The 57,671-nt window shown below is 35.4% G+C and carries 43 protein-coding genes (1 of these 43 running past the window's edge); 22 read left to right on the top strand and 21 right to left on the bottom strand.

Going from position 1 to position 57,671, the window contains the following annotated elements:
• A protein-coding gene (locus tag VB798_RS11115) for a glycosyltransferase family 4 protein (protein WP_323258547.1) crosses the window boundary here: on the top strand, positions 1-518 show its 3' portion. The gene continues 712 nt to the left of window position 1, outside the view; the window shows 518 of its 1,230 coding nt (coding positions 713-1,230); its start codon lies beyond the left edge, outside the window; its stop codon occupies positions 516-518.
• Here the strand turns inward: VB798_RS11115 and VB798_RS11110 are convergent.
• Positions 512-1,615 carry a hypothetical protein gene (locus tag VB798_RS11110; RefSeq protein WP_323258546.1) on the bottom strand — a complete coding sequence of 368 codons (1,104 nt, stop codon included), beginning with the start codon at positions 1,613-1,615 and terminating at the stop codon, positions 512-514. The genes VB798_RS11115 and VB798_RS11110 overlap by 7 nt on opposite strands.
• A 154-nt stretch (positions 1,616-1,769) precedes the next feature.
• On the opposite strand from VB798_RS11110, the gene VB798_RS11105 reads away from it, so the two are divergent.
• The gene (locus VB798_RS11105) at positions 1,770-2,171 is read left to right on the top strand and encodes a DUF983 domain-containing protein (protein ID WP_323258545.1); all 402 of its coding nucleotides are present in this window, start codon (positions 1,770-1,772) and stop codon (positions 2,169-2,171) included.
• 8 nt (positions 2,172-2,179) lie between these two features.
• Entirely contained in the window at positions 2,180-2,674 is a 495-nt protein-coding gene (locus VB798_RS11100) for a GNAT family N-acetyltransferase (RefSeq protein WP_323258544.1), read from the top strand.
• 92 nt (positions 2,675-2,766) lie between these two features.
• Here VB798_RS11100 and VB798_RS11095 read toward each other — a convergent pair whose 3' ends face one another.
• From VB798_RS11095 to VB798_RS11060, 8 genes are all read right to left on the bottom strand, one after another.
• Positions 2,767-4,653, bottom strand: coding sequence for a hypothetical protein (locus VB798_RS11095; protein WP_323258543.1), 1,887 nt, complete (start codon positions 4,651-4,653; stop codon positions 2,767-2,769).
• A gap of 40 nt (positions 4,654-4,693) precedes the next feature.
• On the bottom strand, positions 4,694-5,167 hold the full coding sequence (locus VB798_RS11090; RefSeq protein ID WP_323258542.1) for a hypothetical protein: 474 nt from the start codon (positions 5,165-5,167) through the stop codon (positions 4,694-4,696).
• Positions 5,168-5,179: 12 nt separating this feature from the next.
• A complete protein-coding gene (locus tag VB798_RS11085; RefSeq protein ID WP_323258541.1) occupies positions 5,180-5,632 on the bottom strand; it encodes a hypothetical protein in 453 nt (150 codons plus the stop codon).
• Between the two features lie 65 nt (positions 5,633-5,697).
• Entirely contained in the window at positions 5,698-7,530 is a 1,833-nt protein-coding gene (locus VB798_RS11080) for a 3-keto-disaccharide hydrolase (RefSeq protein WP_323258540.1), read from the bottom strand.
• 107 nt (positions 7,531-7,637) lie between these two features.
• Entirely contained in the window at positions 7,638-8,738 is a 1,101-nt protein-coding gene (locus tag VB798_RS11075) for an energy transducer TonB (RefSeq protein WP_323258539.1), read from the bottom strand.
• Positions 8,739-8,809: 71 nt separating this feature from the next.
• Positions 8,810-10,576 (bottom strand): STN and carboxypeptidase regulatory-like domain-containing protein, encoded by a 1,767-nt coding sequence (locus tag VB798_RS11070; RefSeq protein WP_323258538.1) that lies wholly within the window; start codon positions 10,574-10,576, stop codon positions 8,810-8,812.
• Positions 10,577-10,612: 36 nt separating this feature from the next.
• The gene (locus VB798_RS11065) at positions 10,613-11,674 is read right to left on the bottom strand and encodes a FecR family protein (RefSeq protein ID WP_323258537.1); all 1,062 of its coding nucleotides are present in this window, start codon (positions 11,672-11,674) and stop codon (positions 10,613-10,615) included.
• 64 nt (positions 11,675-11,738) lie between these two features.
• Positions 11,739-12,311 carry an RNA polymerase sigma-70 factor gene (locus VB798_RS11060; protein ID WP_323258536.1) on the bottom strand — a complete coding sequence of 191 codons (573 nt, stop codon included), beginning with the start codon at positions 12,309-12,311 and terminating at the stop codon, positions 11,739-11,741.
• Positions 12,312-12,532: 221 nt separating this feature from the next.
• On the opposite strand from VB798_RS11060, the gene VB798_RS11055 reads away from it, so the two are divergent.
• Positions 12,533-12,904, top strand: coding sequence for a DUF423 domain-containing protein (locus VB798_RS11055; RefSeq protein WP_323258535.1), 372 nt, complete (start codon positions 12,533-12,535; stop codon positions 12,902-12,904).
• A gap of 73 nt (positions 12,905-12,977) precedes the next feature.
• Here VB798_RS11055 and VB798_RS11050 read toward each other — a convergent pair whose 3' ends face one another.
• The 4 genes from VB798_RS11050 to VB798_RS11035 all read right to left on the bottom strand — a co-directional run bounded on the left by VB798_RS11050 (position 12,978) and on the right by VB798_RS11035 (position 17,908).
• Positions 12,978-14,000: a hypothetical protein gene (locus tag VB798_RS11050; protein WP_323258534.1), complete on the bottom strand. Its 1,023-nt coding sequence runs from the start codon at positions 13,998-14,000 to the stop codon at positions 12,978-12,980.
• 21 nt (positions 14,001-14,021) lie between these two features.
• On the bottom strand, positions 14,022-15,311 hold the full coding sequence (gene rodA, locus VB798_RS11045; protein WP_323258533.1) for a rod shape-determining protein RodA: 1,290 nt from the start codon (positions 15,309-15,311) through the stop codon (positions 14,022-14,024).
• 87 nt (positions 15,312-15,398) lie between these two features.
• Positions 15,399-17,423, bottom strand: a complete 2,025-nt coding sequence (gene mrdA / locus VB798_RS11040) for a penicillin-binding protein 2 (RefSeq protein WP_323258532.1) — start codon at positions 17,421-17,423, stop codon at positions 15,399-15,401.
• A gap of 272 nt (positions 17,424-17,695) precedes the next feature.
• Entirely contained in the window at positions 17,696-17,908 is a 213-nt protein-coding gene (locus tag VB798_RS11035; RefSeq protein WP_323258531.1) for an AtpZ/AtpI family protein, read from the bottom strand.
• A 174-nt stretch (positions 17,909-18,082) separates the two neighbouring features.
• On the opposite strand from VB798_RS11035, the gene porW reads away from it, so the two are divergent.
• Positions 18,083-20,239: a type IX secretion system periplasmic lipoprotein PorW/SprE gene (gene porW / locus VB798_RS11030; protein ID WP_323258530.1), complete on the top strand. Its 2,157-nt coding sequence runs from the start codon at positions 18,083-18,085 to the stop codon at positions 20,237-20,239.
• Between the two features lie 96 nt (positions 20,240-20,335).
• Here the strand turns inward: porW and VB798_RS11025 are convergent, their stop codons facing one another.
• Positions 20,336-21,511 (bottom strand): hypothetical protein, encoded by a 1,176-nt coding sequence (locus tag VB798_RS11025; protein WP_323258529.1) that lies wholly within the window; start codon positions 21,509-21,511, stop codon positions 20,336-20,338.
• Positions 21,512-21,737: 226 nt separating this feature from the next.
• On the opposite strand from VB798_RS11025, the gene VB798_RS11020 reads away from it, so the two are divergent.
• The 12 genes from VB798_RS11020 to VB798_RS10965 all read left to right on the top strand — a co-directional run bounded on the left by VB798_RS11020 (position 21,738) and on the right by VB798_RS10965 (position 36,365).
• Positions 21,738-22,064 (top strand): nucleotidyltransferase domain-containing protein, encoded by a 327-nt coding sequence (locus tag VB798_RS11020; RefSeq protein ID WP_323258528.1) that lies wholly within the window; start codon positions 21,738-21,740, stop codon positions 22,062-22,064.
• Positions 22,057-22,437, top strand: coding sequence for a HEPN domain-containing protein (locus VB798_RS11015; RefSeq protein ID WP_323258527.1), 381 nt, complete (start codon positions 22,057-22,059; stop codon positions 22,435-22,437). The genes VB798_RS11020 and VB798_RS11015 overlap by 8 nt, the downstream gene beginning before the upstream one ends.
• A gap of 67 nt (positions 22,438-22,504) precedes the next feature.
• Complete coding sequence (gene cysS, locus VB798_RS11010) at positions 22,505-23,995, top strand: cysteine--tRNA ligase (protein WP_323258526.1); 1,491 nt, start codon at positions 22,505-22,507, stop codon at positions 23,993-23,995.
• 35 nt (positions 23,996-24,030) lie between these two features.
• Positions 24,031-24,819 (top strand): rhomboid family intramembrane serine protease, encoded by a 789-nt coding sequence (locus tag VB798_RS11005; protein WP_323258525.1) that lies wholly within the window; start codon positions 24,031-24,033, stop codon positions 24,817-24,819.
• A gap of 86 nt (positions 24,820-24,905) precedes the next feature.
• Complete coding sequence (locus VB798_RS11000) at positions 24,906-25,817, top strand: rhomboid family intramembrane serine protease (protein WP_323258524.1); 912 nt, start codon at positions 24,906-24,908, stop codon at positions 25,815-25,817.
• A gap of 198 nt (positions 25,818-26,015) precedes the next feature.
• Positions 26,016-27,977, top strand: coding sequence for a 1-deoxy-D-xylulose-5-phosphate synthase (dxs, locus tag VB798_RS10995; protein WP_323258523.1), 1,962 nt, complete (start codon positions 26,016-26,018; stop codon positions 27,975-27,977).
• Positions 27,978-28,109: 132 nt separating this feature from the next.
• Entirely contained in the window at positions 28,110-28,505 is a 396-nt protein-coding gene (locus VB798_RS10990) for a hypothetical protein (protein WP_323258522.1), read from the top strand.
• 158 nt (positions 28,506-28,663) lie between these two features.
• Positions 28,664-32,995 carry a CusA/CzcA family heavy metal efflux RND transporter gene (locus VB798_RS10985; protein WP_323258521.1) on the top strand — a complete coding sequence of 1,444 codons (4,332 nt, stop codon included), beginning with the start codon at positions 28,664-28,666 and terminating at the stop codon, positions 32,993-32,995.
• Positions 32,988-34,157: an efflux RND transporter periplasmic adaptor subunit gene (locus VB798_RS10980; RefSeq protein ID WP_323258520.1), complete on the top strand. Its 1,170-nt coding sequence runs from the start codon at positions 32,988-32,990 to the stop codon at positions 34,155-34,157. Before VB798_RS10985 ends, VB798_RS10980 begins: the two co-directional genes overlap by 8 nt.
• Positions 34,158-34,363: 206 nt before the next feature.
• Positions 34,364-34,810, top strand: a complete 447-nt coding sequence (locus tag VB798_RS10975) for a Rieske 2Fe-2S domain-containing protein (protein WP_323258519.1) — start codon at positions 34,364-34,366, stop codon at positions 34,808-34,810.
• A gap of 99 nt (positions 34,811-34,909) precedes the next feature.
• Positions 34,910-35,821 carry a DUF5777 family beta-barrel protein gene (locus tag VB798_RS10970; protein WP_323258518.1) on the top strand — a complete coding sequence of 304 codons (912 nt, stop codon included), beginning with the start codon at positions 34,910-34,912 and terminating at the stop codon, positions 35,819-35,821.
• Position 35,822: 1 nt separating this feature from the next.
• On the top strand, positions 35,823-36,365 hold the full coding sequence (locus VB798_RS10965) for a YceI family protein (protein WP_323258517.1): 543 nt from the start codon (positions 35,823-35,825) through the stop codon (positions 36,363-36,365).
• A 195-nt stretch (positions 36,366-36,560) separates the two neighbouring features.
• Here the strand turns inward: VB798_RS10965 and VB798_RS10960 are convergent, their stop codons facing one another.
• The 3 genes from VB798_RS10960 to VB798_RS10950 form a co-directional block, all read right to left on the bottom strand.
• Positions 36,561-40,280: a PVC-type heme-binding CxxCH protein gene (locus VB798_RS10960; RefSeq protein WP_323258516.1), complete on the bottom strand. Its 3,720-nt coding sequence runs from the start codon at positions 40,278-40,280 to the stop codon at positions 36,561-36,563.
• Between the two features lie 213 nt (positions 40,281-40,493).
• Entirely contained in the window at positions 40,494-41,603 is a 1,110-nt protein-coding gene (locus tag VB798_RS10955) for a Gfo/Idh/MocA family protein (RefSeq protein WP_184137432.1), read from the bottom strand.
• 169 nt (positions 41,604-41,772) lie between these two features.
• Positions 41,773-42,585: a sugar phosphate isomerase/epimerase family protein gene (locus tag VB798_RS10950; protein WP_323258515.1), complete on the bottom strand. Its 813-nt coding sequence runs from the start codon at positions 42,583-42,585 to the stop codon at positions 41,773-41,775.
• Between the two features lie 264 nt (positions 42,586-42,849).
• On the opposite strand from VB798_RS10950, the gene VB798_RS10945 reads away from it, so the two are divergent.
• Entirely contained in the window at positions 42,850-43,743 is an 894-nt protein-coding gene (locus VB798_RS10945) for an AraC family transcriptional regulator (RefSeq protein ID WP_323258514.1), read from the top strand.
• On the opposite strand, the gene VB798_RS10940 is transcribed toward VB798_RS10945, so the two are convergent.
• The gene (locus VB798_RS10940; protein ID WP_323258513.1) at positions 43,721-44,164 is read right to left on the bottom strand and encodes a transcription elongation factor; all 444 of its coding nucleotides are present in this window, start codon (positions 44,162-44,164) and stop codon (positions 43,721-43,723) included. The two genes, VB798_RS10945 and VB798_RS10940, sit on opposite strands and share 23 nt — an antisense overlap.
• 134 nt (positions 44,165-44,298) lie before the next feature.
• A complete protein-coding gene (locus VB798_RS10935) occupies positions 44,299-45,309 on the bottom strand; it encodes a GntR family transcriptional regulator (protein ID WP_323258512.1) in 1,011 nt (336 codons plus the stop codon).
• A 357-nt stretch (positions 45,310-45,666) separates the two neighbouring features.
• On the opposite strand from VB798_RS10935, the gene rhaT reads away from it, so the two are divergent.
• The 3 genes from rhaT to VB798_RS10920 all read left to right on the top strand — a co-directional run bounded on the left by rhaT (position 45,667) and on the right by VB798_RS10920 (position 49,856).
• On the top strand, positions 45,667-46,743 hold the full coding sequence (gene rhaT, locus VB798_RS10930; protein ID WP_323258511.1) for an L-rhamnose/proton symporter RhaT: 1,077 nt from the start codon (positions 45,667-45,669) through the stop codon (positions 46,741-46,743).
• 444 nt (positions 46,744-47,187) lie between these two features.
• Positions 47,188-48,327 carry an FIST signal transduction protein gene (locus VB798_RS10925; RefSeq protein WP_323258510.1) on the top strand — a complete coding sequence of 380 codons (1,140 nt, stop codon included), beginning with the start codon at positions 47,188-47,190 and terminating at the stop codon, positions 48,325-48,327.
• 5 nt (positions 48,328-48,332) lie between these two features.
• Positions 48,333-49,856 (top strand): response regulator, encoded by a 1,524-nt coding sequence (locus VB798_RS10920; protein ID WP_323258509.1) that lies wholly within the window; start codon positions 48,333-48,335, stop codon positions 49,854-49,856.
• A gap of 60 nt (positions 49,857-49,916) precedes the next feature.
• On the opposite strand, the gene VB798_RS10915 is transcribed toward VB798_RS10920, so the two are convergent.
• Both VB798_RS10915 and recQ read right to left on the bottom strand, forming a co-directional pair.
• On the bottom strand, positions 49,917-52,796 hold the full coding sequence (locus VB798_RS10915) for a PAS domain S-box protein (RefSeq protein WP_323258508.1): 2,880 nt from the start codon (positions 52,794-52,796) through the stop codon (positions 49,917-49,919).
• A 625-nt stretch (positions 52,797-53,421) separates the two neighbouring features.
• Positions 53,422-55,566, bottom strand: a complete 2,145-nt coding sequence (recQ, locus tag VB798_RS10910) for a DNA helicase RecQ (protein ID WP_323258507.1) — start codon at positions 55,564-55,566, stop codon at positions 53,422-53,424.
• Between the two features lie 182 nt (positions 55,567-55,748).
• Between recQ and VB798_RS10905 the strand changes: the two genes are divergently transcribed.
• Complete coding sequence (locus VB798_RS10905; protein ID WP_323258506.1) at positions 55,749-57,473, top strand: M3 family oligoendopeptidase; 1,725 nt, start codon at positions 55,749-55,751, stop codon at positions 57,471-57,473.
• Positions 57,474-57,671: the final 198 nt, after the last annotated feature.

Raw genomic sequence — 57,671 nt, 5'->3', positions numbered from 1 at the left:
GAAGTTTTATGTCGCATAAAAATCCAGAATTTGCGATTAGAGCTTTGGGTTTAATTAAACAAAATCGCCCGAAATTACTTTGGATTGGCAATATGGCTACCGATGAGTATTGGAACGAAATGTCTAATCTTGCGCAGTCGCTGAATGTGGAAATTGAACTAAAGAAAATGGTTTCTGATGAAGAATTGATACAATTGCTTAGTAATGCAGTTTGTATGGTTTATACTTCAAAATTAGAACCTTTTGGTTTTGCGCCACTTGAAGCCAACGCCTGTGGAACGCCCGTTGTTGCCGTTGCAGAAGGAGGCGTTCGTGAAACGGTTATTCATGGAAAAAATGGATTTTTGACCAATAATAAAGCAAGTGAATTGGCTTTTTATGTTGAAAAACTAATTGCAGATAAAGAACTCAGACAAGAAATGTCAGGCTTCGCTTTACAAAATGTTAGAGAAAATTGGTCTTTACAGGCTGGTTCAGAAAGACTTAATACTGCATTAACCGAAGTGGTGAATCAATAAAAATCGTCTTCTTCAATCTGATAAACCTTCAAGAAATGTCTCATATTTTCCTTGAATCTCAACTCAGAAAGACTTTCGTCAATAGCTTTAATTGATTTTTTGAGTTGATTTACTTCTTTATTAAATTTCATTTTCATTGTTTTGGCATCTCCACCATAACGTTTCAATAGGTTTGAACCATTGTTGGTAATTGGATTTTGATTATACAATTCCCAAAGATTGGCTTCCAATTCATTGATTTGTTCTTTCAACAATTTATTGAAGTATTTCAATTGTTCGTCAGCCATCGTAAGCGAAGCCACGTCGGTGTTCATCAATGAAACTTTAAGGCGAAGTAATTCAAACAAATCATCTTTTTCATAAGCAGCCGTTACTTGCTTCATGATTTCCGTTTTACGGATACGTTCAGCTTCATCTTTTTCACGGTCGGGATGAAAACTTTTCACCAAATCTGTATAAATGCTTCTTGCCGTTTTACTGATGTTTTTAGCTTCTTCTTTTAGTTTTTGTTCTTTTGCTAACTGCTTTTCAGTTTTTGTATTAATTGTTTTTTGAGTCTCATCATTTGCTTGCTTTTCAGCCAGTTTCTGCTGAAACAAATCTTGTAATTCTTTAGGATTATTGATGTTTAATTCCTCTTTATCTAATTCCAATCCGTAGAACGATTGCATCATTTTTTTCATCGTTTCCGCACTGTCTTTTTCATATTCCTCGCTGATTTCCTCGTAAGTTCCAGTATCATTATACTTATTAAAAATCGGTATCAATTCTTCTTTTCCTGCTTTTTCGATTAGCTCAACAGATTTTTCTAAGATAAAATGTGCTATTTTATCTTTTTCATGAAACTTGAAAAATGGGTCTTCATAATGTTTATCAAAAACATAAACCAAGTCCACAATTTTGTTGGTATGTTTTCTTTCGAGTGGCACAATTTCCGTTTGAAAAAAATGCTCTATTTGTTGAATCTGAACTTTATCGTTTGCCAATCTTACTTTTAACTCATCAATTTTCTGAATATAAGTATTAAACTGTTTTTGAAGTTTAGACAGATTTTTCTCAGCTTTTTTGGTAAGAATTAAGCTATTAAGATTTGACATACGTCTTTTGTTTTAAAATGAAGGATTCGTTGCTACAAATTTACTTTATTTTAAAAGTAAAGTATTCATCAATGGTGATAATCAAGAAAGGGTGGAGTATAAAATTGAGTTTTTATCGAATTAGTTTAACTTTGTCGATATAAATTAAATTGATATGGAAGACAGTACTAAGCTGAAATTGGATGTAAAACATTCTAGGATTCAAGCAATTGTTGAAGGAAAATGCCCACAATGTAGAGAAGGGAAAATGTTTATGTATCCGTTTTGGCAAATCGGAAAATTTGATAAAATGCACGATAATTGTCCGGTATGTAATCTGCGTTTTGAAGTAGAACCGGGCTTTTGGTATGGAGCAATGTTTATCAGTTATGCTATCAATGTGGCTTTTTTGGCATTTTTAGGTGTTGCTATTTTCTTCGTTTTCAATGACCCGCCGATACTTTATTATATCATTCCGATAACAGTACTTTCTTTGGCGGCTGTACCTTTTAATTTTAGGGCTTCACGTTCATTGTTCATCCATTTATTTGGTTTTGTAAAGTATAAACCAAGATAATTGAAAAAATGATAGAAATTAGAAAAGCCGATATTACGAAAGATTATGATGGTATTTGGGAAATCTTCCATCAAGTAATTGCTTCTGGAGATACTTATGTTATTTCGCCTGATACGCCTAAATCAGCTTTAACCAAACATTGGTTTGCCGATTATATGTTTACTTATGTGGCGCTTGAAGATGGTGTAATTTGTGGTACTTATATCATTAAGCCAAATCAAATAGATTTGGGTTCGCATATTGCCAATGGTTCTTATATGGTTCATCCAGCTTTTCAAGGAAAAGGAATTGGGAGAATTTTGGGAGAACATTCTTTGCAAGAAGCTAAAGCTTTAGGTTTTAAAGCGATGCAATTTAATATTGTGGTTAGCACCAATACTTATGCCGTAAAATTGTGGCAAAAGATAGGTTTTCAGATTATGTGTACTCTTCCAAAAGCATTCAATCATCAGCAATTAGGTTTGGTTGATGCTTATGTGATGTATCAATCTTTGGAGGAATAAATTTTGATAAAAGTATAAAAACAAAGCGCTCAGAATAAGAAATTCTGAGCGCTTTGTTTTTATTAAGAGAATGTTATTTTATGATATAATCATTAATCTCTATTCTCAATTTTGTTCAAATCTACTTTTGGTTTCTTTCCTAATGAATTAATCCAAGAAGCAATTTTCAACACATCCGCTTTAGGAACGTGTGTCATTGAAGCCATTTCTGTAGCATAATCTGGCCAGTTTTCTGGTTTTGGATGATACACTAATTCTAAAATTTGTTCATTGGTATAATTTCTTTTTGCTACTTCTGTGAATGGAGGACCAACAACTCTCGTCGCTTCTGCATGGCAACTTGTGCAAGCGTGTTTTTTTAATAATGAAGCTACTTGTTTGGTATCAACAAGATTCCCTACAACTACTTTTTCTTTTTTCGCAGGCAAAGTAGCAGGTTTTACTGGAGCGACTGGAGTAGCCTTTGTTGTAATTTTTGCCAATTCTCCAGCTGGAATATCATTCAAAGTATAATAACTGATGTCGTGCAATAAAGGCTGTCCTTCATCATTTACTAAACCAGAAGCCAAGATTTCATGGATATAACCTTTGCGAAGATTGTCCATTACCAAACGTACTTTTAGACGGTCTTCTGATACAATTACGCCTCTAAGTGGAGTTTTTTCTTGATTGATAATTGGACTTCCGTATTGGTGATGATATTTGTACGTAAAGCTTTTCAGTTCGTAACTCGCTAAATCTTGGGCAGATTTAAGATTTACAGGTTGTGTAAATTCTACTTCAAAACCATCTGGCATAGCGTGAACATTTTTCATTTCGAAAGGAGTTCTTCCGTTCCAAACCAAACGCTGAATACCAAACAAAGCTTTTCCTGTTGAACCCCAACCTCTTGACGTCATCCCAACAAAAATGGAACCATCATTTCCCCATCTAGCACGAACTGTTCCAGATTGGAAACCTTCACGGAAAGGATAACAAGCACCTTGATATTTGCCATTTACTTTTTCTAAGCTCATTCTCATGGCTTTTGATTGCCCTTGGTCAAACACAATGTATTGGCCTTGGAATGGACCAAACTTTCCATTTGTTTCATCTTCAATCATATCAGCTGTTGAAATTCCCATCAAAGCGTGTGGAAACCAAACGGCTGGTAATTTTAAAGCTTTTACTTTTTTAGCGGCTTCATACATTGGCTCGCCAGTGTCTGGAATATCTGCTTTTGTTAATTTCAAGGGAGAATCTGGTTCTTTTGTCCAGAATAATCCGCCTGCATTTCCAGCAAAATCTCCTTTTTCTAAATGAGTAATTCTACCAGAACCTACCCAGTCGCCTTGGTTTTCACCATAAAGTACATCGCCATTTGAATTCACCGTAAAACCTGCTGGCGAACGCAAACCTGTAGCCACTGGCTCAAGCGTTCCGTCTTTTTTTACTTTTACTAACCAACCACGCCATTTTGCTAATTTTCCTTCGCCATAACCAACCCAAGCTACGTTAAAAGTAAGATACATATCGCCGTTTTTATCGAAAACTGGACCATAAGAGTACTCATGGTAGTTTCCAGATAAATCCCAATTGGCTACAGATTCATAAATGTCTGCTTTGCCATCGGCATTAGTATCTGTCAATTTTGTCAATTCTCCACGTTGGGTACAGTACAAAGAACCTTCATGATAAGCTAAACCCAAAGATTCATGCAAACCGCTGGCAAAAAGCGTATAGCTTGGTCTTGTACCGTTTAGTTGGTAAGGATTTTCGATAATCCATACTTCGCCTCTTCTGGTACAAACGGCTACTCGTCCGTCGGGCATTGGAGCAATTCCACCTGCTTCTAATTTTATTTCGTCAGGAATGGCGATTGTTTTAATTTCGTAAAAATCCTCTTCTGTATAAGGTTTTGGTTTCGTTTGCGCAAATAGTTCTTGAGTTCCGAAACTCAAGAAACCCATCGAAAGCAATATTTTTAATGATATTTTCATTTTTAGATTAATTAATTCTGATAACAAAATAATCGATTCATTATTTCAGCTTAATTTCTTGTTTCAAACGTTCGTTTTCTTTGGTCAAACTATCTGCTTTGAAATAAAGATATAATGCTGCTATTAAAAAAACTTTTGATAAAATAAATACTGCAATAAAAGCTGGTCGCCAATATTTATGTACTTTAATGTGCGTATCGTTTACTTCTACTTCTAAATACTTTGCTTGTTCTGCCTGAGTAGTTTGCTGTTTGGATGAATGTTGTTGATATGTCCATTTATCTAATTCAGTTTTTTGGGCATTCAACAAAATAGCATCTCTTACTACTGTTGGTGGAGGAACAGCATTCTTTGTGTAGTAGTTTGCAATATTCATTTCAAGTGCTTGTAATGCTTCCGAAATCTCGCTATCAACCAATATTTTTTGTTCTACTTCTTTTTGTTCTTCTTCTGAAACAAGTCCTAATAAGTAGCTTTCAAGTATTCCACTTTGTATATATTCTTGATTTTTCACAATGTTTTTCAATTAAGATTGGCGAAAAGTTTTAAAGTATTCACTGATGGCTTTATAAACTTTAGCCTTAGGAATATTCAATTTCTCAGCGATGAAATCAACTGTTTTTCCTTGACGAAAAGATAAGTCAAAAATTATTTTTGACTGCTCAATCTCAGAAACTAAGCCGAATTGTTGAATACTTGACAGTCCTACATCAAACTTTTCTTTGTAAAACAATGCTTTTTCTCTTGCTTTTCTGATAATACAAATGGAAACGCTTACTTTACTTTCTACACAAGGATTTGTTGTGAGCGAATCGAACAAATCAACCATTATTTCTTGAGCCATCTGTTTTTGTGGCACTATTTGAAGTATGATACCATAAGCCATTGAACCGTACTGTTCGTATAGCGAAAGCCTGTTGGATGGAACAGATGACGTATTTCCAGAAAGCTGGAGATTTGATGACTCAAATTCACTCATAACAAATCAAATTAATGTACAAACTTCTTAAGAAAATCAATGATAGACTTGAGCTAATGTTGAACTTAAAAAATCAATTGATAAGACAATTCTTTCAATCCAGTTAAAGGCATTAGTAATTGTTTCTTACCATTGCTTTCACGAACGATTACTTTGTTGGCTTCCGTTGCATTTACTTGTACATAATACTGCTGATTATCTACTGCAAAACGGTTATTTCCAATGTTGGTAATTGTAATGCCTTCGGCTAAAAGAGCGTATAGTTTTGAACCTGAACCTGTATCAAAACTTAAACTACGGCTAATTCCTTCATTTTGTGCCATTGGCAATGAAGTATCTTTTACTTTGATTCCTTTGTATTCATACATGAAATCTGGAAAAGCAATTTGCTGGCCAGCAACATCATACTTTTGTAAACGATAGCCTTTGTATTTTAAATCATTTTTGGTTAAAGTATCTGGAAATGCCGCTGATTCACTCGCTAAAAATGCTAAAGGAAATTTATCGTTTGAATTTACCGTTGTACCCATTGGCGATGAGGTTTGAGGTTCGCCACGGTCATGCCACATTTGAGTTGCATCCAAGAATTTCCCTCTCCATAATTGTAAATATCCACCTTGATTTAGGTCGTAAGAGTAACTCAAACCATTTGGTAAACCAACGCTGATGGCATGTGTTTTTTTCTTGTCGCCATAAACTACAAAAGAGCGTTGTAAAACGGGCTCTTGACCAACTTTTACTTCGATAAGTGGCGTTGCTTCTGGTTCTGGTAAAGATGTTCTTTCAGTGATTCCTTGTTTTGGAGTACCGATTCTTTCAACGAAACAGCCTAATGCTTTTGGCCCCCAGCCAAAATCTTTGGCATGAATCAAGGTATAAGTATGCTCACCAGCCGAAAGTTTTTTACTTCCTTGTACACTTTCGCTATACCAATGATCGCCTTTTGTGATGGTATCATTATCAATTAATAATGCTCCAGTTCCCGTCCAATTCGTTGTGAAAATATAATTGTCTGTTTCTGGAATGGTGATTTTTCCTTGAAATTTTAATAAGAAATCAGATTTTGCTTCAGCCAATTTCATGCTTGGTTGTGTAGCTGTACCTGTTTTTACGGGTTTATTCGTTCCAGTTTGAAGGCTCGCATATTTGCCTTGATAATATTCGTAAGTAGTCGGGCTAAAAGTAGCAAGGGATTTATCAAAAACTTCGTATTTGATGTTTTTGAATGCTACTGGACCGTGGTCGCCTTGAATTCTGATTGGACCCGTTGCCGCTTCTTTTGTCGAAATCGCACCACGAGTAACACCAAGTAGCTCAATGTTTTCGTGAATAATAATGCCATTCAATGTTACTTTATTGAAACGTGCATTTGTGAGTTTTTTGCCAGCAGCATCAAAAGTTGGTGCTTTGAAATCAATTTCAAGATGATTCCACAAGCCTGGTGCTTTTACAGCATTTTGGCGAGGTGCATGTCCTTCATAACCTTCGTTGCCAGCTCCACGAGCTTCGTCCCAACGATGATAAATGGCACCGCAATCTCCATCGTTAATTTCTTTTTTCAACCAAGAATCCAAGATTTGTACTTCGTAGCGTCCTTGTAAATACACGCCAGAATTTGAACCTTTCGGAATCATGAAATCAAGTGAAAGCCTGATATCGCCATGTTCAAGCTTGAAAATCAAATCATCATTTGCTTGGTATTTTGCACCTTTGGCAGTACCGTATAAAATGCCTTTGCCTTCTGTACTTGTTAGCGTGGTTGCTTGATAATCTCCTGAAATACCGCCAACAATTGTCCAATTTGTACTTGGATTTTTGAAAGCTCCTAAATCATTGAGTGGGATTTCTGTTTGGGCAAATGCCGAAATTGGAAATAATAGAAATAATAGTTTTTTCATTGATTTGAGAATATTTCAGGGAATTTATAAAAAAAAATTGCTTTGACTATCACGTTTTGGCATTAATTTTCATAAAAATTGTATAACACACTAGAACAGTTGTTTTTTTAGCGGTTTAGGCAATTTTTTAGAAATAAATCCTCTGCTTTTTTCTGCCCTTTGGTCGCTAAATAATTCCAATCGGAACAAGCATTTTTTTCTACTTTCAAGGTAAAGTAAGCGTCAGCTCTTTTGTATAAAGCATCAAAAGCATCATCTTTCATCAAAATACATTTGGTGTATAATTTGATGGCTTTTATATAATTCTTCTTTTCGATTTGCCTATCGCCACGTTCTAGTAAGCTTTGATAGATAGTTGGGTCGAAGTACTTTCCGTCATCATTTTCATCTTGCTTATCATTATAATTGAATTCATAATTAAAAAGTACATCGACTGCTTTGCCGTCAATATCAGCAGGAATCCACAATTTACGAGTTTGTAAAATGGCTTGCTGTAACCGAGTATTATAGCTAGAATCAGAACTTTCTTTGATAGAAATGTCTTTCAAAATCCCTTTTTTGCTAATGACAAAGGCTATTTTAAAGCTACCTTTTTTCTTTTCAGGAAAATTGAAAATGGATTCGATTAAATCATAAGATTGTTCATAGACATCTTCAAAAGTATTAAAAACTAAGCCTTTGAAAGCATCTTCTTTATTGGATTTGAATTTTGGAAAAATATATTTACTGAAAGCGTAAACAGAATCGCCCTTTGCTTGAATTTTCAGATTTGAAGTAATAAATCTTCGAGTAAAATAATCACTTGAACTCTCTTGTGTAGCCAAGTAATGGTAACGTCTTAACTGATAATCGGGAATATTTTCTAGAATTTGTGTGAATACAAATTCATAATTGGTTAGTTTTTCGATATGGTACATTACCATTTTACCAACCAATAAAGTATCACCAAAAATTTCAAAAGGAGTAGTGGCAGCGGCTTTTCCTTGTATGACAACTGCAATATTATTTTTTCTAAAAATGAGCATTGAAGCGGTGATTTCATCAATAGATGGGTCGTCTATTCTACTGCCATCTTTCATATCGATATAGTCTTTCATCCAATTTCCAATGATTTTCTGATCATAATCTTTGCTGGAATCACGCTTAATTTGACTAACTCCTGAAAAGCTAAATAATAAAGACAATATTAGTAGATACAGTATTTTCATAAATGCGTGCTAGTTTAAGTCGTATGTTATTAGAAAAGTTCTAAATTTTCGTAATTTAATAAATAAAGATATTATTTAGAACGAATTCTTAAACCCATTTGAAAGCCCAACCAAAATGTAGAATGGTCGGTAGCAAATAGTGGAGTATAGGTTGGCATTCTGCTGAAAGGCTTACTTTGCCAAGTAGAAACGTTATACCTATCAATAAAAAGAGCTTTCAATGATGGACCAAAAGTAATAGCGGCATTTTTGGCAATTTGTTTTTCGAAGCTCACATCAAATTTCAATAAAGTACCAACATTGGGGTTGAAAGCATCGTATTCAACCATTACGTTGGCTACCAAATCTGTATTGAGCATCCAACCATGATTCATTTCGTAGGCTCTGCCTATTCCATAACCAGCACTGAAAAGCTCACGAGTTCTTAGGAAGTTATAACCAATTGTAAGAATATTATAGAATTTTCTTACGCCAGTTTTAAACGTAACACTTCCTGTTTCGTTTTCATCAACGGTTAATTCAAGGCGTTTGTAGCCATCACTTGAACTGACAAAACTTAACAAACCAAATGGCGTTGATTCTGTGGTTTCACTGATGTTGAGTAAACCGATTTGTTTGCCTTTTTTATCAACATTTTGGGCGAAATTGATAAGACCAACTTGCCAACCATTCGCTCTATTTGCTACAACGTTGATACCACTACTTAGTTGAAGACCTCTTCCAAGATTGCCAGTAATGTTCAGTAAGGAACTCACCTGCAAACCTCTTAATTCACCGCCAATGATATTGCCTAAACCTGCCATTTGTACACCTTCAACATCGTGATGAACACCATTTAATAAACCTCCAATTTCTAGCTTACGTACTCCACCAGAGTATCCCATTAAAATATTTACAGAAAAATCGTTGATGATACTTCCTGAAAGTAGTTTATTGGTGCCTAGAAAAGGTAAAAGAGATACTTGAAGTTTTTGATTAAGGGTATCGTTGATATTAAATGCGTTGATTCGTTGGCTTCGTCTTACAAAAAACTTACTAACTTCATTTTTAAACTTTTCCCAATCGGTTCTGTATGCCAGCGAATCAGTCGAAACGAAAACAGGATGAAAACTTTCGTCGCCAGCGGCATCTACAAATGGAGGTCTGTTATCTTTAAAAACTGGAATCGGTTCAATATACTGATGCCTCCTTTTGAAAGCCTCCATTTGTTCTATAGAATTGTCTTCAAAAGGTGTTTCATAAACGATTTCCTTTTTTTCTGCTATCAGTTCAATGTTGAGATAATCGTTCTGAGCATTTTTAACCCAAACTACTTGACGTTCATAACCTGGTTTTGAAATGCTTAAACGAATAGGGAATTTCTTGGTAGAAAGTTTTATTTTGTAAAATCCATATTGGTTAGAAATCGCAGATGCTAAACTGTTTTTCTCATAAATACTGGCATCGGGCAATTTTATGCCTTCTTCAGGCGCAACAATATATCCACTTAATATGAAATGTAAGTTTTGATTTTCTGTAAGATTTTTCTGAAGAATAATGTATTGTCCACGTACTTTGTAGCTGATTGAAGTACCAAAAATTTGTTTTAGCACATCACGAACGGGACGGTTCGTAACAGCCAAATCAATTCGTCTGTCGCCATCAATTAAATTAGAATTATAGGAAAAATTAAAACCACCTTCGTCGGCAATTACATCCAACACTTCGGTAATTCTATCATTATTGAACCTAACACTAATATTTCGCTCTAAAATAGGGATTTGTCCTAAAGAAGAGTGAGTAACTAACAGTAAAAAACAAATTATAAAAGCAATGTATTTCAAATAATAAGCTATCATAGTAGAACGACGTTCAGGTCGTTGTTCAATCTCATTCTACTGACAGCCTTCGCCATTAAGCAGGATTGAATCTCCTTGTTTGGTAATTTTCAGATTGAAGGTTTCAGAAATTATGGTGAGAATATTATCTAAGCTTTCCTGCTTGAAGGTGGCAGTCAGTTTACAGTTTTTAAACTTATCTTGTTCGAGAACGATATTTTTTCCAAAATTATCAGAAAGCAATTGTGATACTTCTTCTAAACTAGCATCTTGAAAAGTAAACGTTTTTGTTTTATAAGAAAGTATGTTTTCGTCGATATTCGTTGATTTTACAATCGTTTCTTGTCCTTTGGTGATTTCCGCTTTTTCGCCTTTTACCAAAATTACTTGTTGAGTATTTTTCGAGAATTGTACTTTTCCCGTACTCACAGCCACTTGTACTTGGGCATCATAAGCTTTTACATTGAAAGAAGTACCCAATACTTTAATATCAGAGCCATTGGCATGAATGATAAAAGGATGCGTTTTATCATGATGTACTTCAAAAAATGCTTCGCCTGTAAGGTTTACTTCTCTGAAATCTCCATCAAACTTTTCTGGAAAACTAATTGAAGAATTTTTATTTAAAAATACTTTCGTGCCATCTGCCAAGACTTTTTCCGTCGGAATATTACCAGTCTGGAAACTCAAAAGTTCAGCTTGAGATTGAAGATTCTTATTCAGAAAAAATGCTCCGCCTACAAGAATAGTTAGTACAGCAGCAATTTTGAGGAAATTCTTAAAGATAAGGTTATTACTAATTGATTTCTTCGCTTCAAAAGTACTATCCTCGCCACCATTTGTTTTTGGCAAATCTTTGATAATATTGACGGAATCAACTTGATGAACATTTTGGGCTTTTGAACCAATACCAAGTTTTTTCCAAGCGGCATCAACATCTACTTGTTGTTGAGTACGAAGTAAGCTTGATTTTTCCCAAATAAGATTGGTTTGTTCGAAGGTTTTCTGATTTTCATCCGACAACGCAATCCACTCGCTTACTGCTTCGGCTTCCTGATTGTCAGCTTCTTCAGCAAGGTATTTTGCTAATAAATCGTCTATGTTTTCTTCGTTAATCATCTTCAACCCAAAGGCTTTATCAGGATATTAATATTTAGTTCTGGTTAATCAAAAACAGCATTATTTAGTTGAAAATCGCCATAAAAACTAATAAAGGCAAATAATCGGCTAATTCTGTTCGCATAATTTTCAAGGCTTTTCCAATCTGATTTTCTACTGTTTTGATAGAAAGTCCTAATTGATTGGCAATTTCTTGGTACTTCAGTTCTTCAAATCTACTCATTTTAAAAATAAGTCGGCATTGTTCAGGTAGCTTTTCTAGTGCTTCGGCAATGCGTATTTCTAGCTCATTTTTATCAAGTAAATCGGTGGCAGAATCAAAAGTGTTTTCTATAAAATCACCAACATGTTGGCGATATACTTCTTGTACTTTTAGGTGTTTTATACGATTTAAACAGGTATTATGAACGGCACGATATAGATAAGATTTTAAGGAAACTGTAATTTCTATTTCTTGGCGTTGTTCCCAAAACTTCAAGAAAACGCTTTGCACTATTTCTTCGGCATCATCCATGTCTTTCAGGATATTGCAAGAATAGTTACACAAAGCCTGATAGTGCTTTCGAAATACTGTTTCGAAAACACGCTCATTTCCTTGTCGAATGGCCAATAAAATATCAGAATCAGAGAGTTGCAAAATTGATAGAGGTTATTTTTTCCGTAGAGTTACTCCCGCAAAATTACAAACTTCCTTGGTATTTTTCAGTGATGACAACCAAATTTGGTTTAACCCCTATTGATTAAATGATGATTGGTCGAATTATACTTTAAAATGCAATAAATATTCAATGACTTATTTTGAAACTCTATTTTCCATTAGCGTTCTTTGTGGAAATTTATCTTTTATCTCGTAAAAACATGAATAGATTTTTCTTACAGGCTGGTGCTTTACTTGCAGGACTTTCCGTGGCTTTGGGTGCTTTTGGCGCTCATGCTTTCAAAGTTGCTTTAGAAGCTGCCAACCGAACAGATACTTTTGAAACAGCAGCTCGTTACCAAATGTACGGAGCTTTAGCTTTGATTTTTGTAGGCATTTTATCAGAGAAAATCTCTCATAAATTTTTGAATTGGGCTGGTTATTTATTGCTAATTGGAACGATTATTTTTGCCGGGTCATTATATTTGATTTGTGCGACTGGCGTAACGATGTGGGGTGCTGTTGCTCCAATTGGTGGAACGGCTTTGATAGCGGGGTGGATTTTTTTCTTTTTAGGTGTAGCTAAGAAGTAGATAAACTAAAAAAGCTATATGCTTTCCTTGTGTGAGGAAGTATATAGCTTTTTTAGTTTATCTCATTTGGAGATTATTGCATTCTAACTTGTTCTAAACTTGCCCAAACGATTTCTCCCATCGTTTTGCATTTCAGGAATTCATCAGAATTATAATATTTTGCGAGTTCTACTTTGAGTTGCTCTGTATTTTCAGGGGTTGAAATATCATCTTTTGCCATAATTGCCATCAATTCATAGACTCTTTGGCTTTCTACTTTCAATCGTTTTGAAATCAGTGAGCGTTCTTCAATTTGATACTGCTTTACCGATTCTGGCGTCATGTGGCGCATGCCCATTTCAATCAAAGGATTATTCTGTTTGAAGTACTGAGGCATATAAACGGTACGTTTGCCTTCGTAGCTTTGTTGGTCGAAGTCAATAGCCCTGATTCTAAAATATACTTCTTCAAAATCTGGAGTGATTTCCACAACGAAATTAGAAGAGTGCATATCTCCTAATAATAAAACTAAACATCTTTCATTGAATTTTACAAACTCTTTTGCCAAACGAATTTCATTAATATCAGGATTACTCAGGTAGTTTTTAAAAAATTGATCGCCCGGAATACCAGCGATATGCTCTTCAACTAATGAGTTTTCATAAGTAAGATAACTGATTCTATTGGGTGAAAGTAAATGTTCTAATTCCATTCCATACACTCTCGAACAATCGGCTCTTTTAATATAAAAATAATCGAAATTATCATTTACTCGGTTGACAATCCGAATCCGAAAGGGTTGAGTATTGCCATAAGTACACAAATCAATTCTATCAACAGTTAAATGTTTGATTACTTTTTCGTCACCTTCAGTTTTTAAATCGGCGTAGATTTTTTTGAGTCCTTCATAAACATGTTCAATTTCGGAATGAGGGAAAAAAACGGTAATCCATAAAGTGTCATTCCCAAATTTATCATACAAACTGATTGAGCTTTCGAAGCGAAGTAAATCGTTATATTGAATTGGCATTTTAATCTCCCGACCATATTTTGTTAAATATTTTCTGAGCTGAAGATTAATCTTGAAAGGAACTTTCTTTTTGGATATTAATGCCATAGTTAAATAAGAGCGAAAAGTTTACCATCTTGAAAGTACTTGAGTACGATGGGCGTCAATTTTCAAGAAAATAAATAATAAAATTGAAAATGACCAAAGTGATGAACCTCCATAACTAAAGAAAGGCAGTGGAATTCCGATAACTGGCATTAAGCCAATCGTCATGCCGATGTTTACCATAAAGTGAAAAAACAAAATGGAGACGACGCCATAGCCATAGACTCGGGCAAACCTGGATTTCTGTTGGTCAGCCAAATAAGCTACTCTCAATAAAAGTCCAAGAAATAAACCTACAACCAATAAACTTCCAAGAAAACCTTCTTCTTCACCCACTGTACAGAAAATAAAATCGGTACTTTGTTCAGGGACGAAATCAAATTTTGTTTGAGTTCCTTGTAAATATCCTTTGCCTAAAAGTCCACCAGAACCAATAGCAATTTTTGCCTGACGCACATTATAGCCTGTTTTTTTTCGGTCAAAATCTGGGTCAACCAATACTTTAATACGGTTTCGTTGATGTTGTTGAAGTACATTATTAATGGCCCAGTCAACCCCTGTAACGAATAACCCCATTACAAAAGCGATTCCTAAAATGGTGATGATATTTTTTGTTTTTCGTTCATAACGAGGCATAATTAAGATAACAATTCCTGCCAAAACAGCTAAACCAATATAAATTTCCCACTCTTCATAAATCAGCGAAAGTACAAATAAAATAATAGTAGAAAGGAAAACGGCTGGGTAAACGCCCGGAAGCCCTTCACGATACAAGAGTATCATAAATGATGCAAAAACCAATGCTACGCCCGTTTCATGAGATGCCAAAATAAGAATTGGTGGAACTAATATAATTAACGCTACCGTAAATTGGTCTTTGAAGCGAGCCAAGTTCACCATTGGAGTACTTACATATTTTGCCAAAGCCAAAGCAGTCGCCATTTTGGCAAATTCGGCAGGCTGTAGTTGAAACCCACCAATTCTGAACCACGAATGAGAACCTTTTACTTCTGTTCCAACCAGTAAAACGACGACCAACATGAATGTGAAAAAGCCATAAATGATGAACGCAAAAGTATCATAAAAGCGGTAGTCAATTACTAAAATAGCGATGATGAGCAGTATTGTTGTGCCAATCCAAATTAATTGTCTGCCTGCATTGGTTTCAAAAAAGCCGGGGTCGCCAATCCAAAGAGGATTTTCAGGATTATAAATGGCTGCATAGATATTAAACCAGCCCACAGTTACGCAAACGATAAAAAGTAAGACTGTAATCCAGTCCAGATTTTTAGATATTTTTTCTTGCCTTGCCAAGTTGAGTTCGATAAATTAGGTTATTCTCAGTTGTTTTGAATAACGAGTAATTAGAATTTTTAAAAATAGAAACGTTTTTCAACTACGTTACTTCTTTTTTACTGATGGTTTTGAATTGATTGCTTTTTTGGGGCTCATTGGTATTTTTACTTCATTCTTTTTTGGTGAACCGCCGATAGGTAAAGTAATGGTGGTAGGTGTGGTTAAGAATAGCTCTTCATCTACTTTCTGAGCAGTATCTGGCTTCATTTGTGTTTTTGGTTTTGAAGCCAATTCGTTTCTAACTGTCAGCAAGTTTGGATAGCTTTTATTCATCCATTTAGTTTCAATGGCTTTTCTGTCAACATGTCCTTTTATGTATTTTTCAATACATAAAGAAGCAATTGGTGCAGCATGCGCACCTCCAGAACCTGCATTTTCTACAAAAACAGCAATGGCAATTTTAGGATTATCTTTTGGCGCAAATGCAATAAAAATAGAGTGGTTTTCTCCATGACGGTTTTGTGAAGTACCTGTTTTTCCACACATTTGAATATCACTCATTCGTCCATCGCCAGAAACCGTTCCGTTGTTTACTGCTAAAACCATTCCATCAATAACAGTATTAAAATGACGGCGGTCGATTCCGACAGATATTTTCTCTTTATACTTCGGGTCGATTGCTCCGAAAGTGTTAATGCCTTTTACTAAATGTGGACGAATGTACCAGCCTCTGTTGGCAATGATTGCTGCAACGTTTGCCATTTTTAAGGGATTTACGATGATTTCTCCTTCGCCGATACTGTTACTGGCAATGTTAGAGAATTTCCAAGTAAGTTCGCCTTTGTACATTTTATTATAATACTCTACATTGGGTAATTTCCCTTTCTTTTCATTTGGTAAATCAATATCTAATGATTGACCTATTCCAAATTTTGCCACCATGTCATCCCATTTCTGTAAACCCAATGCAGATTTTTTGAAGATATTCTTTTCAGAATTATTATAAATCATGCGTTTATAAGTCTGATAAAAATAGGGGTTACAAGAGTATTGAATAGCTTTTTGCACATCACTCGCTACTGGATGACCGTGACTACAACGAATTGGAGAACCAGCATGACCAAAACCAGTATTTGGCGTAATTACACCCATTTGTAAAGCTACCAATGCTTGAATGATTTTGAACGTAGAACCCGGACGATAATAAGCACTCGGCGGACGGTTCAATAAAGGATGAAGAGGATTTAAGTTTAAAGTTTGAAAATACTTGGAAAAAGTACGTCCAGATAATTGGCTTGGGTCGTAAGTTGGTGCAGAAACCATTGCCAATACTTCGCCAGTACTTGGTTCAATCGCTACAACACTTCCTACTTTATGTTGCATTAAACTATCGGCATAAGCTTGTAAATTAATATCAACCGAACTCAAAAGATTTTTACCAGCCACAGGGTTTTTATCAAAAGCACCACCTTTAAAAGCACCTTTTTCAACACCACGGCTGTTCACCATCATGTACTTGATTCCTCTTTCACCACGCAGGTCTTCTTCATAAAATCGCTCAAGACCAGTTACTCCGATATAATCGCCTTGACGATAATATTCATCACCTTCTTCTTCTAATTTTTCTAAGCGTTCAGGGCTGATTTCGCCAACATATCCCAATGCATTTGCCATTGCTTTTGAATCATAAGTACGGACAGCGCTTAATTGAAATTCAAAGCCGGGATAATCGACCATAGCATCTTGTACTTTGGCAAAATCTTCACGAGAAAGCTGTCTCAGAAAAAGAGAAGGACGAACGGGCGAATATATTCTTGCTAAATGAGTAAGACTATCAAAAGATTGGCGAGTAATCCCAAAAATTTGACAGAAACGAAGTGTATCAGCAACTCTTGCTTTTTTAGGAGTAATGTATAAATCGTAAACAACCGTGTTGCTCACGATTAGTTTTTTGTTTCTATCATAAACCAAACCTCTGAAAGGTACTTGCATAATCTTTCTGATGGCATTGTTTTCAGCGTCTAGCTTGTAAGTTTCATCAACGACTTGCAGGAAAAATAGCCTACAGATGTAGATAAATGCAATAAGGATAAAGAAACCTTGGATAAATCGTTTTCTTAGTTCGTCCACGAGTAATAAAAATTTTATAAATAAGCCACGAGGCTGATGAATGTCTGTATTTTAAATAAACGAGTAATAAGCTTTGAGCTTTGTTTTTGGTAAAAACGCTATTCAAAAAATTAATTATTTTAAACAGCATGTTTTAATAATTTTTTAATCTTTGAAGCAAATTTTCAAGAAAATCATACCAATTCTTCTTGAAAAAACGCTTACTACAAAATTTGTTATTTTTAAGGAAAATATCAACGAAAACGCCAAATGAGTTGTAATATTCTGATAAATTATTCTTTTGGTAACCCTTTGATAAAAAGGTACATTCCTGCAAAAATAAAAAACAGCGAACAGCCCACCGTAAACCAAGGAGTTTTCATCATCATTTTTTCATCAAGCCATCTTCCCAAAAATACTCCTCCTGCTATAGTCACCAACATTTGCGTGCCAGCACCCATATAACGCATATATTTATTGTTATTATTTTGCGAGTCGTCTTTCATGATTTTGAATATATTTAAAATCGAATAAATAGAGAAAAGCTTATGATTCAACCCAAAACTGAATTTATGAGGCTTTTTGATTGAATAAATTAAAAAATTAGCTTTAACATAAAAACTGATACTAATTTTACGTAAAGTTGCGTTTCTTTCACGGTTTCAGCATTAAAAATCTCTATGAATAAATATTTTATTTTATGTGTCGCTTGTCTTACAGGAGTTTTGGTATTGAGTTGTTCTCAGTACAGTAATTCTCCGTTGAGCGTGGGGTTTCATAATGTTAATGCCAAGTACAATGCGTTGTTTCAAGCAAAGATTAAATTTAAAGAAGCCGAAACCTTAATTTTTGATGCTCGTCAAGATAATTTTTCTCAACTTCTTCCCATATTACTTCCGATAGATTCTATGTCCGCTCAAACGGTCAATGAACAACTCGCTTCTGTGATTAAAAAAGCTTCTTTGGTTGCCGAACGTCATCAAAATTCTAAATGGCTCGACGATGCCTATGTGATTATCGGTCAGGCTCGTTTGTTGAAAGAAGATTATAAAAACGCTATCGAAACGTTTAAGTTTGTCAATACCAATGCCACGAGCGATGATGCACGAGACGCCGCTTTAATCGGTTTGATGCGTGCTTATACCGAACAAGGCGAATATCAAACGGCATTAAGAGTAGCCGAAATTCTGCGTGAAGAACCCTTGAATAAAGAAAATACCGCAGATTTTTATTTAACAAAAGCATATTTGCACCAACTGAAAGAAGAGTACAAAACATCTGTTGCTATTTTGGAAGAAGCTTTACCGCTATTACCGAAAAATGAAGAAAAAGCAAGGTTATACTTTGTGGCAGGGCAATTGTATGAACTGATTAATAATCCAACATTGGCGGCTCAAAAATATTCCTCAGTTAGTAAAAATAGGCCTTCTTATAATTTAGGTTTTTATGCGAAACTCAATAAATCTTTGGCTTTAGGACAAACTAATAGTTTTCAGAAATTATTGAAAGACCCGAAAAACAAAGATTTACAAGATAAGATTTATGAAGCAATGGCAACTGCCGAAATCAGAAAAGGGAATACAAAATCTGGTTTAGTTTTATTGCAATCTTCTGCCAGAACGAATCAAAATCCACAGCAATTAGCATTTACTTACCTCAGATTGGCGGATTCTTATTATAACCAAATGGGCGATTATGAAATGGCATCCGCTTATTATGATAGTACTGCCACTTTATTGCCTCAGCATGACGCCCAATATAAAAGAGTAATTGATAGACAACGTTCTTTGGCTGATTTTGTAACTCAAGTAAGAATTATCAGAACGGAAGATTCGCTACAACGCTTGTCGAAAATGAGTCCAGAACAATTGGATAAGATTTTAGAAAAAGTTTATATAGACCAACAATTCAAAGAAGATAGCCAAAAGCGTGCAGCCGAAATTGCCAATAAAGGAAAGCAATTACAGAATAAAAATACCGCAAGTACTTTCAATGACCCGAATAAACCGATGTGGTATTTTAATAATCCCATCGCTATTTCACAAGGAAAAACAGCCTTTACTGCTCGTTGGGGGAATAGAGTTTTAGAAGATAATTGGCGAAGAAGTAGTAAAGAAAACACACTTTCGTTTGATAATAATGCACTTTCAAATCAAAATCTGACGAATACTTTAGGAAATAACCTTGGTGAATTAAATGCTAAAAACATAGGAGCTGACGGAATGAAAGCTGGGATTGCTGCTTTAAGAGCCAAAATTCCATTTTCTCCAGAATCCCTTTTAGCCTCAAAGAAAAGACAAGAAGAAGCTACTTTCGCTTTAGGAAAAGTATATAAACTCAATTTGAACGAGCCTAAAAATGCCATTATTACTTTCGAGAAGTTCTTGAAAGAATTTCCAAATTCTAGCCACGAAACAGAAGTATTGTATTTACTTTGTTTATTAACGGAAGACAACGCAGGAGTTTATGCTTCTTATAAAAATCAATTGATGACAAAATATGCAGACTCATATTTTGCAAGATTGTTGATAAGAAGCCAAAACGAAAGTTTAAGTACAGGCAAAGAATCAGAAGTACAGAAATTGTATGCGGAAGCTTATAATTACTTCGGTCAGAATAATTTCACAAATGCTTTAACGATTGTTGAGACTGGCTTGAAAGATTATCCGAACAGTCAAATTGAAGATAAATTAGTGTTTTTGAAAGCGATATTATTAGCCAAAACACAAGATACAAAAGCATATAAAACGGCACTAGAAAATTTCATTTCTGATTATCCGAAAAGTCAATTAATTACTTTGGCGAAAGAAAGATTAGAAGCTTTAAGTGCTAAATAATTAATTGTGATTGAGTGAGTTGTGATTTAGTGATTGAAAAAATAAGTATCTTTCTGTACAATTTTTAATACAATTCACAACTCACTCATTCACTAACTACCCCACTCTCGGACAGCGCTTAAATTCTTTCGTTCTATCAAACAAATAGCGATAAGTGATATATTCTTTGTCACGAGTTGTTCCTAATTGCGAAACAAAACGATTCATTTTTGGATTAAAATCGCCCACCCAGTTCATATCAATGGTTTCATACTGATAATGCGGATTATCTCTTCCCGCCTGACGGAAACGCAAAGCGATAGCAGATTCAACGCCTTTTCCTTGAAAGTCTGGCACAACGCCAAAGATTACGCCACAAGTACGAGTAATCACGCCACGCATCAGGAGTAACATAAATTTAGCTTTTTCCCAAACGCCAAATTTACCGTTAAGATGTTTTACGATTTGATTAATATCTGGAATCACGATAAAAAATGCGATTGGACGCTCGCCAGCGTAGGCAAACCAAGTAAGTTCTTCGTCGATAATAGGTTTCATTTGTTTTACCAAATTACTTGCCTGTTCTTCTGTCATGGCTTTTACACCCGGAAATTTTGCCCAACCTTCATTGAAAATCGTTCTAAAATCTTCGCCATATTTCGCCAATTTACTCTTTTCGATATGTCTAAACGAGTACTCTGGATTTTCATAAATACGTTTAGCTTTTTCCTCTACAGCATTCGCAACTGATGCTGCACGAATCGGTGACACATAAACATATTGTTGGAAATAATCCTTGAAACCATATTTATCGAAGTACTGAATATAATACTCTTTCGTCCAAGGCATTTTGTAGGTAGGTTCATATTGCCAACCTTTGGTCATCAAACCCCAGAAAGAATCTCTTTCTCCAAAATTAATTGGTCCGTCCATCGCTTCCATACCTTTAGAAGATAGCCAGTTTTTACAAGTATCGAATAATAAAAAAGCAGCAGTTTCGTCTTCAATACATTCAAAAAAGCCCATTCCGCCCGTAGGTTGTTCTTCTTTTGTAGCCGTTTCATGATTGATAAAAGCGGCAACTCTTCCGATTGTTTTACCTGTTTCGTCTTGCAAAATCCAACGAATGGCTTCTCCGTGTTTAAAGTATTTATTTTTCTCAGGATTGAAAGTATTTTCAATATCTTGGTCGAGCGGACGAATCCAGTTTTTATCCTGTTCATACAAACTCACAGGCAATAAAAGAAATTCTTGTTGGAGATGTTTATGATTAGCTACTTCTAAAATGGTCATTGTTGTTGGGTTGAATATTTTTTCAAAGATAGAGGATTTGTATAGAGCCTCCATATTTACTGAGTCAGCTTGCAAGTTACGAAGGAAGCCGATAGAAAAATAACAGAAAAATTGTCAAATATACCCGAAGGACTTACGTTTGTCATGCGATAAGCATTTTGGAACGAAAATTACTTCAATCCGTTATACTTTTATTAGTTTTGTAAAGAAATCAATTTTGATAATCATGACTGACAAAGCAAAAATCATAAAAGATTTTACAGAAACCATGAAAGCTCATTATGGTGAACGACTATCAAAGATAATTTTGTACGGTTCGTATGCTCGTGGAGATTTTCATGAGGAATCGGATATTGATTTTATGGTGATTTTGAATGATAAAGAAGTGAAAGCAAGTAAAGAGATTACGCATACTTATCAACTTTTAAACGAATTAACTTTAAAGAATGATGTTTGGGTTTCAATGTTTGCGACTTCGAGAAGTAAGTTTGAAACCGCAACCAAAGCTTTGTTTAGATTTGTAAAACAAGAAGGTGTGATTGTTTATGAATGAAGATATTAAAAACGCTCTTGCTCTTGCGGAGGACACATTGGATGATGCAATCTACAATGCTGAGGATCACAGAAATAGGGTAGCTATTAATCGTTGTTATTATGCGTATTTTTATTTAATCAGGAGTTTGTTACTTGTAAGAGGAGTCTTTACTAAAACACATTCAGGACTTTATAGTGAATTTAGTAAGGTGTTTATCAAAACAGCTATTATTCCAAAAGAATTTAGCGATGCACTTGCTTTCTTATTTGACCAGAGACAAACCGCAGACTATGATTTAGAAGAAAATATAGATGATGAAGATATTGAAAAAGCCATTGAAATGGTTAAAAAATTTATAGAATTCATCAAAGAAAATCACTCAAAAATTTAATCAATAATCAATAAACTCTTTGAAATACATATAAAGAGAACCAAAAATAATATTAATCAAAAAATTAATGCAACCCCTAAAAATATACAATACCCTCAGCCGAGAAAAAGAACTTTTTACGCCCATCAACGCCCCGCATGTGGGAATGTATGTATGTGGACCAACGGTTTATAATTACGTTCACCTTGGAAATGTCCGTACTTTTTTAACTTTCGATATTCTCAATCGTTACCTTACTCATATTGGCTACAAAGTGCGTTATGTAAGAAATATTACAGACGTTGGTCACTTGGTAGGCGATGGCGACGAAGGAGAAGATAAAATAGGTAAAATGGCGAAGCTCGAAAAGCTTGAGCCGATGGAAATTGTGCAGCGTTATACCAACGATTTTCATAAAGTACTCGAACAATTTAATTTACTTCCGCCAAGTATCGAACCTTCGGCTACGGGTCATATTGTAGAGCAAATCGAAACTACAAAATCTTTAATTGACAAAGGTTTAGCTTACGAATCGCAAGGTTCTGTATATTTTGATATTGCTCGTTATAATGCAGAAGGAGGAAATTATGGTAAACTTTCGGGAAGAGTACTGGAAGATTTATTAACTGAAACTCGTGATTTGGATGGTGTTGGTGAAAAACGTAATCCTTTAGATTTTGCTCTTTGGAAAAAGGCTGCTCCTGAACATTTAATGCGTTGGACTTCTCCTTGGGGCGATGGTTTTCCGGGTTGGCATTTAGAGTGTACTTGTATGAGTACCAAATATTTAGGTGATACTTTCGATATTCATGGCGGAGGAATGGACTTGAAATTTCCACATCATGAATGTGAAATTGCTCAGGCAAAAGGTGCGAATGGTGTTGAGCCAGTTCGTTATTGGATGCACTCGAATATGCTTACCGTGAACGGACAAAAAATGTCTAAATCTTTGGGCAATTCTTTTTTGCCAGCTGAATTATTTGCTGGTTCGCATCCATTGTTGGAGCAGGCATACAGCCCGATGACGGTTCGTTTCTTTATGTTGCAATCGCAGTATAGAAGTACTTTAGATTTTTCAAACGATGCTTTGAAAGCTGCTCAGAAAGGTTATAAACGTTTGATTAATGGCTTGAGAATCGTCAAAAATCTTGAATACATTGCTGATGATGCTATCGTCGTTGATGAAAAACAAGTATCTGAAGTAGAAAAAGGTATTCAAAACTGCTACGATGGTTTGAATGATGATTTGAATACGGCTGTCGCTATTGCAGGCTTGTTTAATTTGGTCAAAAAAATCAACCAGCTTTATATGGGACAAGTACAAACCGCCCAATTAGGTGAAAGTACTTTTACTTTGTTGAAAGAGTCATTCGTTGCTATTATTGAAAATGTACTTGGCTTAATTGAAGAACCAAACGAGAATGTTGAAGCTTTTGCGAAAGGAATGTTATCGCTTTATCGTGAATACAAAGAAGCAAAACAATACGATAAAGTAGATGAAATCAGAGGTTATTTTAAGGCGAATGGTTTAGTCATCAAAGACATGAAAACAAAAATTGATTGGGCTTACGAAGAGTAACCTTAACTATTTTATTCAATTTTTAACGAATTCAAATGAGAACTCCCAGTATAACGCCTGTTGTGAAGGCATTGATGGCGATTAATATTATCGTATTTGGTGTAGAGTATTTTGGTCATAAAGATATGATTGTGTCGGTAATGGGGCTTCATTACTTTACTTCTGATAAGTTTTTACCTTTTCAGTTTTTAACATCTCTTTTTGTTCATGCAGACCTTCATCATTTATTTAACAATATGTTGGGCTTGTTTTTTCTTGGACCAATGTTAGAAATGTATTGGGGAGACAAGCGTTTTTTGACTTTCTTTTTAGTAACAGGAATGGGCTCTGGTTTACTATATATGGGTTTAAAGTATTATGATTATTCAACGCTTGAATCAGCCACAAGAGCATATATTGAACATCCAGACTTGAATCAGTTTAGTAAATTTTTGTATCAGTATTTTCCAGACGGAATACCGCATAATGCTTATGCACTAATTGAAGGGAATCCAAACAATATTACCGTACAGAATTCAGTTCTAGTTGCACAAGAATGTTTGAAGTCTGTTTTAGATACTCCACTAATCGGAGCATCTGGAGCGGTGTTTGGTGTAATGGCAGGTTTTGCCTTGCTTTTTCCTAATACTGAACTCATGCTTTTTTTATTACCAATCCCGATAAAAGCGAAATATTTTGTAGCTTTATACGGTCTATACGAACTGTATGCTGGCTTGAATAAAATGCCGGGTGATAATGTCGCACATTTTGCCCATATCGGTGGAATGATATTTGCGTTTATTCTAATTAAAATTTGGGGTAAAAATAGAAACTCCTTTTATTGAAAATAATAACATTCTGTTTTTCAAATTGTTATATTGAAACATTGAAGTTTTTTGAGTAATATTAAAGTTTATAAAGGAATATAAAAATGAGTGGGATTTTAGATGACTTTAAAGACGCTTTTTCCAAGCGAAACAATGGCTTAATTCAGCTAATATGGTTGAATGTAGCTGTATATGTTGTGATGTTGTTGGTGTTGATAAGTCTAACAATTTTCTTTAAAAAAGCTGAATTGTTTGATAATGCTTTATCATACTTAAGCCTCACACCGTCTTTAGGGATTTTTATGTATCGTCCGTGGACGATTTTGACTTACTCTTTCTTTCACTCTGTTAATCCCATTGCTCATTTATTGCCCAACATGTTGATGCTTTACTGGTTTGGAGCTATCATTCAAGAGTTTTTGGGTAGCCGTAGATTAATCAATTTGTATATTTTAGGGGCAATTTTCGGAGGTGTTTTTGCATTACTTACTTTCAACTTTATTCCTTATTATCAAACAGGAATTAATACAACCATTATTGGTGCTTCTGGCAGTGTAATGGCAATTATGTTTGCCGCCGCTACGCTTGCTCCAGATTATACTTTTTTCTTGTTTTTGATTGGTCCTGTTAGAATAAAATACATCGCCTTCTTTTTCTTTTTGATTTCATTGGCTGGTGCAATTGGAGTAAATGCTGGCGGAGGAATTGTTCACTTAGGCGGTGCTTTATTGGGTTATTTGTACGTGAAACAATTGCAAGCAGGTAACGATTGGGGAACACCAATTGATGTAACGGTAGATTTTTTCAAAAGAATTATCAATCGTACCGAAAAACCGAAGATTAAAGTTGCTTACCGACAAAAAGAAACTTCTTACAATAGTACAAGTGTAGGTGTAGGCGTTGGTTATCCAGATGAAGATGAAGTTGATGCTATTTTAGATAAAATTTCACGCTCAGGCTACGAAAGTTTAACAAAAGAAGAAAAACAAAAACTATTCAAAGCTTCTCAGAAGTAAGATAATATACTCATTTTTCAAAAAAAGGTTAAGTAGTAAATCTGCTTGACCTTTTTTATTGTTACCAAGCTTAAAATATTTCCGTAAATTTGTCAGCTCAATACGAAGTTTGACCTAAGATTCTTCCTATATTTAAGTTTAGTAAAACATTTTAAGGATTAACAGGGTTATTACTTTCAAATTCACACTCGGAAACCCATGCAAATTATACCCGGAAAAATATTAGCTCAGATTAATACTCCAGAAGATTTAAGGAGACGTAATCGTTCTGAATTGTTGCAGATTTGTGATGAACTGCGTCAATACATTATTGATGATGTATCGGTGTATGGCGGACATTTTGGGGCTTCGCTTGGTGTGGTTGAATTATCCGTAGCACTTCATTATGTTTTCAATACGCCCAACGACCAGTTAATTTGGGATGTAGGTCATCAAGCTTACGGACATAAAATCTTAACAGGGCGTAGAGATAATTTTCATACCAATCGCCTTTATGGTGGTATTTCTGGTTTCCCAAAACGCAAAGAGAGTAAATATGATGCCTTCGGTGTTGGGCATTCTTCTACTTCTATCTCAGCGGCTTTGGGGATGTCGGTGGCTTCTAATTACAAAGGAGAAACTGACCGTCAGCACATTGCAGTAATTGGCGATGGCTCAATGACGGGAGGAATGGCTTTTGAAGCGATGAACCATGCGGGAGATATTCCGAACAATATGATTATCATTTTGAATGATAATTGTATGGCAATCGACCCCAATGTAGGTGCTTTGAAAGAATATTTAACAGATATTACTACTTCACATACTTATAATCGAGTAAAAGATGAAGTGTGGAATCTGTTAGGAAAAATGTCAACATTTGGCAAATCTGCTCAAGACATTGTTTCTAAAATTGAAAATGGCTTAAAAGCTACTTTGCTTAAACAAAGTAATTTATTTGAATCATTGAACTTGCGATACTTCGGACCAATTGATGGGCACGATGTAGAATATATGGTTACGGTCTTGAATGATTTGAAAAACATTCCTGGTCCTAAAATTCTTCACTGTATTACTACCAAAGGCAAAGGTTATGCTTTAGCTGAAAAAGACCAAACTTTATGGCATGCACCGGGTAAGTTTGATAAGATTACAGGTGAAATCAAGAAGAAATATTATTCAACGCCACAAGCACCAAAGTATCAAGATGTTTTCGGGCATACAATTGTTGAATTAGCAGAGAAAAATTCCAAAATTATGGGCGTAACGCCTGCAATGCCTTCGGGAAGTTCGCTGAATTTGATGATGAAAGTTATGCCAAATCGTGCTTTCGATGTTGGAATTGCGGAACAACATGCAGTTACTTTCTCTGCTGGTATGGCTACGCAAGGACTTACAGTTTTCTGTAATATTTATTCAACCTTTATGCAACGTGCTTATGACCAAGTGATTCACGACGTTGCCATTCAAGAATTACCCGTTATTTTCTGTCTCGACCGTGCTGGTTTTGCTGGTGCTGATGGACCTACGCATCATGGAGCTTACGATATTGCTTATATGCGTTGTATTCCAAACATGATTGTTTTCGCTCCGATGAATGAAAAAGAGTTGAGAGACATTATGTTTACTGTTGCTCAAGATGAATTTAAAGACTTGAAAAAATGTATCTCTATTCGTTATCCACGTGGCGAAGGTGTTATGCCTAATTGGAAAACAGAATTTGAGAAAATGGAAATCGGTAAAGGTAGAAAAATTAAAGATGGTGAAAATGTAGCGATACTCACAATCGGTCATATCGGAAACTATGCCGTTCAAGCTTGTGAAGCATTAGCCAACGAAGGCATCAATCCAGCACATTATGATATGCGTTTTGTAAAACCTTTAGACGAAACGATGCTTCATGAAATTTTCCAAAATTACGATAAAGTAATTACGGTAGAAGATGGTTGTATCCAAGGTGGTTTTGGTACTGCTGTAGCAGAATTTATGTTGGACAACAATTACGCAGCACAAATCAAACGTTTGGGTATTCCTGATAGAATTGTAGAACATGGTGAACAATTAGAGTTACATCATGAATGCGGATTTGACCCAGAGGGAATTGCAGAAGCGGTTAGAAGTATTCTTGGAACTCAAAAGAATATGAACAAAGCAGAAATAGTTAAGGTGGCCCTAAATTAATTTTTAGAGATAATCTGCTGAAAATAAAAGGGATAGCTAATAACTTTCACATCTGAAAGCTAAATAATAATGACTTAGGCGAAAATGATTTTTCGCCTTTTTTATTTTGGCTTTATTAACTACATTTGCCCAATGAAACAATTTACAGCCATATTGCTAAGTTTAGTCATCTTTGTGGGAAGCCTATTCCCCAAAGCCGATGCTTTGCAGTTAGCAAAAATTGGAGAATTGGTAAAACACTATAAAGAACACAAAAATAGTTGGAATGAAAACATTAGCTTTTTAGAGTTTTTAACGATGCATTACTCTACAGCATCAAAACACTTGAAAACTGCGAAACATTCTCATTCAAATTTACCAAATTTAGATTCACACAGTACAGCAACGCTGTTTGAACCTACTTTCAATAAAAAAATTGTACTCCACTTTGATGCTATCTTCAAAGTCTTTTCTGAACCCAATTTCGTTTGGAAAAATTTCTATAGTTTTTCTATAGTTCAGACGCTATTCAATCCTCCTCGATTCTAATTTCTCTAGGCAAAATCCGCTTTGTCATTTCTTATCATTTTTCCATCACGAAGTTTCCTTCGTGAAAATACCTTTATTTATAATAATGAGCTTTTCCGTCATGGAATTACAAATTTTTATGTCTTAAAATTTGGGCTCTTCTTCTTGAAAAATATACAATGATAGATTCAATCATTCGATTCAGCATATACAATAAGCTGACAATCGGTTTATTGGTATTGGCATTGGCGACTTGGGGTGGTGTTTCACTAACTCAATTAACCATTGATGCCCTTCCAGATATTACTTCCAATCAGGTGCAAGTAATTACGCAGTCGCCAGCTTTGCCTGCTTCTGAAGTAGAAAAATTTATTACTTATCCGTTAGAAATCTCATTAAGAACTGTTCCTAATACCAAAGAAATTCGTTCAATTTCAAGAATGGGTTTATCGGTTATTACTGTCGTTTTTGATGACGATGTACCTACCGAAAAAGCCAGACAACAAGTTTCTGAAAAAATTAGAGAAGCAGAACCTAACTTAATTGCTGGTGCTGGTCGCCCAGAGATGGCGCCAATTACGACTGGTCTTGGCGAATTTTATCAATATACTTTGGTCGTTGACCCAAAATTCAAAGACAAATACTCTTTAGCTGATTTACGTACCTTGCAAGATTGGGTTGTGAAAAGACAACTTTTAGGCATAAAAGGCGTCGTAGAAGTAAGTTCTTTTGGTGGACATTTGAAGCAATACGAAGTTTCAATTAACCCAGAAAAACTAAGAGCGATGAATCTGAGCGTCGCAGAAGTATTTCAAGCTTTACAAGATAACAATGCCAATTCTGGCGGTAGTTATATAGAGAAGGGCACAGATGCTTACTTTATTCGTTCGGAAGGAAGAGTAAATAGTTTGCAAGATATTGAAAACGTTGTGATTACTACTCGTGGAGGCGTTCCTGTGTTGGTAAATGATGTGGCGAAAGTTCAGTTTGGTCATGCAGTGCGATATGGAGCGATGACTCGTAATGGCGAAGGTGAAGCTGTTGGCGCAGTTGTACTTTTACTGAAAGGAGAATCTGCCGAAAAAGTAGTGGTAGATGTTAAGAAAAGAGTAGCAGAAATTCAAAAATCTTTGCCAGAAGGTGTAAAAGTAGAATCGTTTATTGATAGGAGTAAACTGATTGATAAGTCTATCGGTACGGTTCAGAAAAACTTGATTGAAGGTGGTTTAATCGTGGTTTTTATTTTGGTTTTATTCTTGGGAAATTTCAGAGCAGGTTTGGTCGTTGCTTCGGTGATTCCGCTTTGCTTGCTTTTTTCTTTTGCCATGATGAAACTCTTTGGCGTGTCGGCTAATTTGATGTCACTTGGTGCGATTGACTTTGGTTTGATTGTCGATGGAGCAGTAATTATCGTAGAAGCCGTTGTACACCGATTACACACTAGGACAATTCCTGAAAATCATGATGGAAAAGCTTACAGACTGACTCAACTTGAAATGAATGAATCTGTTTACGATTCAGCCGTTACCATCCGAAAATCTGCTGCATTTGGCGAAATCATCATTTTGATTGTTTATTTTCCAATACTCGCCTTGACGGGTATTGAAGGAAAAATGTTTCGTCCAATGGCTGAAACAGTAAGTTTTGCCATTATTGGCGCATTGATTTTATCGTTGACTTACGTGCCGATGATGTCTTCTTTATGTTTAAGTAAAAAGATTGACCATTCAGAAACCATCGCCGATAAAATTATCAACTTTCTGTATAGATTCTATCAACCCATCATCACTTGGTCGTTGAATAAGAAAACGATTATTTTAAGTACTTCATTGGCATTTTTTGTAGCAAGTTTGATGCTTTTCGGCAGTTTAGGCGGTGAATTTATTCCTGAATTGAATGAAGGTGATTTTGCTGTTGAAACCATTCTTCACAGTAATGCTTCATTGTCTCAAAGTGTGTATTCTAACAATGAAGCAGAAAAGCTTTTACTTCGTGAATTTCCCGATGAAATAGTGCAAATAGTGTCCAGAATTGGTTCTTCCGAAATTCCAACTGATCCAATGGGTATCAATGCCTGTGATTTAATTATTGATTTGAAAGATACCAAAGAATGGAAAAAAGCGGAAACGATGGAAGAACTCGCCCAAAAAATGGATGATGTTTTGAAAGATATTCCGGGTGTCACTTTTGAATTTACGCAACCTATCCAAATGCGTTTTAATGAATTAATTGCAGGAGTAAAGTCGGATGTTGCCATTAAAATTTTTGGAGAAGATTTAGATGTTTTATTCGAGAAAGCTCAAGAAGTAGCCAAGAAGATTCATAAAGTAAACGGTATCGCTGATATGAAAGTACAGCAAATTGATGGCGTTCCGCAAATGGTGGTTACTTACAATCGTCAGAAAATAGCTCAATATGGTTTAAAAATCAGTAATCTAAATACTTTGTTGAAATCAGCATTTGCAGGAGAAGAAGCTGGCGTTGTTTATGAAGGAGAAAAACGTTTTGGTTTGGTTATTCGATTGGATTCTTCGTACAGAAAAGACATCCAAAATATCCGAGATTTATATTTGGATTTACCCAATGGTGGTAAAATTCCTTTCTCGGAAGTAGCAGAAATTTCATACAAAGATGCGCCTGCTGAAATTACTAGAGATAACGCTCGCCGTAGAATTTCGATTGGTATTAATGTTAGAAATCGTGATGTAGAAAGCTTGGTGAAAGAAGTTCAAACGATTATCGACAAACAAGTAAAATTGCCAATTGGCTATACGGTTGAATATGGTGGTGCTTTCGAGAATCTGCAAGCCGCTAAAAGTAGATTGTTTATTGCTGTGCCTGTGGCACTTTTCTTAATTTTTGCCTTGTTGTTTTTCACATTCAATTCTTTTGTAGAAGCCTTGATTGTCTTTGTAGCGATTCCACTTTCGGCAATTGGTGGTATTTTATCACTTTGGTTGCGTGATATGCCCTTTTCTGTTTCGGCGGGAATTGGTTTTATTGCTCTTTTTGGTGTAGCGGTTTTAAACGGAATCGTACTGATTTCTTACTTTAAAATTCTGGAAAAGGAAGGAATAAGTGATATTAAGCAAAGAATTTTAGAAGGAACAAAAACTCGTTTCAGACCCGTCATGATGACGGCGGCTGTGGCTTCAATGGGTTTTTTGCCAATGGCTTTGAGCCATTCGCCCGGTGCAGAAGTACAAAGACCTTTGGCAACGGTAGTAATTGGTGGATTGATTACCGCAACCATTCTTACTTTGGTGGTTTTGCCTGTAATTTACAGCTTGGTTTTTGGTAGAAAACCAAAAGCTTCGAAAACCCTAATTACTTCAATCGCTTTATTGTTGATAAGTACAGCCACTTTTGCACAAAATACTCCGCCACAGAATTTGCAAATGTGTATTGATAAAGCACTTCGTCAAAACCAAAATGTACAGATTGCTAATTTAGAAATTTCGGGGAATCAGGCTTTGGTGAAAACGGCTAAAGAAATGCCTAAAACCAGTTTTGATGCTCAATACGGGCGAACACAAGTTTTCAACGGAAATGATGTAACCTTTACCGTTGGACAATCTTTTGCTTTGCCAAGTTTGTATAAAGCTCAAGAAAATTTGCTGAAAGGTAATGTGTTGACGGCTGAAAAACGTGCAAAACTCACCAAAACACAATTAATTGGCGAAGTAAAAAGTGTTTACTTTCAGATTTTACATACGCATCAATTTATTCAATTATTAGCCCAGCAAGACAGCCTTTATCAGAGTGCTTTCAAAGCGGCTTCGGTACGATATAAAACTGGCGAGACGGATTTATTAGAAAAAGTATCTTCTGAAACTCGCCTCAGAGAAATCCAAAATCGTATCCAACAAAGCCAAGCTGATGAGCAGAATTTGTATCAAACATTAAGGTTTTTGATGAATACCAACGAAAATTTTGAGATTGATTACGCAGGAAATCAACAAAAAGCAATGGTGTTAAATAATGCTGAATTAGCTTCCAATCCTTTCTTAGAAATCATTAAACAGCAAAGTGAAGTAAGCAAATTGCAAACCAATTTGGAACAACAACGCTTGAAACCAGATGTAAGATTGGCGTTAACTAACCAAAGTATTGAAAATCATTTCAATCAAAACTTTGTACAGCTTGGGCTAAATGTGCCGATTTTTACCAAAGCGCAACAAGCTAGAATTACTGCTTCAAAAATCAACGAGCAAGTAATTACTCAGCAATATCAGTATGCTGAAAACCAATTGCAAAGTCAGTTGAATTCATTGAAAATACAGTTTGATAAAGCTGAAAAGTCACTGAATTATTACAAAAATTCAGCCTTGCCACAAGCGGAATTGATTGCTAAAACGGCTTCAAAAAGCTATCAATCAGGCGAAATTGAATATGTGGAATTCGTACAGAATATCACACAAGCTTGGCAAATCAAAGAAAATTACTTGGCTGAATTACAGCATTTTAATCAAATTATCATCAATATCGAAACTTTAATTGGCAATGAATAATCTCCCAAAAAATCATATAATTTCCTTTCAAAAAGGCTTTTTATTAGGCATTACTTTATTAATCAATATTGCTTGTTCAAATACAAAAGCTGAAGAACAAGACAAAGAGGCTGAAACAATAACTGACGTCGTTACTTTATCTGCTGAACAAATCAAAAATGCAAAGCTGACTTTGGGAAATTTCGACCAAACCACTATTTCAGATGAAGTAAAAGCCAATGGTATGGTGGATGTTCCGCCGATGAATATGGCTTCTGTGAGTATTCCTATTAGCGGCTATGTAAAAAGTACTAATATTTTGCCCGGTTCAGCCATTCGTAAAGGAGGAGTTTTAGCTACAATTTACAGTATGGATTATATCCAATTACAGCAAGATTATTTACAGGCTGTTAGTAAATTGAAGTATTTAGAGCTGGAACTCGACCGCCAGAATACTTTAAGTAAAGAAGATGTTGGTGCTAAGAAAAAACTTCAACAGGCTGATTCGGAAGTTTCGTCGATAAAAGCATTGACAAAAGCTCTTGAATTGAAACTTGAAATGATTGGCTGTTCTGTGGAAAAGCTTAAAAAAGGACAAATTTTATCTGTCATTAATATTACTTCTCCAATTGATGGCTATGTGAAAATCGCCAATTTATCCATTGGAAAAAATGTAGCACCTACTGATGTTTTGTTTGAAATTGTTGGCGATGCCCATAAGCATATCGAATTGAAAGTATTTGAAAACGACATCAATAAAATAAAAGTAGGACAAAAAATCATGGTAGAAAATCCGAAATTCTCGGAAAAAAACATGACCGCAACGGTTTTTTTGGTAGGAAAAAATGTTGAAGCGGATACCAAAACTATTAATATTCACGGGCATATTGATGATGAAGCGATGGAGAATAAACTAACCGTTGGGCAATACGTCAACACAAAAATCCTAACAGGAAAAAGAATCGTTAATACTTTGCCAGAGTCAGCAGTGGTATTGCATGGAAATGGCGGTTTTATTTTTATCAAAACGAAAGAAAATACTTTCCAGCAAATTCCTGTAAAAATTGGCATTACTGAAAGAGGAAATATCGAAGTAATTCCTGAAAAAAATATAGGTAATCAACAGGTTGTAAAACAAGGAGCTTCTATTTTACAAGCAATGCTGACGGGTTCAGAAGAGTAATTTGTAGCATAAAAAAGTGATTAAGAAATAAATTAATGTTTAGACGCAACCGTTTAGCGTTTTATCCTGTATAAAGGATTAGAACATACCAAGTATTTGGTTTTTGAAAGTAATACACAATAATCTTTTATAGATGATATAACTTTCATAATGTTCTACGTTTTCATCCGAGCAAATAAATATTTTTCAATTAATCCTTAAAATTTATGAATACTACAGAAGAAAAAATGAATCGCCTTACTTTTCTAAAACAACTAGGACTTTCTGGGGCAAGTTTAATGGCAGTGTATTGTGGTGTAACGATGAGTTCTTGTACTAACGAAAGCGACGAAGTAACGCCTCTACCAAGTACAGGAATCAAATTTGATTTATCGCTAGCAGCCAATGCGGCTTTACTTACAAAAGGTGGATATGTTGTGGATAGAACCAACAACATTGTGGTAGCCTTTACCAATGTGGGTACTTATGTGGCTGTAACGTTGATTTGTAGTCATGAAGGACAAAAGCAAATTACTTATGCTACGGATAAATTTTATTGTACTGCTCATGGCGCTACTTATGATAATACTGGCAAAGGAACGAATGCCAATGGAAGTGCTGGTTTAAAAGCTTATACGGTTACACAAAGCGGTACAGTTTTAACGATAACCTAGAGACCCTACAACCGAAAATTACGTATGTCTTTTCGACAGTAAATTACGAAATGGTTTTATGAAAGATTTAAAACCATTTCGTTTAAAAATATCCAACTTATGAAAAAATATCTATTGGTATTCAGTTGCTTAATTAGTTTCCAGAGTTTTTGTCAGGACGACCTGATGGATATGCTTAACAAAGAAAAAGGAACGCAACCCGAATATACTTCCGCAACATTTAAAGCGACTCGCTTAATCAATGGACAAACCATTGAAACCGTCAGTAAAAAGCATCTTAATTTCTGGATTTCTCATCGATTTGGAGCAGTAAACTCAGGCTTTATTGATAACTTTTTTGGTTTAGACGAAGCTCGTATCAGACTCGGTTTAGAATATGGTTTGAGTGATAACCTGACCATTGGTTTGGGCAGAAGTTCACAAGAAAAAACCTATGATTATTATGTGAAATACAAAGCAGTTCGTCAGTCAAATAGCGTGCCTATTACTGTTACTGGTTATTTGAGTGGTGCAGCCAATACAATGGCTACAGGTTATACACTTCCTTCTGGTTCAACCTTGAAATTTGATGATAACCTAGAACGCCAAACATACTGTGCACAAATTCTGATTGCCCGTAAATTCAGCGAAAAGCTTTCTTTGCAAATTATGCCAACGGTTATTCACTTCAACAAAACAGAAGTGGAGGATATGAAAAACGATATGTTAGCATTGGGTTTTGGAGGTAGATATAAGCTTTCTAAACGAGTAACACTAAATGCCGAATATTACCTAGCAGACCACGGCAATAGCAGTATTTCAGGCAAGTACCATAATTCATTAGCAGTTGGTTTTGATATTGAAACAGGTGGACACGTTTTTCAATTGCATTTTACCAATTCAAGAGGAATGGTAGAGCGTCATTTTATTGCTCAAACGCTTGGAGAATGGGGTAAAGGAGATATTTTCTATGGATTTAACATTGCCAGAACATTCAGTTTTGATGGCAAATCAAAGAAAGATAAACACTAACATGAAAAAGAATATTTTAGTATTGGTTTGGGCTTTATTGATAAGTCAAGCCAGTTTTGCACAGCTATATTTTACCCAAACAGGTAAAACTAGTTTCTTTTCCAAAACACCTTTAGAAGATATTTCAGCAGTAAACAGCACAGTTTCTTCTATTTTAAACACGGCAACCAACGACATCGCCGTGCGAATGAACATCAATCAATTCAGATTTCCGAATAGATTAATGGAGGAGCATTTCAACGAAAACTATTTAGAATCAGAGAAATTTCCAGCGGCTACTTTCAAAGGCAAAATCGCCGAAAAGATAGATTTTACCAAAGAAGGTACTTATGATGTAACTGCCAAAGGAGTAATGATGATTCACGGAGTGAGTAAAGAAAAAGTACTCACAGGAAAACTAACGGTTGGAAAAGATAATATCAGCATCGACACCAATTTTGAAATCGCTTTAGTAGATTATAAAATTGACGTACCTAAATTAGTTTGGGAAAAAATTGCCGAGAAAATTGCTGTTAAAAACAGCTTTTCTTTAATCAAAAAGTAATAGAAATTCTCAAGTCGTAGAAGGATTTATACCATCGCTCGTGTCATCACGAGCGATTTTTTTTGTAATTGGATTGCGTGTGAAGACACATGCAACGGCACTAGATTCATTAAGGGTGATTGAGCAATAATCTACAAAAAAAACCTCCGCAAAAACAAGCCTGCGGAGGTTTAGCATTCTTTTCAATCAAAAAAATTATTTTATTACTTTCATTATTCCATTCATGATACTCCAGTGACCCGGGAAGGTACAGACAAATGGATAATCTCCTATTTGTTCTGGTACGGTGAAGCTTAATCTATAAGATTCTTCTGGGTTTACTAAAGGCGTTGAAGCGATGATTTGAGGAATGTTTGGTACATAATTTTTATCCAAAGCATCCTTTTGCGTAATCATTTTGTTAGCGGCTTTACCGATAATTTCTAAAGATTTCGGTTTACCAATTACCAAATTATGTTGCATCGCATCAGGGTTTTCAAAAACTAATTCTACTTTAGTTCCTGCTTTTACCGTGAATTCCTTTTTATCATACTTCATTTCTTCTTTCACAGATTTTATCACAATAATTACTTTGTTTGGATCTGTCGCTTCTTCGGCTTTGACTTCCCAAGCTTGGAACAAACGAGTTAATTTCGCTTTGTTATCTGCTGAAAGTGTTTTGTTCAAGCCTGCTAAGAATACTTTGTCGCTGTCTTTTACTTGTACTTTCTTTCTATAATTCCAACCATCTGTGATGCCTTTAATCAGGGAAGAAGCGCTAGTTTCATCCAACTTCTGGCTTAATTTTAATAATGCAATGACTGAATCAGCCGAGCTAACATTGGCATAACCTTTAACGGCTTTTTCCATCGCATAATTCGACATACTTTTAGGAACATTGAAAGTCACTTTTTGACTATAAGCATTGTTTTTCTCGTTCTCTTCTGCAATGGTATTGGCTTTGTCTATTTCAACAGAAACGGTATAAATACCCGGCATATCAGATGTTAATCCAAGATTTCCTGTCCATGCACCATTATTGTAAGTACTAATTTTAACGCTTTCATTGGCTGGAATACCGTCATTAAAAGTATGGCTTACCAAATCATATTTTCTACCTACACCTTCAATTCTAACATTTAGATTGATTACTTCTCCTTTTGCAATCGCTACGCCACCTTGATTTTTTACCTCAATATTGAAAAGTACAGGTTCAAGAACAGCAGGATTTGCAGGTGTGAAGTTGATTTTGCTAATAACTAAATCAGGCTTATTACTTGCCGAAATAGCGGTAGCTTTCTCTTCTTTCACCATGGCAGCGTGGTCGTGATGAGCAGGCATTTCTTCTGTTTTAGCTTTTACTGGCGAAGTATTTTTAGTAAGATTTTGTAAATGCTTTTTCAATAAAGCTTGTTTGTGGCTTGTCAATACAGAAGCGAAACCATCTGGTAACCAACGGTCGTTAATTTCTGTTGATTGTTCCATACGAGTCAACAAAGCTTTTTCAGATTCAGCCGTTAAAGGCATTTCAGATAAAGCCAAAAGTGTATTTAACACTACCAAAGGCTCTTTATCGTTCAATGAATTTTGTTCCAATAAAACTTTTACTGAAGCTTCGTTACGAGGCAACAATTGAACTGCCGTTTTACGAACGCCCGAACATGGATGCGATAAAGAAGCAATTAAAGCTTTTTGTACTTCGGCATCGTTCAATACACCCAAACCTTCTAAAGTACGAAGTGCGTGAATTACACTTGGATTGATACCTGCTTCGTCTAAAGACTGGTCTTTCGTGATTTCAATCAATGCTGACACTACGTCTTTTTGTCCACGTTCTACTAATAAACGTTGTGCGTTCATTCTCCAGAACATGTTTGAATTTTTAAGAGCCGACAATAATTCTTGCGGACGGTCTTTTGATAAATTCAAAGGAGTATAGTTTGGTGCATCTTTCGCACTTACACGGTAAATTCTACCATGTGTAAAGTTTCTTAAATCGGTTTCATAAGCATTTCCTTGACCCATTTCAAAACCATTTGGTTTTGGATTATGCTGAATAATGAAAGAATACCAATCGGCAATCCACACCGCACCGTCTGGACCAACTTCTGCAAAAACTGGAGAAACCCATTCATCAGCACCCGCCAAAAGGTTGAAACCTTCTACGTCGCTATAATCTGTTCCGTTTTTGGTCATTACGTTTTGGTGAACTACGTGTCCTGTTGGTTCACAAACAAAAGCGATTTGATTCCAATATTTTTTAGGGAATGCTCTTGCAGTATAAAAATTATGACCAGCCGCCGCAGTATATCCACCGAAAACATCCACCTGACGAATTCTTGGCGTGATGGTTTTCATGTCTTTGTGCGTATCTGTACTTCGGCTACCGTTTGTGGCAGTTGGCGAAAGAATATTTCTATGTGGAATCGCCATGTACCAGCCATGTGAATTGTTGGCAGTTGAACCAAAAACATCGCCCGTTTCGTTGAAAGCAAAGCCCCAAGTATTGTTTGAAGTACTGGTGATATGTTCAAAATCTGAACCATCAGCTTTGAATCTAAAGAATCCTTGACCGAATTTTACTGAATCTTTTTCAGCAAATTTTCCTTGAAAACCTGCATAACCTAAAGAACCCCAAATCCAGTTATCAAAACCATAATGTAAGTTGGATGGACCAGCATGCGTATCAGAAGTACCAAAACCAGAGAACAAGATTTTCTTTACATCTGCTTTATCATCGCCATCGGTATCTTTCAAGAATAACATGTGTGGAGCTTGTGCTACAATTACTCCGCCATTGGCAAAAACCAACCCTGTAGGAATACTCAAACCATCGGCAAAACGAGTGAATTTATCTGCTTTTCCATCTTTGTCGGTATCTTCACAAATCAAGATATAATCGCTACCGCCAGTTTCTTTGCGTTCGTTTGGATAATCTTTCGTAATTAAAACATACAAACGACCACGCTCATCCCACGACATCGCAATTGGGTGCATTACGTTTGGTTCATGGGCAAATACTTCTAAATTAAATTCAACGGGTACTTGTATATGTTTCAGTGTTTCTTCTGGAGAAAGCGCTGCTTGTAATAATTGTGGACCAGGGCGTTTTTCATAATTAGGCAATTTTGCTTCACTGTAAGAAAAAGGTTCTGGGGTTAAAGCTGCATGTGCTAAACGAGCTTGCTCGTCAACTGACCAAATGATTCCATTTTCTAATAATTTCAAGAAATCAGGATTTGTCCAAGTACGCTCATCATGTCCGTAAGCGGTATAAAATACTTTTCCCTGACCATACTGGCGAGTCCAAGTATAAGGTTCGGTTTTAGCATCTGGACGGTCTTTTGTTTGGTCAGCTTTAATGTCACGAGTCATTAAAACATTATTATCTGCTTGTAAATGACTGTGTAAATACGTTTCATCGAAGGCTTTAATGCCTGAAATATCTTTTAATATTGGGTTTTGAGGTTGAACAATATTCGCTTGAATAGTATCCATTGTGTGTCGCCAGAACTGTCCGCCTACCATTTTAACGTATTCTTCAGAATTTCTAAAACAATAAGAAGCACAGTGAATAGGTAAAATTCCTTTGCCAGAAGCCACATAAGCCAAAAGGTCTTTTTCAGCTTCAGGAGTAATTTTATCCCAGTTGGCATAAATCATTAAGGCATCATACTTATTCAAATTAGCAGTATTGATGTCTTCTAATTTATCGGTATAAGTAATGTTAATTCCTTTGTTTCCGAGTGCAGACATCAATGTTGGCACACGTTCTACAGGTTTATGATGACCATTGTCACCAAGAAACAGTACTTCCAAACGACGAGCTTTCACCGCTGTTTGAATAGCTGCTTTGTTGTTTTTTTTCGCTTTTTTCTGAGAAAAACCTACGAGGCAAGTCAGCAATAAGCAAAGACTAAGCAATGATTTTTTCATTTCTTTTGATAGTATAAATTCATGGATAATTTAAAATTGGGTATTGAATATTATTCTACACTCAACCTCACCCCCAACCCCCTCTCCCGCAGAGAGGAGCTTTTTTTAGTCCCAAAAGCTCCCCTCTCAACAGGAGAGGGGTTGGGGGTGAGGTCTTGCGCAGAATAATGTTTGGTCACAAAAACTTTTAGGACAGCCTCATTATTATGCAAATCAAAAATCAGGGATATAGATAATTTCGCCTCCTTTTAAAGCAGATTCATGTGATAAAATACCTACTGATGTCCAGTTTGCAGATTGTTCAGCATTTGGGAATGGGTCACGGTCTTCAACAATTGCCGAAACAAATTCATGTACAAGATGCGGATGCGAACCTCCATGACCAGAACCTTGCAAGAAAGAAAGGTGTTGGTTTTCGTCGGTATCATATACTCCACCAGTTGTAAATACTTGAATTTCTTCAGGCAAATAATGAGCATAATCTGGCACAGTTACTTTTTCTGGAATTTCTGGTTCTGGTTTTTTAGCGGTATGAACAACATGTTCTTCGTGTTCAATCAACGACCATTCAAAAGATTTTTTTGAACCATATACTTCAAAACTTTCACGGTATTGACGAGCCACATCAAATAATGAACGATATACCAAAGCACTTAAATCTGAATCTTTGAATTTGATATGCGCAGATTCAATGGCAAAAGGAGAGTTATAATGTTGATGTAATTCTTCACGAATTGTTCCTGAACCAAAGCATGAAACGTACTCTGCTTGTAATTTCAACAAACCAGCCACAGGACCCACACAGTGTGTAGCATAGTGCATTGGCGGCAAACCTGGCCAATAACCCGGCCATCCGTCCATGTCTTGTTGGTGAGAAGCTTTCAAGAATTGTACTTTTCCTAATTCTCCTTTTTCGTATAATTCTTTTACATACAAAAATTCACGACTGTAAACTACGGTTTCCATCATCATGTATTTTTTGCCTGTTCTTCTTGTCGCTTCAACGATTGCTTTACATTCTTCTACAGAAGTTGCCATCGGAACGGTACAAGCTACGTGTTTGCCTGCATTCAAGGCTTTTAAGCTTTGTTCTGCATGATTATGAATCGGAGAATTGATGTGTACAACATCTACTGCTGGATCTGCCAATAAATCTTCAAAGCTGGTATAACGCTTTTCGATTCCGAAAGCATCTCCAATGGCATTGAGTTTCTCTTCAGTACGCTGACAAATTGCGTACATATTCGTGTTCGGATGACGTTGATAAATGGGAATAAATTCAGCTCCAAATCCTAAGCCGACAATGGCAATGTTTAGTTTCATGATTATAAATTTGAGTTTATGAGTCTATGAGTTTAAAGTTTATGAGTCTATGAGATTAAAGTTTATGAGTTCTTGAGTCTGAAAAAAATTAAGAATTGAGGTTTGTTTACGAGTATAAAACTTATAAACTTTTTACTCATGAACTTTAAACTCATAAACCCTGAACTCATCAACTCATAGACTTTATGAATTCCAAGCTTTCTTTCATCAATGTTTCTTCGTTGTCAAACATTTTTCTCCAAATATTAGCTACTGCCAATTTTGAACTAAATGCTTCTACTGATAAATAAGCATCGTATTTAATTTCTTCTAAAGCCGTAAAAACATCTGTCCAGTTTACATTTCCTTTGCCAACTGTACTTCTATCATTTTCAGATACTTGTACATGTACCAAATGTTTACTTAATTTTCTGATGGCATCGCCCAAACTTTTCTCTTCAATATTAGCGTGGAAAGTATCAAACATGATTTTACAATGCGGATGATTGATGTCTTCTACCAATTGAAATAATTCATCTGCACAAGAAACCAAGTAACTTTCAAAACGATTGAGGTACTCTAAACCCAAAATAATTCCTTTTTCTTGGGCATAATCTGCTAATTCTCTCAAGTTTTCTACTGCCCAATTCCATTCTTCTTGAGTAGCAGGTTTTCCTGTAAAATGGCTTAATGCTGAATGATATGGACCAGTTAATAAATCAGCACCTAAAACCACGGCACAGTCGATAGCTCTTTTGTTTCTTTCCAAAGTAGCGGCTCTCATTACTGGGTCTGGGCTGATTTGGTTGAAATCTGGTCCACAAATCGTTACTGCAATTCTATCTAAACCTAATTCATCCAATTTTGTACGCCAAGATTGCCAATGCGCAGGGTCAACATCAAAAATGGGTACTTCAACACCCGTAAAACCAATCGCTTTAATCTGCTCTAACACTGGGAAAAGGTCTTCGTTAATCTCAGTCCCCCATAAGAGCAAATTCATTCCGTATTTTTTCATTTTATCTTTATCGTAAGGTTTTTTTGATTGATTTTGTGTATAAATTATTAATTGTGTTCAATTGTTAATTTTCAGAGTTCTTCAAACCAAATTTGGTTTTGGGTTTAATTTTAATCAAACAGATAAGGATTTTTGACAATACAAAATAATCTAAAAAAAGTCATAAAAATTTCCGCTCTTTTGATTAGTTTTGACTGTATTTTGATATTTTTTAGATTAGTGTTAGCAATTAAAGTAAAAAAATAGGTTTTGAAAAGTCCATTAAATAAAAGTATAGAATCGCCAAATCATTCTTTCACCATGAAAGAGTTGAAAGAACCGTACTTCGACCCCAACTGGCATTTTCACCCGCATTATCAATTATTTGTGGTGTTGGAAGGAACAGGTACCCGCTTTATTGGAGATAATATCAAACATTTTGAAGCAGGAGATATGGTTTTTGTCGGACCAGATTTACCACATCTTTGGCGGAGTGATGAGATTTACTTTCAGGGTAATCCCGAATTAAAAACGCATGGAATTGTGGTGTATTTTACAGAAGATTTTTTGGGAAAAGATTTCTTTGAGAAATATGAAATGACGAAGCTCAAACATTTCTTTTTAAATGCCAGTCGTGGATTAGAAATCAGTGGAGAATTACATGACAAGATTCTTCTTTTTATGAAAGAGTTATTGCCATTACAAGGATTTGAAGGGATTTTGAAATTATTAGAAATGCTGAATCTATTAGCCAATTCCAATGAATATGATTTTATCAGTAGCGTTGGCTATACCAATCCTTTCAAAACTTCTGAAACCGAACGAATGCACAAAGTTCACGAATACGTACTGAACAATTATCGTACTTCAATCAACTTAACAGAAGTGGCTTCGTTGGCGGGGATGGCTACGGCGGCGTTTTGCCGTTACTTTAAGGCAAGGACGAATAAAACCTTCTCGGATTTTGTCAGTGAATTGCGGGTTGGTTATGCCTGCAAATTGTTGATGGAAGATAAATTAAGTGTGACGCAAGTTTGCTATGAAAGTGGTTTTAATACTTTATCGAATTTCAATAAACAATTTAAGGATTTGAAAGGACAAACGCCTTCGCAATTTAGGCTTGCTTTTGGCGATACCACTTTTAAAAAATCTCCTCAATCTTAGCCTCTTTTCCTCTGAAATTAAAAGTATCGTCTTTGCCTTTTCCCATCAACAATGCTCCGATGGGAGATTGTGGGGAAATAATCATGATATTTTCTCCGTCGATTTTACAAATACCTACACTTACAGCCAAAAAGTAATTTCCAGTAGAAGTTTTCAGAAAAGCACCAACTGCTCCTTTTTTGAAAGTAAGATTCATATCAATTCTTTCAACAATAGCTTTTTCTCTTTTGGCTTGTTCGTGCATCAAACCGTGCATGTCTCGGTCGAGTTGCCCCATCGCCCTGGAAGTTTCGTACTTATCGCCCGCAGACGATTTTGATTCTTCATTGGCAGAAGCCTGAGCCGCCTGCATGGCATCGTAGGAAGTTTGTATTCTTTGGTCTAAAAAATTATTAATATAATCGACAATCTTTTGTTTCATGTTTTTTTAGCTTTGAGCCGTGAGCAATGAGCTTTCAGATTCAGGTTATCAGCTTTTTTAGCTTTGAGTCGTGAGCTATGAGCTAATTGCTCAAAGCTCACTGCTCATAGCTCATAGCTCATAGCTCAAAGCTATCAAAGCGTTTCTCTCCGAATCATATAAAAAGGATTCTTTACTTTAATTTTCTTTTTATCTAACAACAAAGCAGCCGCCGTTCTGCCCATTGTTTCAAAGTCAGTTGTGATAACGGTGATGCCCAATAGTTCTTTTAAAGTTGTTTCGTTGAAAGAAACCACGCCGATTTCATCACCCAAAGTATAACTTGATTGACGAACCTTTTTAACTAATTCAGCCAAATCGTGTTCTTCAACAACTACATAAGCTGTATGTGGAGAGAGTAATTCCTCATCAACGTTCTCTCTGATGATAAATTCTTTGTGGGCATTTACACAAAAGTAACGAACACCTCTTACAATATCAGCAGGATAATTGCCATCACTCGGAAAAACCAACACAACTCGTTGATACTTAGCAAATAAATCATTAGCACTTTCTAAAGCTTCTGCAACATCACGCTCAAAATCTTGATAGACCGACAAACATTCGTTTTTATATTCTGGTAAATCTTTATCAAGTAAAACCAATTCATCCGAAGGGATTTTTTCCAAAGCCTTCATAGCAATAGCTTTTTCTGAATCAGGGAAAAAATGCGGCATTACTACATAATAGTTATACTTACCAAGATTTTTATCAATGATTTCATCAAAAAGACGAGCATTATAATGATGAATCTGTAAATCAACCGAAGCTTTATCGCCCAATACTTTCAAAAAAGCATAGTAAATCAACTTTTTATAAGAGCTTAGTTTATTGAAGATTAACAAAATCCTCATTTTTCTACTTTCTCCGCTGTTTACATAATATCCTTTTCCTTGTACAGAAGTAATGAAGCCTCTTTCTTTTAATTCACGATAAGCTTTTTCTACGGTGTCACGGGCTAAATAATACTCTTCGCTGAGTTCACTGATAGAGGGAAGCTGTTCATTTTTCTTCAATACATTGCGTTCAATATCCGAAATAACCGACTGGATTATCTGCTTGTACTTTGGTGTTTTATCGTTTGGATTGAGTTTGAGCTGGTACATGATTCTTTGGAAACTCAGCTTCACACATTTTCTCTAGTAAGAAGCGTTAAGGCTGAGAATTAATTTTGCTATACATTCTTTTAATTTAAATCTTTTGAGCAGGGAAGTGCATGATAGTTCCCTTTTGTTTTTGGTTTATCCTTGTAAAATTTTATACGATTCCAAGAAACAAATTTACAAACTATTCTTTCAAAGAACTAGATTTATAATAATTACTCTAAAAATGTTATTCAATTTTTAAGATGATGTTTGGGGGCAATTCTTAGGTTTCGCTTAGATACAAAATATTCATTCTAACAAAAAAGCAAACATAAAAGAGAAGTGTTTGCCAAGCAAAATTCAAATAGATAATTGATTATGGGAGCAATTTTAGGTGTTATTTTTCACTTTATCGGCGGCTTTGCATCAGGGAGTTTTTATATTCCTTACAAGAAAGTTAGAGGTTGGTCATGGGAAAGTTATTGGATTACAGGAGGTGTTTTTTCATGGTTAATTGTTCCACCTTTAGCAGCGTATCTTACCATTCCAGATTTTACTTCAATTATTGCTAGTAGTGAAGGAAGTGTATTGTTTTGGACTTATGGCATGGGCGTTTTGTGGGGAATTGGTGGTTTAACTTACGGTTTAGGAGTACGTTATTTGGGTATTTCATTGGGTAGTTCAATCATTCTTGGGCTTTGTTCAGTTTTTGGTTCTTTGATTCCTTCTGTTTATTATTACTTCAATAAAACTGCTGGAAAAGATACCATTTATGATTTGGTATCTACCAATTGGGGACAAATGGTTTTGCTAGGTTTGGCTGTTTGTGTGTTGGGAATTGTGATTTGTGGAAAAGCTGGTGGGAGTAAAGATAAAGATTTAGCAGGAAAAGTAAGTGCTGAAAATCAGGAGTTTGATATTGTGAAAGGACTTACTTTTTCGATTATTTCAGGTTTGTTGAGTGCTTGTTTTAGTTTTGGGATTGAAGCAGGTTCGGCGATGTCGAACGTAGCGAATGAAATTTGGGTAGCAAGTAATCCCGGACAAGGCGAATTCCTTTATCGTAACAACGTTGTTTATATCGTTATTCTTTGGGGCGGTTTAACAACTAATTTGATTTGGTGTATGTACTTGAACTTCAAGAATAAATCTTTTGGTGATTATACCAATGCTGAAACTCCTTTATTGAAAAACTATGTATTTAGTGCCATTGCTGGAACAACATGGTTTTTACAATTCTTTTTCTATGGAATGGGAGAGAGTAAATTAGGAAATGGACCTAGTTCTTGGATTCTACACATGGCATTCATCATTTTAGTAGCTAATTCGTGGGGTTTAGTATTAAATGAATGGAAAGGTGTTTCTAAGAAGACTTTAACGACAATCATCGTCGGAATCTTAACGATTGTACTTTCGGTATTAATTGTGGGTTATGGTAACTCTTTGAAAGGTTAAAAAAATAAAAAATATAAAAAAAGGGGCATCAGATTGAAAAATTTGATGCCCCTTTTTTTATGCCAAAATATTATCTTGTGGTAATAAAAATTTGTACTAAACGATGAAAAATTTTGATAAATGTCTTTTTTTAAGGCAAATATTTTTTTTGATTAAAATTGGTATGCTATTTGATTTATTTGTTCTGATGAATGAAGGATATTATACGTTAATATTTATTTAAATATGAAATGCGTCAAATATTTTTTTTTTAATAATAGTAGTATCTTTGAGTAAAAGGACAAATTTTTTATCCAATTACAGTTGAAATTAGCCTAAGGTTTTATCTGAAAATGGAAAATTTGTGATGAGTAAATCCCAATTTATTCGTCGATATCTAAAGAATTGATTTGAAGTAAATTATACAATTTCATAATCTCGATAAATTCCTAAGCTTTGCTCACTATGAAAACCCAACAAACTGTATTCACTAACAATCAATGGAAAACTATCTCTGAAAATGAGGGTTTTGTTGCTTCAAATGCTAATTGGGTATTGGCATTTGGGGAAAGAATTGTTTTAGAGACTATCAAACCTTTTGATTATCTCAAAAATCTTTATCCTAATGCGGATATTGTCATTAATTCAACTTCTGGTGAAATCTATCAAGATTCTGTACACGATGGTTCAATCATTGTAACAGCCATTGAATTTGAAAAAACATCAATCAAAAGTGTTGAAATAGACATTAATTCGCATTATGAAAGCGGTATTGCGGGTGAAAAAATAGCTGAAGCTTTGACTGGAGACGATTTGAGAACAATTTTTGTCATATCGGATGGAGCAAAAGTAAATGGAAGTGAATTGATTGCCAGTTTGAATAAAAAGACAGACGAAAGGATTTTGATTTCTGGAGGTTTGGCTGGCGATGCAGCAAGATTTGAAAAAACTTTAGTGGGGCTGAATCGTAATCCAGAAGAAGGGAAAATTGTTGCAATAGGTTTATACAGTAAAAATCTGAGCGTTGGGCATGGCACAATGGGAGGTTGGGATGGTTTTGGTCCGGAACGTGAAGTAACAGAATCTGAATACAATATATTATACAAAATTGGCGATGTTGCCGCTTTGGATTTATACAAAGAATACTTAGGAAAATATGTAGAAGGGCTTCCGGGTGCGGCTTTACTTTTTCCTTTATCAATGCGTGAAACCGAAGATGCTGAACCCGTTGTAAGAACCATACTTTCTATTGATGAAGAAAAGAAAAGTATGACTTTTGCAGGAGAATTACCCAAAGGCTCTTTGGTTCGTTTTATGAAAGCCAATTTCGACCGACTCATTGACGCTTCGGCAAAAGCTGCCCAAGATTCTATCCAACCTTTTGAAGATTCACCAGAATTGGCCATTTTAGTGAGCTGCGTGGGTAGAAAATTAGTACTTGGACAAAGAACTGAAGAAGAAGTAGAAGCGGCTCGTGAAATAATGGGCGAGGAACCCGTAATAACAGGTTTTTATTCTTATGGCGAAATTTCACCATTAAACCCAAATGCTCGTTGTGGCTTGCATAACCAAACCATGACAATTACCACACTTTCTGAAAATTGATTAGAATGAATAACACAACATTTCACAGATTACTTGGCAAGCAAATCAAAAAACATTTGACAGACGAATGTCTGGAAAATGAAAACTTTCAAAATTTTATTAAAGCGGTTAATGAATCTTACTTGAGCTTTGATAGAGATAAAGAACTGTTTGAACATTCATCTCAATTGAATGAAAGAGATTATGCCGAAATCAATAATAAACTTAAAGATGAAATCAAACAAAGACGTCTTTCTGTGGAAAAATTGATTGAAGCGATTTATTCTTTAGAGGTAAGCGAAGAAACAGAAGAAAAACCTTTAAATCCTGATGATATGTTAGGATTGATGGATTTCTTGAAAGTTCAAATTGATAATCGCAAACAGCTTGAAGCAGATTTAAGAAAATCGAAAGAATTGGCGGAAGCAGCTACGCAAGCAAAATCGGAATTCCTTTCGATGATGAGTCATGAAATTCGCACGCCTTTGAATGCGATTGTGGGACTTACTTATTTGATGCAACAAGAAGAAGTATCAGAATCTTTGGCTGAGAATTTAAAAATACTTCAATTCTCAACAAATAATTTGCACGTACTTATCAACGATATTTTAGATTTTAGTAAAATTGAAGCAGGAAAAGTTGAGCTTGAACGAGTGCCTTTTGATATTAAACAATTGGTTTCAAACATCAAGAAAGCAAATCAGATAAAGGCTGAAGAGAAAGGTAACAAAGTAAGATTAATGATTGATGATGATGTGCCGAATGTTTTATTGGGCGATGCGCTACGTTTAGGGCAAATCATCACTAACTTGATTTCAAATGCAGTAAAATTTACCAAAGACGGAAGCATTACGATAGAACTTTCTCAACGCCACCGTACTGCAACCCATGTTACGATTGACGTCTCTGTAACGGATACAGGAATTGGTATTCCTTTAGAGAAACAAGCGATGATTTTTGATAAATTTACGCAGGCAAATTCAGAAACTACTCGTCAGTTTGGTGGTACTGGTCTTGGTTTGGTTATTACAAGAAGCTTATTGCAATTACATGGTAGCGATATTCACCTTGAAAGTGAAGATGGCAAAGGTTCGACGTTTTATTTTACTTTAGACCTTGAAATAGGAACAGAATTAAGAACGAAAGTAAACGAAGCACATACAGAATTATTGAATGAAAACACGTTGAAAGGCGTAAAAGTACTTCTGGTAGAAGATTATCCAATGAATATCAAAGTCGCTACTAAATTCTTAGAGCGTTGGCAAATTGTAATTGATGTAGCCGAAAATGGACAAATCGCTTTGGATAAATACGAAAAAGGAAAATACGATTTGATTTTAATGGATATTCAGATGCCAGTATTAGATGGTTACTCGGCTACAGCAAGAATCAGAGAAACAGATACGGACACTCCAATTATTGCTTTGACAGCCTCTGCAACACTCAATAACCAAGATAGAGCATTTTTAGTTGGGATGAACGATTATGTAACTAAGCCTTTCAACCCTAACGAATTATTCCAAAAAATTGCAAAATATAGTTATCGATAGATAATAGAAATGCTAATAAAATTAAAAGGCTCAACGAATCTTTCGTTGAGCCTTTTAATTTTATTGCGCTAATAGTTTGTCTAATTCTGCTCTCAGTACAGGAACACTTTCGTCTAGTTTTACTTGAAACAAGCTCCACATGTATTGTAAGCTTTCATACTCTGGTTTTTCTTTTGCTTGATTTTCAATGCCAATCAATGATTGTTCCAGTTCGGTAAGCCCAACCATGCCTAATGTTGGTTTGAGTTTATGTGCCAGCTTTCTTAATGCTTCCCAATTTTGTTGATGAATTAAGTTAGATATTTCTTGAAAATCAGGCAAAACATCTTCTAGGAAAGTCTGAAAAATATCAGCAGCATATTCTCTGTCATCACCATAAAGGTCTGTTAGTCGTTCGTTATCAAGGAAAATATTGTTTTCGTAAGTTTTCGTAACAGTACTTTCTTCTTCTGTAACCATTACAGCATATTCAGATTTTGTATTTACATAATTCTGAATAACACTTAATAAATGGTTAGGTGAAAATGGTTTAGTAACGAAATTATCCATCCCTACTTCAAAAGCCTTGTTTTTTTGGTCGAGCATGGCGGATGCCGTCAGGGCGATAATTGGCGTATCTTGATTCGGATTTTTGGTATTTCGTATCGTAATCGTCGCTTCATATCCATCCATATTTGGCATTTGGATGTCCATCAAAATAATATCAAAACGTTCTTTTGATGCTTTATCGACTGCTTTTTTACCATCAGAAGCTATTGCATAAGTAAAATGCCATTTGTTTAATAAACTACTGATGTATTTTTGGTTCATCGCATTGTCTTCCGCAACAAGTATTTTGCAAGATTCTAAGCTACGATCAGCCTCTTTAATTACATGGTTATTTTTAACAACTTCATTCTTAGATCTTTGGAAAGGCAAGGTAACCGTAAAAGTAGTTCCATCACCTTCTCTACTTTTTACAAGAATACTACCACCTTGAAGCTCAACTAATTGCTTGGTAATGGCAAGCCCTAGCCCAGTTCCTTTATGTTTATGACCTTGTTCGGAATCTACTTGTTTGAATTTTTGGAAGATTAAATCCAATTTATCAGCTGGAATACCAATACCCGTGTCTGAAATTTTGAATTCAATCCAGCAAGTTTCATCTTCTTCTTTTAAAAGTTTAACCATTACATCAATGCTTCCATGTTCTGTAAACTTCTCGGCATTGCCTATAATGTTCAATAGAATTTGGTTTAGGAGTAAATCATCTCCTAAATAATTACCAGTGATTTTGACATCTGTTAATAGATTAATTTCAACAGGACTACTATCAAGTTTTATCTGGAAAACTCTTTGAATGGTACGAAGCAAACCAACTAAATCGAATGGATGCTTGTGAATTTCTATTCGTCCTGCTTCTATCTTTGCCATATCAAGTAAATCTGAAATAAGACTGTGTAAAAAGTCAGCTGAGGTTTTCAAGATGTCCAAGTATTCAAATTGTTCATTTGTTGGACGAGTATCAAACATCAAGTGTGTCATCCCGATAATAGCATTCAGCGGAGTACGAATCTCATGACTCATGTTTGCCAAGAATTGCTTTTCAGCCTGTCTGGCTTCTTCTGCAACTTCTTTCGCTTTTTCTAGTTCTTGTTCTAGTAATTTTCTTTCGGTAATGTCATAATGAATACCCATCGAGGCAACGGTATCGCCATGTTCATCAATAATTGGCGCACCGCTAATCAATACCCAAATAGGAGTACCATCTTTTTTGATAAGACATACCTCATAAGAGCTTGCTTCTCCTTTTTCTCGTTCTTCTTGTCTTTCATCAACAATGTCGGTTTCAGCTTCGGGTAAAAATAGCTCCTTAGCATTTTGCCCAACAAGTTCTTCGTTGGTATAGCCCAACATTTCGCAGAAACGATCGTAAGCTCTTAGAATTTTATGGTTATTGTCAACTTCCAATAAGCCCAAGGTCATATTATCCAAGATACCTCTGTACTTTTCTTCACTTTTCCGAAGACGTTCGTGCGCTAAATACTTATCTGTTACATCAGAAAAATTATATAAATGACCTCTGTATTGTCCTTCAATAAAAATGGGAATATAGTCTCTTTCAATGATTCTGCCATCAGCCATTTCTATACGTTCATCAACAACTATTTCTCTTTTTTCGAGTACTTCATTCACTCTGTTAAGAAAATGTTCAGGGTCTTTGAAATGTCCTTGAATCTTGTCTGCTAATGAAAGGCAATTGACTCCAGCGAGGTCGCTAGGCTGTAAATTAGTATTGAATAAATCACAAAAAAGCTGATTGGCTAAAATGATGGTATGGTTTTCATCTTCAACCAAAACTCCTTTTTGAAGATTAGAAATTAAGTTGCCAAATCTAGCTTGTGTAGCTCTGAGGATATCTTCTGTTACTTTACGCTCGGTTATATCACGGGCTACTGCCACTAATTCAATAGATTCGTCATCGTTTTCGATGCGTCTTACATTTTGCCCAATCCAAACAATATTACCATTTTTAGCTTTAATCGGAAATTCATTATAAGTACTTTCTTCCTTATTCTGAACCATTTCAGCATAAAAATTAATGAGTGCTTCTTGATAGTTTGGTAAAACTAAAGTAGAGAAGTGACGACCAATAATTTCGTCTTCAGAAAAGCCTAATCTTTCTTTGATGACAGGATTGACATAAGTAAAAAAGCCATCAGTAGAAATTTTATAGATAATATCTTGAACTGATTCTATTAAGTGGCGGTATCTTTTTTCTGTCTTTTTTAGTTCATCAACAGCATTTTTTACTTGTTGTTCAAGATTTTGGTTAAGCAGTTGCAATTGTTCGCTGGTCTCGTAGAGTTCCAAAGCCTTTTTCTCCAAGATAATCTCGGTTTGCTGGTGAGCTTGTTTCTCTAGCTCTATTTGACGTTTGAGCTTTTCTATTTCTTCCATATTAATTTTTACACAATCAAAAGTTTTTCTTCAACTTACTTAATTAGGTATCAACACATCATAAATTATTCCAAAATATCATTTTGATGAATTTTCTGATACTTTTCTTCACTTAGGCCATAAGTTGAAGTTTTTACTCACTCTTTTATAATGAATTATAAATGGTTAATGCTTTTTTGTACTAAACTATTTGGGGTCAAAAGATATTTTTTAAGAATAAAAGGCGAATTCAGGATAAAAAACAAGATGTTATCCATGTTAGATATTTCAATTTTATAGTAGAGGATTTTGTAGGAAGAAGAGATTTATTGAATATTTCGCATTTTACCGAATAAGCAAGTACATCAATGATGTTTGATATGTATAAAATGATGATAATTCAACTAAGTAAATCTTGCTAGCTTTGCAGTTAAACTGCTTTCAAAAATTGAAAATATAAAATACAAAAATCTAATTTAGGATTAAGAGTGAAACACTTGTTATTGGTGAAATTTTGAGATTATTTGAAAAAGATTCACGTTTAATATTAATGGTTTAATCAAGTTGAAAATTTGATGAAATTTAACAAAATTTTGGCAAAAACAATGTGTAGCAACAATAATTGTATAAATATAATATTAAAGTTTTATTTTTTCTTTTCTGCAATTAAAAGAGCAATTCTTATTTTATGGTATTCGAACCTAGCATCCATGGCTTCAAAGAGTGGTTTGATAGGGTCTCCTTTTTTTACATTCATTATTTTTGCAGCGCCTATAATTTGCTGATATTCCATTTCAGTTATAAATGCTGAAATATTAATATCTTCGCCGTCTTCATATAATTTTGCAAGGTGTGAAAAAATCGTAACTGGATTCAAACTTCGCTGTTCAGCAATTTTTTCTACCGATAAACCTTCTTTGTACAACTGATAAGTATAATGAAAAGTATCAATGCCAGTAGCTGAACTACTCTTGGCAACAGTTTTCAAAAAGTCTCGAATTTCTTTTAAAAATGCTTCTCCGAATTGTCGATATTTTTGTTCACCAACGCCCGAAACATTGAACATTTCTAATTGATTCAATGGCTTTTTCTGTGCCATGTCCGAAAGCGTAGCATCCGAGAAAACTACAAATGGCGGAATATTTTTTTCATCAGCAATTTGTTTTCTGAGTACTCGTAGTCTTTCAAAAAGTTCATCTTTAATGATTTCTCTTTTCGATTTTTCTTTTGGAATATTGGCTTCTCGTTCGGCTTGTTTTTCTTCAAAAGGTCTGTAACGCACCAACTGTACTTTTCTACCTTCTTTCAAAATCGCCCAAGACGCATTATTAAGTTTATAAGCATGGGCTTCGTCGTAGGCAATGTCCATCACGCCCGAATTCAACATTTGCTGTAAATAATCTGCCCACTCGTCTGCTTTTAACTCTTTTCCAGCACCAAAGGTTTTGATTTCGTGGTACTTATGTTCAATGATGCGTCTATTATTCGAGCCTCTCAGAATATCAATCAACATACTCATCGCTACGTTTTCGCCTGTTCTGGCAATGGCTGAAAGGGCTTTTTGGGCAATCAGCGTAGCATCAAAACGTATTGGAGGGTTTTTACACACATCACAATTACCACAGTCGTTTGTAACCTCTTCGTTAAAATAGCTCAAAAGGATGCGTCTGCGACAAATTTCTGCTTCAGAATATTGCTTCATGCGGTCGAGTTTGGCTACTTGTACTTCTTTCATTTCCACTGGAAGTTCAGAATTCGCAATCATATCTTTCCTGACCAACAAATCATTGTAAGTATAAAAAAGCAAAGTGTCCGATTTTACGCCATCACGCCCAGCACGACCAATTTCTTGATAAAAACTTTCTACATTCGAGGGCATCGAATAATGAATTACCCAACGAACATTCGATTTGTCAATACCCATTCCGAAGGCAATCGTGGCTACAATTACTTGAATATCATCTTGAATAAATTGATTTTGTACTTCCGAACGCTCTTGTGCTGGCATTCCTGCATGATAATACTTGGCATTGACGCCTACTTTTCGAAGTGCTTCTGCTACTGTTTCAGTATTTTTTCGACTTAAACAGTAAATAATTCCGCATTGTCGTGGGCGTTCTGCAATGAAATTTTGAATGATTTTAATACGATTTCGCCCAGCTTGTACGGAAAGCGAAAGGTTGGGTCTATCAAAAGAAGAAATAAAAACTTTAGCTTCTGGAATTCCCAGTTGAGTCAGAATATCTTTACGAGTTACTTTGTCGGCAGTAGCTGTTAAAGCAATCATCGGAACGTTTGGAAGTGCTTTCTTTAAAACACTCAGTTTGGTATATTCTGGTCGGAAATCATGTCCCCAAGTAGAAACACAGTGCGATTCATCAATCGCAAAAAGACTAATATTTAAAGTAAGAATCCAATCTAAATAACCTTGTGTAAAAAGTTTTTCAGGCGAAATATATAAAAGTTTTAGCTCGCCATTTCTACATTGACGTTCTATGGTACTTTGTTCTTGTGAAGTAAGTGATGAATTAACGTATTCTGCTGCAATACCATTGGCTTTCAGGGCTTGAACTTGGTCGTGCATCAAGGCAATTAATGGAGAAATAACCAAGGTTAAACCTTGCATAACCAAAGCTGGAATCTGAAAACAGAGTGATTTTCCACCACCCGTTGGCATCAACACCATCGCATCTTGCCCATAAAGTACCCAATCGATAATATCAGCTTGTAGCGGACGAAAGGCATTGTAGCCGTAATATTGTTTAAGAACTTGTTCTTTGGTGAGTGACATGAATTTTATCGAAACGTAGGAATTGTTTTAAATCTTATTTTTATGCAATTTACATTTTTCGGGTGATTTTTGGTTAAGATTGGGGCAATCAAACAAAGTTCTATTACTTTTGAGAAACAAAATTTAAAACAGGAGTAGCTTGAAAGGTGATGAAAAAGCTGCCTATTTCTTTATAAAATACAATGACAAAAACGATAAACATTAATCCACCAGTTCGTAAATTTTTAACGGCAGATTTCCAATTAAGCACTTGGGAAAGTGTAAAACCTTTATTCGATAATTTGGTAGAACGTTCTATTGATAACGTGGATGATTTACGCAAATTTTTTACCGACCGCTCTGAATTGGAAAGTTACCTTTCTGAAAACTTCGCTTGGCGTTATATCAAAATGACTTGCGATACAGGCGATAAGGAAATTAAAGCTCATTTCGATCAATTTGTAACTGAAATTCAACCACATTTGGCAGAGTACGACGATGTGTTGAACAAAAAAACACTTGAAAGTCCGTTCTTGGATGAATTAACCGAAACTGGTTTTGACATCACGATTAGAGGAATGAAAAAATCTACTGAGATTTTTAGAAATGAAAACATTGCGCTTTTTACAGAAATCCAAAACCTGTCGAGTCAATACCAAGCAACTGTAGGAGCAATGACGGTTGAATTGGACGGACAAACCAAAACGCTTCAACAAGCGGGCGTTTTCTTGGAAAATACTGACCGTACTTTAAGAGAATCTGTTTATAGAAAAATTCAGGAACGTCGTTTTCAAGACCATGAAAAGATGGACGAAATTTTCAATAAATTAACGGCTTTGCGTCATCAAATTGCTTTGAATGCAGGTTTTGAAAATTACCGTGATTACTCTTTTGCCGCTTTAAAACGTTTTGATTATACTCCTGCCGATTGTTTCAATTTCCATGAAGCGGTGGCTGAAACCATTGTTCCGATTTTAAATAATGTAGCAACTGAGCGTAAAAATGCTTTACAAGTAAGCGAGCTACGTCCGTGGGATAAATCTGTGGATGCCCAAGGTCGTGCGGCTTTACATCCTTTCAATGGTGGCGAAGATTTATTGAACAAAACCATTGAATGTTTCAACCAATTAGACCCATTTTTAGGTGAATGCCTAAGTATTATGAAAGAAATGGGTCGTTTGGATTTGGAATCAAGAGTGGGCAAAGCACCCGGCGGATATAATTATCCTTTAGAGGAAACAGGTTTCCCTTTCATTTTTATGAATGCTTCTTCCTTGATGCGTGATGTAATTACGATGCTTCACGAGGGCGGTCATGCGGTGCATTCAATCGTGACTAAAGATTTGATGTTGAATACTTTCCGTAATTTCCCTTCGGAAGTAGCAGAATTGGCTTCGATGTCGATGGAATTAATTTCTATGGATTTCTGGAATGTGTATTTTGATAACGAAGAAGAATTGAAACGTGCTAAAATTCAACATTTAGAAGATATTCTCAGTACACTTCCGTGGGTAGCGACGGTGGATAAATTCCAGCATTGGATTTACGAAAACCCAACGCACACTGTGGAAGAACGTACAACTGCTTGGGTAAGTATTTACGAGAAATTTGCTGATTCTGTAACGGATTGGTCTGGTTTAGAAAACTATAAATTTTGGATGTGGCATCGTCAATTGCATATTTTTGAATTGCCTTTCTATTATATCGAGTACGGAATTGCTCAATTAGGAGCGATTGGCGTGTGGAAAAATTATAAAGAAAATCCGCAAAAAGGTTTGGAAGGTTATTTAAACGCTTTGAAACTGGGTTATACCAAACCGATGAAAGAAATTTATGCGGCAGCTAATATTCCTTTTGATTTCTCGAAAGAACATATTGCCTCATTGATGAATTTCGTTCAAGCTGAATTAGCGATTTTGAAGAAATAAGAAAGACGATAATTACTAATCATATTTATTTGTAGGTCTGACTTTTCCGAAATTCCGCTGTTTGAGCGAAGCGAGTTTCGGAATTCTTGATTTTCTTTTGCGGCCGCCGCTGCGGTTACTTTTCTTGTATCAAGGTGCTGTGTTAAGAAACAAGTTCATTTGATTAAATATTTTTATAAATTGCATTACCAAATCAGG

It is taken from the genome of Arcicella lustrica (genome assembly GCF_034930985.1).
Classification (GTDB): Bacteria; Bacteroidota; Bacteroidia; order Cytophagales; family Spirosomataceae; genus Arcicella; species Arcicella lustrica.
The sequence above is the reverse complement of the archived record's forward strand: the minus strand, read 5'-3'. Positions and strand labels throughout refer to the sequence as shown.

Bases quoted from the DNA above. Each gene is read 5' to 3' on its own strand.
- VB798_RS11015 (WP_323258527.1), top strand. From the start codon at position 22,057: ATGAATGAAGATATTAAAAACGCTCTTGCTCTTGCGGAGGACACATTG.
- VB798_RS10975 (WP_323258519.1), top strand. From the start codon at position 34,364: ATGAATACTACAGAAGAAAAAATGAATCGCCTTACTTTTCTAAAACAA.
- VB798_RS11085 (WP_323258541.1), bottom strand. From the start codon at position 5,632: ATGAGTGAATTTGAGTCATCAAATCTCCAGCTTTCTGGAAATACGTCA.
- dxs (WP_323258523.1), top strand. From the start codon at position 26,016: ATGCAAATTATACCCGGAAAAATATTAGCTCAGATTAATACTCCAGAA.
- VB798_RS11105 (WP_323258545.1), top strand. From the start codon at position 1,770: ATGGAAGACAGTACTAAGCTGAAATTGGATGTAAAACATTCTAGGATT.
- rhaT (WP_323258511.1), top strand. From the start codon at position 45,667: ATGGGAGCAATTTTAGGTGTTATTTTTCACTTTATCGGCGGCTTTGCA.
- VB798_RS11075 (WP_323258539.1), bottom strand. From the start codon at position 8,738: ATGAAAATACTGTATCTACTAATATTGTCTTTATTATTTAGCTTTTCA.
- VB798_RS11100 (WP_323258544.1), top strand. From the start codon at position 2,180: ATGATAGAAATTAGAAAAGCCGATATTACGAAAGATTATGATGGTATT.
- VB798_RS10955 (WP_184137432.1), bottom strand. From the start codon at position 41,603: ATGAAACTAAACATTGCCATTGTCGGCTTAGGATTTGGAGCTGAATTT.
- VB798_RS10970 (WP_323258518.1), top strand. From the start codon at position 34,910: ATGAAAAAATATCTATTGGTATTCAGTTGCTTAATTAGTTTCCAGAGT.
- VB798_RS11065 (WP_323258537.1), bottom strand. From the start codon at position 11,674: ATGATTAACGAAGAAAACATAGACGATTTATTAGCAAAATACCTTGCT.
- VB798_RS11080 (WP_323258540.1), bottom strand. From the start codon at position 7,530: ATGAAAAAACTATTATTTCTATTATTTCCAATTTCGGCATTTGCCCAA.
- recQ (WP_323258507.1), bottom strand. From the start codon at position 55,566: ATGTCACTCACCAAAGAACAAGTTCTTAAACAATATTACGGCTACAAT.
- VB798_RS11110 (WP_323258546.1), bottom strand. From the start codon at position 1,615: ATGTCAAATCTTAATAGCTTAATTCTTACCAAAAAAGCTGAGAAAAAT.
- VB798_RS10960 (WP_323258516.1), bottom strand. From the start codon at position 40,280: ATGAAAAAATCATTGCTTAGTCTTTGCTTATTGCTGACTTGCCTCGTA.
- VB798_RS10990 (WP_323258522.1), top strand. From the start codon at position 28,110: ATGAAACAATTTACAGCCATATTGCTAAGTTTAGTCATCTTTGTGGGA.
- porW (WP_323258530.1), top strand. From the start codon at position 18,083: ATGAATAAATATTTTATTTTATGTGTCGCTTGTCTTACAGGAGTTTTG.
- VB798_RS10925 (WP_323258510.1), top strand. From the start codon at position 47,188: ATGAAAACCCAACAAACTGTATTCACTAACAATCAATGGAAAACTATC.
- VB798_RS11050 (WP_323258534.1), bottom strand. From the start codon at position 14,000: ATGGCATTAATATCCAAAAAGAAAGTTCCTTTCAAGATTAATCTTCAG.
- VB798_RS11000 (WP_323258524.1), top strand. From the start codon at position 24,906: ATGAGTGGGATTTTAGATGACTTTAAAGACGCTTTTTCCAAGCGAAAC.
- VB798_RS10980 (WP_323258520.1), top strand. From the start codon at position 32,988: ATGAATAATCTCCCAAAAAATCATATAATTTCCTTTCAAAAAGGCTTT.
- VB798_RS11025 (WP_323258529.1), bottom strand. From the start codon at position 21,511: ATGACCATTTTAGAAGTAGCTAATCATAAACATCTCCAACAAGAATTT.
- VB798_RS10985 (WP_323258521.1), top strand. From the start codon at position 28,664: ATGATAGATTCAATCATTCGATTCAGCATATACAATAAGCTGACAATC.
- VB798_RS10940 (WP_323258513.1), bottom strand. From the start codon at position 44,164: ATGAAACAAAAGATTGTCGATTATATTAATAATTTTTTAGACCAAAGA.
- VB798_RS11070 (WP_323258538.1), bottom strand. From the start codon at position 10,576: ATGATAGCTTATTATTTGAAATACATTGCTTTTATAATTTGTTTTTTA.
- VB798_RS11020 (WP_323258528.1), top strand. From the start codon at position 21,738: ATGACTGACAAAGCAAAAATCATAAAAGATTTTACAGAAACCATGAAA.
- VB798_RS10905 (WP_323258506.1), top strand. From the start codon at position 55,749: ATGACAAAAACGATAAACATTAATCCACCAGTTCGTAAATTTTTAACG.
- VB798_RS10935 (WP_323258512.1), bottom strand. From the start codon at position 45,309: ATGTACCAGCTCAAACTCAATCCAAACGATAAAACACCAAAGTACAAG.
- VB798_RS11035 (WP_323258531.1), bottom strand. From the start codon at position 17,908: ATGAAAGACGACTCGCAAAATAATAACAATAAATATATGCGTTATATG.
- cysS (WP_323258526.1), top strand. From the start codon at position 22,505: ATGCAACCCCTAAAAATATACAATACCCTCAGCCGAGAAAAAGAACTT.
- VB798_RS11055 (WP_323258535.1), top strand. From the start codon at position 12,533: ATGAATAGATTTTTCTTACAGGCTGGTGCTTTACTTGCAGGACTTTCC.
- VB798_RS10915 (WP_323258508.1), bottom strand. From the start codon at position 52,796: ATGGAAGAAATAGAAAAGCTCAAACGTCAAATAGAGCTAGAGAAACAA.
- VB798_RS11005 (WP_323258525.1), top strand. From the start codon at position 24,031: ATGAGAACTCCCAGTATAACGCCTGTTGTGAAGGCATTGATGGCGATT.
- VB798_RS11095 (WP_323258543.1), bottom strand. From the start codon at position 4,653: ATGAAAATATCATTAAAAATATTGCTTTCGATGGGTTTCTTGAGTTTC.
- VB798_RS10920 (WP_323258509.1), top strand. From the start codon at position 48,333: ATGAATAACACAACATTTCACAGATTACTTGGCAAGCAAATCAAAAAA.
- VB798_RS10950 (WP_323258515.1), bottom strand. From the start codon at position 42,585: ATGAATTTGCTCTTATGGGGGACTGAGATTAACGAAGACCTTTTCCCA.
- VB798_RS10965 (WP_323258517.1), top strand. From the start codon at position 35,823: ATGAAAAAGAATATTTTAGTATTGGTTTGGGCTTTATTGATAAGTCAA.